The organism is Idiomarina sp. ST20R2A10, assembly GCF_051842345.1.
Taxonomy (GTDB): Bacteria; Pseudomonadota; Gammaproteobacteria; order Enterobacterales; family Alteromonadaceae; genus Idiomarina; species Idiomarina loihiensis.
On record NZ_JBNIEY010000002.1, the window covers coordinates 115343 to 173013 of the forward strand.

General features: G+C 47.0%; 56 protein-coding genes, 1 other RNA gene and 2 pseudogenes (2 of these 59 running past the window's edge). 32 read left to right on the forward strand and 27 right to left on the reverse strand.

Annotation, left to right across the window (positions count from 1 at the left end; translation table 11 throughout):
* From ACP7H9_RS04720 to ACP7H9_RS04750, 7 genes are all read left to right on the forward strand, one after another.
* Positions 1-114, forward strand: the end of a protein-coding gene (locus ACP7H9_RS04720) for a hypothetical protein (protein ID WP_439222265.1). The gene continues 291 nt to the left of window position 1, outside the view; only the last 114 of its 405 coding nucleotides appear in the window; its start codon lies beyond the left edge, outside the window; the stop codon is at positions 112-114.
* 51 nt (positions 115-165) lie between these two features.
* Positions 166-1332 carry a tyrosine-type recombinase/integrase gene (locus tag ACP7H9_RS04725; RefSeq protein ID WP_439222266.1) on the forward strand — a complete coding sequence of 389 codons (1167 nt, stop codon included), beginning with the start codon at positions 166-168 and terminating at the stop codon, positions 1330-1332.
* The gene (locus tag ACP7H9_RS04730) at positions 1329-2927 is read left to right on the forward strand and encodes a hypothetical protein (RefSeq protein WP_439222267.1); all 1599 of its coding nucleotides are present in this window, start codon (positions 1329-1331) and stop codon (positions 2925-2927) included. Before ACP7H9_RS04725 ends, ACP7H9_RS04730 begins: the two co-directional genes overlap by 4 nt.
* A complete protein-coding gene (locus tag ACP7H9_RS04735; RefSeq protein ID WP_439222268.1) occupies positions 2924-4798 on the forward strand; it encodes a hypothetical protein in 1875 nt (624 codons plus the stop codon). The genes ACP7H9_RS04730 and ACP7H9_RS04735 overlap by 4 nt, the downstream gene beginning before the upstream one ends.
* Complete coding sequence (locus tag ACP7H9_RS04740) at positions 4791-5183, forward strand: hypothetical protein (RefSeq protein WP_439222269.1); 393 nt, start codon at positions 4791-4793, stop codon at positions 5181-5183. The genes ACP7H9_RS04735 and ACP7H9_RS04740 overlap by 8 nt, the downstream gene beginning before the upstream one ends.
* A gap of 47 nt (positions 5184-5230) precedes the next feature.
* On the forward strand, positions 5231-8542 hold the full coding sequence (locus ACP7H9_RS04745) for an NERD domain-containing protein (protein WP_439222270.1): 3312 nt from the start codon (positions 5231-5233) through the stop codon (positions 8540-8542).
* A gap of 432 nt (positions 8543-8974) precedes the next feature.
* Positions 8975-10036, forward strand: coding sequence for a hypothetical protein (locus tag ACP7H9_RS04750; protein ID WP_439222272.1), 1062 nt, complete (start codon positions 8975-8977; stop codon positions 10034-10036).
* Between the two features lie 296 nt (positions 10037-10332).
* On the opposite strand, the gene ACP7H9_RS04755 is transcribed toward ACP7H9_RS04750, so the two are convergent.
* Entirely contained in the window at positions 10333-11313 is a 981-nt protein-coding gene (locus ACP7H9_RS04755) for a hypothetical protein (protein WP_439222273.1), read from the reverse strand.
* 335 nt (positions 11314-11648) lie between these two features.
* On the opposite strand from ACP7H9_RS04755, the pseudogene ACP7H9_RS04760 reads away from it, so the two are divergent.
* The 3 genes and pseudogenes from ACP7H9_RS04760 to ACP7H9_RS04770 all read left to right on the forward strand — a co-directional run.
* Positions 11649-12140, forward strand: a pseudogene (locus ACP7H9_RS04760) (DNA ligase); the annotation flags it as partial.
* A gap of 82 nt (positions 12141-12222) precedes the next feature.
* Entirely contained in the window at positions 12223-12501 is a 279-nt protein-coding gene (locus ACP7H9_RS04765) for a type II toxin-antitoxin system RelE/ParE family toxin (protein WP_439222274.1), read from the forward strand.
* Positions 12501-12797 (forward strand): HigA family addiction module antitoxin, encoded by a 297-nt coding sequence (locus ACP7H9_RS04770; RefSeq protein WP_110013915.1) that lies wholly within the window; start codon positions 12501-12503, stop codon positions 12795-12797. Before ACP7H9_RS04765 ends, ACP7H9_RS04770 begins: the two co-directional genes overlap by 1 nt.
* On the opposite strand, the gene ACP7H9_RS04775 is transcribed toward ACP7H9_RS04770, so the two are convergent.
* The 4 genes from ACP7H9_RS04775 to ACP7H9_RS04790 all read right to left on the reverse strand — a co-directional run bounded on the left by ACP7H9_RS04775 (position 12784) and on the right by ACP7H9_RS04790 (position 17478).
* Positions 12784-12966, reverse strand: coding sequence for a hypothetical protein (locus tag ACP7H9_RS04775; RefSeq protein ID WP_439222275.1), 183 nt, complete (start codon positions 12964-12966; stop codon positions 12784-12786). The genes ACP7H9_RS04770 and ACP7H9_RS04775 overlap by 14 nt on opposite strands.
* Positions 12967-13086: 120 nt before the next feature.
* Complete coding sequence (locus ACP7H9_RS04780; protein ID WP_439222276.1) at positions 13087-15498, reverse strand: FtsX-like permease family protein; 2412 nt, start codon at positions 15496-15498, stop codon at positions 13087-13089.
* Positions 15491-16216 (reverse strand): ABC transporter ATP-binding protein, encoded by a 726-nt coding sequence (locus ACP7H9_RS04785; protein WP_439222277.1) that lies wholly within the window; start codon positions 16214-16216, stop codon positions 15491-15493. The genes ACP7H9_RS04780 and ACP7H9_RS04785 overlap by 8 nt, the downstream gene beginning before the upstream one ends.
* 11 nt (positions 16217-16227) lie before the next feature.
* Complete coding sequence (locus tag ACP7H9_RS04790) at positions 16228-17478, reverse strand: efflux RND transporter periplasmic adaptor subunit (RefSeq protein WP_439222278.1); 1251 nt, start codon at positions 17476-17478, stop codon at positions 16228-16230.
* Positions 17479-17696: 218 nt separating this feature from the next.
* Here ACP7H9_RS04790 and ACP7H9_RS04795 point away from each other — a divergent pair, with 218 nt between their 5' ends.
* Positions 17697-19058: a sigma-54-dependent transcriptional regulator gene (locus ACP7H9_RS04795; RefSeq protein WP_439222279.1), complete on the forward strand. Its 1362-nt coding sequence runs from the start codon at positions 17697-17699 to the stop codon at positions 19056-19058.
* Entirely contained in the window at positions 19055-20488 is a 1434-nt protein-coding gene (locus ACP7H9_RS04800; RefSeq protein ID WP_286830231.1) for a sensor histidine kinase, read from the forward strand. The genes ACP7H9_RS04795 and ACP7H9_RS04800 overlap by 4 nt, the downstream gene beginning before the upstream one ends.
* Before the next feature lie 32 nt (positions 20489-20520).
* Here the strand turns inward: ACP7H9_RS04800 and ACP7H9_RS04805 are convergent, their stop codons facing one another.
* Positions 20521-21096, reverse strand: a complete 576-nt coding sequence (locus ACP7H9_RS04805; protein ID WP_011235291.1) for a hypothetical protein — start codon at positions 21094-21096, stop codon at positions 20521-20523.
* A 171-nt stretch (positions 21097-21267) separates the two neighbouring features.
* Between ACP7H9_RS04805 and ACP7H9_RS04810 the strand changes: the two genes are divergently transcribed.
* Positions 21268-22584, forward strand: coding sequence for a methyl-accepting chemotaxis protein (locus tag ACP7H9_RS04810; RefSeq protein ID WP_414653836.1), 1317 nt, complete (start codon positions 21268-21270; stop codon positions 22582-22584).
* 29 nt (positions 22585-22613) lie between these two features.
* On the opposite strand, the gene ACP7H9_RS04815 is transcribed toward ACP7H9_RS04810, so the two are convergent.
* The 8 genes from ACP7H9_RS04815 to ACP7H9_RS04850 form a co-directional block, all read right to left on the reverse strand.
* Positions 22614-23540, reverse strand: coding sequence for a diguanylate cyclase (locus ACP7H9_RS04815; RefSeq protein WP_231378589.1), 927 nt, complete (start codon positions 23538-23540; stop codon positions 22614-22616).
* A gap of 56 nt (positions 23541-23596) precedes the next feature.
* On the reverse strand, positions 23597-23803 hold the full coding sequence (locus ACP7H9_RS04820; protein WP_011235294.1) for a ParD-like family protein: 207 nt from the start codon (positions 23801-23803) through the stop codon (positions 23597-23599).
* Positions 23804-23991: 188 nt separating this feature from the next.
* Positions 23992-24303: a cupin gene (locus tag ACP7H9_RS04825; protein ID WP_034822333.1), complete on the reverse strand. Its 312-nt coding sequence runs from the start codon at positions 24301-24303 to the stop codon at positions 23992-23994.
* A gap of 80 nt (positions 24304-24383) precedes the next feature.
* A complete protein-coding gene (locus tag ACP7H9_RS04830) occupies positions 24384-24929 on the reverse strand; it encodes a GNAT family N-acetyltransferase (RefSeq protein ID WP_286823071.1) in 546 nt (181 codons plus the stop codon).
* 383 nt (positions 24930-25312) lie between these two features.
* A complete protein-coding gene (locus ACP7H9_RS04835; RefSeq protein WP_439222280.1) occupies positions 25313-25651 on the reverse strand; it encodes a thioredoxin family protein in 339 nt (112 codons plus the stop codon).
* A gap of 5 nt (positions 25652-25656) precedes the next feature.
* Positions 25657-25953 (reverse strand): type II toxin-antitoxin system RelE/ParE family toxin, encoded by a 297-nt coding sequence (locus tag ACP7H9_RS04840; protein WP_439222281.1) that lies wholly within the window; start codon positions 25951-25953, stop codon positions 25657-25659.
* The gene (locus ACP7H9_RS04845) at positions 25950-26231 is read right to left on the reverse strand and encodes a type II toxin-antitoxin system Phd/YefM family antitoxin (protein ID WP_114982226.1); all 282 of its coding nucleotides are present in this window, start codon (positions 26229-26231) and stop codon (positions 25950-25952) included. The genes ACP7H9_RS04840 and ACP7H9_RS04845 overlap by 4 nt, the downstream gene beginning before the upstream one ends.
* Positions 26232-26322: 91 nt before the next feature.
* Positions 26323-26859, reverse strand: a complete 537-nt coding sequence (locus tag ACP7H9_RS04850) for a DUF4269 domain-containing protein (RefSeq protein ID WP_439222283.1) — start codon at positions 26857-26859, stop codon at positions 26323-26325.
* A 139-nt stretch (positions 26860-26998) separates the two neighbouring features.
* On the opposite strand from ACP7H9_RS04850, the gene ACP7H9_RS04855 reads away from it, so the two are divergent.
* From ACP7H9_RS04855 to ACP7H9_RS04890, 8 genes are all read left to right on the forward strand, one after another.
* The gene (locus ACP7H9_RS04855; protein WP_439222284.1) at positions 26999-27337 is read left to right on the forward strand and encodes a VOC family protein; all 339 of its coding nucleotides are present in this window, start codon (positions 26999-27001) and stop codon (positions 27335-27337) included.
* Positions 27334-27951 (forward strand): Crp/Fnr family transcriptional regulator, encoded by a 618-nt coding sequence (locus tag ACP7H9_RS04860; protein WP_439222285.1) that lies wholly within the window; start codon positions 27334-27336, stop codon positions 27949-27951. The genes ACP7H9_RS04855 and ACP7H9_RS04860 overlap by 4 nt, the downstream gene beginning before the upstream one ends.
* 93 nt (positions 27952-28044) lie before the next feature.
* Positions 28045-28671, forward strand: a complete 627-nt coding sequence (locus tag ACP7H9_RS04865; protein ID WP_439222286.1) for a nitroreductase family protein — start codon at positions 28045-28047, stop codon at positions 28669-28671.
* On the forward strand, positions 28668-29120 hold the full coding sequence (locus ACP7H9_RS04870; RefSeq protein ID WP_286823065.1) for a DMT family transporter: 453 nt from the start codon (positions 28668-28670) through the stop codon (positions 29118-29120). The genes ACP7H9_RS04865 and ACP7H9_RS04870 overlap by 4 nt, the downstream gene beginning before the upstream one ends.
* Positions 29117-29860: a GNAT family N-acetyltransferase gene (locus tag ACP7H9_RS04875; RefSeq protein WP_439222287.1), complete on the forward strand. Its 744-nt coding sequence runs from the start codon at positions 29117-29119 to the stop codon at positions 29858-29860. Before ACP7H9_RS04870 ends, ACP7H9_RS04875 begins: the two co-directional genes overlap by 4 nt.
* Positions 29861-29917: 57 nt before the next feature.
* Positions 29918-30133: a DUF4177 domain-containing protein gene (locus tag ACP7H9_RS04880; RefSeq protein WP_011235308.1), complete on the forward strand. Its 216-nt coding sequence runs from the start codon at positions 29918-29920 to the stop codon at positions 30131-30133.
* Positions 30134-30141: 8 nt separating this feature from the next.
* A complete protein-coding gene (yidD, locus tag ACP7H9_RS04885; RefSeq protein WP_439222288.1) occupies positions 30142-30366 on the forward strand; it encodes a membrane protein insertion efficiency factor YidD in 225 nt (74 codons plus the stop codon).
* 14 nt (positions 30367-30380) lie between these two features.
* On the forward strand, positions 30381-30776 hold the full coding sequence (locus ACP7H9_RS04890) for a TM2 domain-containing protein (protein ID WP_439222289.1): 396 nt from the start codon (positions 30381-30383) through the stop codon (positions 30774-30776).
* Positions 30777-30783: 7 nt separating this feature from the next.
* On the opposite strand, the gene ACP7H9_RS04895 is transcribed toward ACP7H9_RS04890, so the two are convergent.
* Positions 30784-32109, reverse strand: coding sequence for a type II toxin-antitoxin system HipA family toxin (locus ACP7H9_RS04895; RefSeq protein ID WP_439222290.1), 1326 nt, complete (start codon positions 32107-32109; stop codon positions 30784-30786).
* The gene (locus ACP7H9_RS04900) at positions 32106-32426 is read right to left on the reverse strand and encodes a helix-turn-helix domain-containing protein (RefSeq protein ID WP_439222291.1); all 321 of its coding nucleotides are present in this window, start codon (positions 32424-32426) and stop codon (positions 32106-32108) included. The genes ACP7H9_RS04895 and ACP7H9_RS04900 overlap by 4 nt, the downstream gene beginning before the upstream one ends.
* Positions 32427-32621: 195 nt before the next feature.
* Between ACP7H9_RS04900 and ACP7H9_RS04905 the strand changes: the two are divergent.
* The 5 genes and pseudogenes from ACP7H9_RS04905 to ACP7H9_RS04925 all read left to right on the forward strand — a co-directional run.
* Positions 32622-32759: pseudogene (locus ACP7H9_RS04905) on the forward strand (HigA family addiction module antitoxin); the annotation flags it as partial.
* Between the two features lie 91 nt (positions 32760-32850).
* Entirely contained in the window at positions 32851-34395 is a 1545-nt protein-coding gene (locus tag ACP7H9_RS04910) for a type I restriction-modification system subunit M (protein WP_439222292.1), read from the forward strand.
* Between the two features lies 1 nt (position 34396).
* A complete protein-coding gene (locus ACP7H9_RS04915) occupies positions 34397-35659 on the forward strand; it encodes a restriction endonuclease subunit S (protein WP_439222293.1) in 1263 nt (420 codons plus the stop codon).
* Between the two features lie 262 nt (positions 35660-35921).
* Positions 35922-36962 (forward strand): virulence RhuM family protein, encoded by a 1041-nt coding sequence (locus ACP7H9_RS04920; protein ID WP_439222294.1) that lies wholly within the window; start codon positions 35922-35924, stop codon positions 36960-36962.
* The gene (locus tag ACP7H9_RS04925; protein WP_439222295.1) at positions 36959-40690 is read left to right on the forward strand and encodes a type I restriction endonuclease subunit R; all 3732 of its coding nucleotides are present in this window, start codon (positions 36959-36961) and stop codon (positions 40688-40690) included. Before ACP7H9_RS04920 ends, ACP7H9_RS04925 begins: the two co-directional genes overlap by 4 nt.
* Before the next feature lie 84 nt (positions 40691-40774).
* Here the strand turns inward: ACP7H9_RS04925 and gcvP are convergent, their stop codons facing one another.
* The 3 genes from gcvP to gcvT all read right to left on the reverse strand — a co-directional run bounded on the left by gcvP (position 40775) and on the right by gcvT (position 45308).
* Positions 40775-43663 carry an aminomethyl-transferring glycine dehydrogenase gene (gene gcvP, locus ACP7H9_RS04930; RefSeq protein WP_439222296.1) on the reverse strand — a complete coding sequence of 963 codons (2889 nt, stop codon included), beginning with the start codon at positions 43661-43663 and terminating at the stop codon, positions 40775-40777.
* 125 nt (positions 43664-43788) lie between these two features.
* A complete protein-coding gene (gcvH, locus tag ACP7H9_RS04935; protein ID WP_011235321.1) occupies positions 43789-44178 on the reverse strand; it encodes a glycine cleavage system protein GcvH in 390 nt (129 codons plus the stop codon).
* Positions 44179-44228: 50 nt separating this feature from the next.
* Positions 44229-45308 carry a glycine cleavage system aminomethyltransferase GcvT gene (gcvT, locus tag ACP7H9_RS04940; protein ID WP_110014100.1) on the reverse strand — a complete coding sequence of 360 codons (1080 nt, stop codon included), beginning with the start codon at positions 45306-45308 and terminating at the stop codon, positions 44229-44231.
* 141 nt (positions 45309-45449) lie between these two features.
* Here gcvT and ACP7H9_RS04945 point away from each other — a divergent pair, with 141 nt between their 5' ends.
* The gene (locus ACP7H9_RS04945) at positions 45450-46292 is read left to right on the forward strand and encodes a LysR family transcriptional regulator (protein WP_011235323.1); all 843 of its coding nucleotides are present in this window, start codon (positions 45450-45452) and stop codon (positions 46290-46292) included.
* A 174-nt stretch (positions 46293-46466) separates the two neighbouring features.
* On the opposite strand, the gene ACP7H9_RS04950 is transcribed toward ACP7H9_RS04945, so the two are convergent.
* From ACP7H9_RS04950 to ACP7H9_RS04965, 4 genes are read right to left on the reverse strand one after another with little or no spacing between them, the layout of a single operon-like run.
* Positions 46467-47648: an FAD-dependent oxidoreductase gene (locus ACP7H9_RS04950; protein ID WP_439222297.1), complete on the reverse strand. Its 1182-nt coding sequence runs from the start codon at positions 47646-47648 to the stop codon at positions 46467-46469.
* Positions 47645-48811, reverse strand: a complete 1167-nt coding sequence (gene ubiH / locus ACP7H9_RS04955) for a 2-octaprenyl-6-methoxyphenyl hydroxylase (protein WP_439222298.1) — start codon at positions 48809-48811, stop codon at positions 47645-47647. Before ubiH ends, ACP7H9_RS04950 begins: the two co-directional genes overlap by 4 nt.
* Positions 48793-50115 (reverse strand): Xaa-Pro aminopeptidase, encoded by a 1323-nt coding sequence (pepP, locus tag ACP7H9_RS04960; RefSeq protein WP_439222299.1) that lies wholly within the window; start codon positions 50113-50115, stop codon positions 48793-48795. Before pepP ends, ubiH begins: the two co-directional genes overlap by 19 nt.
* A 24-nt stretch (positions 50116-50139) precedes the next feature.
* Positions 50140-50706 (reverse strand): UPF0149 family protein, encoded by a 567-nt coding sequence (locus ACP7H9_RS04965; RefSeq protein ID WP_011235327.1) that lies wholly within the window; start codon positions 50704-50706, stop codon positions 50140-50142.
* Positions 50707-50839: 133 nt separating this feature from the next.
* Between ACP7H9_RS04965 and zapA the strand changes: the two genes are divergently transcribed.
* On the forward strand, positions 50840-51151 hold the full coding sequence (gene zapA, locus ACP7H9_RS04970; protein ID WP_011235328.1) for a cell division protein ZapA: 312 nt from the start codon (positions 50840-50842) through the stop codon (positions 51149-51151).
* Positions 51152-51187: 36 nt separating this feature from the next.
* A non-coding RNA gene (gene ssrS, locus ACP7H9_RS04975) (6S RNA) lies at positions 51188-51372 on the forward strand.
* 3 nt (positions 51373-51375) lie between these two features.
* Here ssrS and ACP7H9_RS04980 read toward each other — a convergent pair.
* Positions 51376-52947: an amidohydrolase family protein gene (locus ACP7H9_RS04980; protein ID WP_439222300.1), complete on the reverse strand. Its 1572-nt coding sequence runs from the start codon at positions 52945-52947 to the stop codon at positions 51376-51378.
* A gap of 50 nt (positions 52948-52997) precedes the next feature.
* Between ACP7H9_RS04980 and ACP7H9_RS04985 the strand changes: the two genes are divergently transcribed.
* The 3 genes from ACP7H9_RS04985 to serA all read left to right on the forward strand — a co-directional run bounded on the left by ACP7H9_RS04985 (position 52998) and on the right by serA (position 55556).
* Entirely contained in the window at positions 52998-53585 is a 588-nt protein-coding gene (locus ACP7H9_RS04985; RefSeq protein ID WP_439222301.1) for a 5-formyltetrahydrofolate cyclo-ligase, read from the forward strand.
* A 73-nt stretch (positions 53586-53658) separates the two neighbouring features.
* Positions 53659-54330, forward strand: coding sequence for a ribose-5-phosphate isomerase RpiA (gene rpiA / locus ACP7H9_RS04990; RefSeq protein WP_011235331.1), 672 nt, complete (start codon positions 53659-53661; stop codon positions 54328-54330).
* Positions 54330-55556, forward strand: coding sequence for a phosphoglycerate dehydrogenase (gene serA / locus ACP7H9_RS04995; RefSeq protein WP_011235332.1), 1227 nt, complete (start codon positions 54330-54332; stop codon positions 55554-55556). The genes rpiA and serA overlap by 1 nt, the downstream gene beginning before the upstream one ends.
* Here serA and phoU read toward each other — a convergent pair.
* The 3 genes in view from phoU to pstA are tightly spaced (at most 59 nt apart) and all read right to left on the reverse strand, a layout consistent with a single transcriptional unit that may run on beyond the window.
* Positions 55553-56272 (reverse strand): phosphate signaling complex protein PhoU, encoded by a 720-nt coding sequence (gene phoU / locus ACP7H9_RS05000; protein ID WP_034822281.1) that lies wholly within the window; start codon positions 56270-56272, stop codon positions 55553-55555. The two genes, serA and phoU, sit on opposite strands and share 4 nt — an antisense overlap.
* 10 nt (positions 56273-56282) lie before the next feature.
* On the reverse strand, positions 56283-57101 hold the full coding sequence (pstB, locus tag ACP7H9_RS05005) for a phosphate ABC transporter ATP-binding protein PstB (RefSeq protein ID WP_034822279.1): 819 nt from the start codon (positions 57099-57101) through the stop codon (positions 56283-56285).
* 59 nt (positions 57102-57160) lie between these two features.
* Positions 57161-57671: the end of a phosphate ABC transporter permease PstA gene (gene pstA, locus ACP7H9_RS05010; protein ID WP_439222302.1), read on the reverse strand. It continues 1145 nt past the right edge of the window; 511 of the gene's 1656 nt are visible here — the last part of the coding sequence; the start codon falls outside the window, past its right edge; it ends in the stop codon at positions 57161-57163.

Here is a 57671-nt window from a genome sequence, read left to right on the forward strand (position 1 = left end):
ACAAAACGCCAGAATTTTGAGGAATTAAGTTCTATTGTGCGAACCCAAACACCAAGGGATAACCGTTGGCGGCAAGTGAAATATATGGTGTTTGATATGATATTTAGTTGTTAAACACTTACCATTAATCTATAGTTAAATCATATATTTAACTATCCGTATTTTATGAGATTAATTAAGGCAACAAAAGACTTCAGACTACATGGTCATCCTTATGAAGATTTCCCTTTGATTGTTGATTATGAAATGGATTTGGTGAGAGAGGTTCATCAGTTTCTAATCTATTTCTGCATCACGAGAGGGAGGGTCGAAAGTAAAAATACATGGTGGCGCTACGGACAGGACCTCTACGACTACTTTGGTTACCTGGAAGGGAGAGGCTTAGATTGGCGTTCAAGATTAGCCACTTCACAGCACTCGGTGATTGCTGCTTATCGAGACTGGTCGGTAAGTCTCGGACTATCGCCTAAAACCATCAATGGACGTTTAAGAACCATTATTCAGTTTTATCAGTTTGCTTATAGAAAGCACTGGGTTGAGTCTGTGCCTTATGACATTGAAACGGTTGTTATTAATAAACAAAAAGGTTTTCTGGCTCATACCGACAAGTCAGGTAATCAGAAGAGTACTGCCAATGTGATGCTGAAAGAGAAAGTCGCTGCTTTGCAGATTTTGACGAAACAAGAAGTCAAAACCTTAATGAACTACCCCTGTTTTATCTCTCAGCATTTAATCTATCGGCTGGCCCTTCAAACCGGAATGCGTAAAGAAGAGCTGCTCACTTTTCCCGATAGCTATATACAAGACCCAAAGACAAAGCGTGGCAAGGCTATAGTGCCCGTGGTTCTGCGCTCTAAAGACATGGAAGTTAAAAGTGGCCAAGGCGGTACAAAAGGCAATAAAGAGCGCACTATTCATATCCCGATAGGTTTGTATGAGCGACTTTGGCAATACAAGCTTCATGAGCGAAATCATCTACTTATGAGAAATGAAGTCAGCGAACAGAAGGCTTTACTATTGAACCGGTTTGGTCAACCGTATTCAATTAAAGGCACAGTACTTAATAACGAGCTGAAAAAGATTGTTGGGCGGAAAGATATTAGCTTACACAAGCTTCGCCACACCTACGCGACGTTTAAGCTGTATGGACTAAGAAGCAACCCGAATTATCGCGGAGAGCCGTTGGTTTATATTCAAGACCGTTTAGGCCATTCAAGCATAATCACTACCCAAATTTATCTGCACTACCTTGAAGACCTGGAAGGCGATTTGATGACCGAATACGACCAGGATATTGACCTAATCTTTGAAGAAGCCAAGGGTGTAGCATGAAAAAACGCAAAGACTTTAACCAAGCCCAATTAGCACCGATTACCGACCAGGATGGTGTGGTGATGACGATGCCTATTTTAAAATCAGGTATCCCTGAAAATAAAGTCATAGTCTTTCCGAAAAATTATAGCGGCCGGCGAAGTTACGACTTTACCAAGTACTACGGGCGAGGCTTTGATGCCATTACCAGCGCCATGCAGCAAACCATTGACATCATGCTGTCTGAGTCAGTCGTAGCGCCGAGCACGGTATTACATTATTGCTCAGATGGAATCAAATTCTTTGCCGACTACTTAACGATTTACACCCAGGCATTAGGCCGGAATTTAACACTGTCAGATGTTAGGGTTGAGCTGATTGAGCGTTACATCCAACATTTAAAAATGCATCACCCTAACGGTGCGAGTGCTAAAATTAAATATACCCACATCAAACCCATTTTAGTCAAAATGCAGCAAATGGGATGGCTTGAGCGTTTTGAGTTTCCCAGAAATCCTTTCCCGAACTCCAATCGAAAGAAGAAGGGACAAACCGGTTTTTCTAAAGCTGAACGTAGACGTGTAGCTCATGCGCTTCGTGTCGACGTGAGCCATATCCTTGAAAAGAACGAGCCCCTAACGAGTTACGAGCTAACCATTTTCCTATTGGCGATTGCGCTTCGGAGCGGAATGAACACCACCCCGCTTTTGGAGATGACCACGGACTCGATTCAAGCGCATCCACTTAAAGAAAACCGCAAACTACTGGTGCTTTATAAGCGTCGTGGGAATGCGACTCATATTCAGAGTCTTCGCCACTCATCTAATATTGAAAACGTGCAAACGGTTCTGGCAGATGTTGCAGTTATGGTGCAGCATGTTATTGACATGAACCAGTCGTTACGAGCGCAAAGCGGTACGGATTTGGTGTTTTCTTATCTTTCAGACACGAATCGTTATTATGGTGAAATCACCACTGTAGCAGGTAGTACACTCACCCGTAACACCCGCAAATGGGTCAAAGAAAAGGGGCTGAAAAACGACAATGGCGACCCACTGCAAGTTAATATCTCACGCTTTAGAAAGACTTTTGAAAACCGCATCTGGGAGCTCTCAGGTGGCGACCCGTTTGTGACCGCTGCATTGTCTAACCATACGGTTAAAGTGTCGCAAACCCACTATCTTGAAGCCCCAAAAGAAGCGGAAAAGAACTTCAATTATATGGGCAAGGTGCGTACTGAAGAGTTGCTTATTAATGTTGAGGTTGTTGAAAATAACACGCCCGTGTCTAAATGCTCAGATATCTCAAACCGTACCGACAAGCACGGCAACAAAATCTACTGCACCAACTTCCTCAGCTGTGTTCGCTGTCGAAATATGGTGGTGACAAAAGAAGACTTATATCGCCTGTTCTCGTTCTACTGGTTAATCGTGCATGAGCGTAAGCAAGTTGGGGCGAAGCGCTGGAGTCGATATTTTGCTCATATAGTTCGTATCATTGACAGGGATATTGCTCCGCAATTCGATGAAGCGTATGTGCAAACTATCAAAGCCAAAGCGCAAGCCAACCCTCATCCGGCATGGAAGCATCGCAGTCAGTTAGAGGAGGTCGCATGAGTCAGGCCCTGGCTATTAGCGCTATCGACTATTGCCGGCCTCAAAATCTGCATGGGCTGGATAACACCCAGCTTCAGGCCTTGCCTGTATCTTCTTACCAACTACCCGATGGGACGTATTACGTTATCAGTCAATATCGTGATAATATCTGGCGATTAGAGGATGAGCGCTTTCCGTCGAGTGCAAGAGATGACCATAAGAAACTCTGCTTTGATCTCCTGCCGAGCCAATTTGTCGATGCGGTAAAATTTGCCCTAAAGCACTATGACACTCAATACAATCCATCAGGAAATACGCTGTTTTCTGTCGTCAAAAACTTAAAGCCTTTCCTGAATTATTTAAATAGTATTAATGTCAAAAGCAGTGCATCGATAACCCCACTACATTGTGCAAACTATGTTCATCAATCTAAGCAAAGCATCTCTAAACAGACCCAAAAGCCCCTGTCTAAAGGCACATTAATACATAGGTTTTCAGCGATAGAAAGCCTGTATCACAATCTCATAGGCACGCAATGGGCGTTTGAGCACCCCTGGGTTGAAAGTTCAGCAACTCACCTAGCCGGAGCAACTGGGCAAGGTAAGCGAACCGCCAAAACTAAAGTCATTCCCGATAATGAACTCAAGGTTTTAATTAACCATTGCAATACGGTTTTAGGGCAGGCAAGTGAGCTGATAAAGCTTCAAGCAGGAGTTGCGCGTGAACGAGGTCTATTGGCTAAGACCATTAATTCTGAAGAGGGTATAAGTACTGCCATCACCAATCGCTTTTTAAAGCCCAAAGGGTATGCGGGGCTTAGAGAGTTTAATGCCTTACACGATAGTATTCCTGTTGCTATGGCCATCATTATCCTGACATTCAGTGGTATCCGCATTCACGAACTCTGCGCCATTGAAACCGATGCGTATCGAATTGAAGATAACGACGAGGATATCTACTATTGGCTAAAATCTCACTCCAGCAAAACCGATGAAGGCTATACCGAATGGCTAGTGCCGAAGATTGTTATCAAAGCGATTGAAGTGCAAAAAGTCTTTGTCAAACCACTCCGAGAGCGGCTATTGGAAGAGCAATCGACATTATTAATAAAAGACCCGCACGACCCTCGCGGATTGAAAATCGAGCAGTTCAAGCACCATCTTTTTTTAACCAATTCGACGAGCCAGCGCAACCAGGTGACTGCGTTAACTAACCGGTTTTTTGAATACGGTCTAAAAGCTTTTGGTAACGCATTAAATATAGAGGGGTTGGCTGCTCACCGTTTTAGACGGACCTTTGCAGTCTATGTGGCGCAGTCGGCTTATGGAGACTTACGTTATCTTAGACAGCACTTTAAGCATTGGAGTATGGATATGACCTTGCTCTATTCTGCAAATAATTGCCAAGACGAAGAGCTTTACGATGAAATTGCAGTACAGATTAAAAATTTCAAAATCGCTCGCGTTGAAGAGTTTTTAGATGAGGATACGATCATTACGGGTGGGCTTGCTAACAAGCTGATCTCATATCGCTCAAATAATGAAGCGGTGAGAACCTTCGATAGCCGCACAAAAATGGCAGAGCATATTTCAGATACCGTTCATCTGCGTTCAACAGGCCATTCGTGGTGTACATCTGATAACGCAGGATGCGGTGGTCGATCATCAATAGAAGGAACTGCCTGTGCCGATTGTTCGGAGTCCGTTATTGAGAAAACGCGCCACGGTGCGTACTTCAAAGGTGTCTACATGCAGCAAATAGAGCTAAGACAGATAGATGATATAGGTGAAGCAGGAAAACAGCGTGTAGAGCGAGATATTGAGCGTTGTGAACGTGTATTAAAGGATATTGGTCTGTGGGATGAAGTAAAAAAGGTGTCGTCTAATGGTTAATTCAACCGAAAAAGAACTCCAGAACGCTCTGATGCGCCTTAAACATGGCAGACCCAAGGTGGTCGATAAGAAACGCAGAATCAGTATCTCAGCGCTTGCAGAAGAAGCAGGCGTCTCGGACTCTGCTATTCATAACCGTTACCCTGAGATAGCAGCCCAGGTGCGCGAAATCACCGGCAAAGCGCATAAGACTCAACGGGATGAAAAGAATGAAAAATTAAAGTCTGAGAAAACGAAGAACAGAGAGCTTAGAGAATATATAGAACAGCTTGAATCAGACATACGTAAACTGACTTCGATTAACGCCACGCTGAGTGATGAAAATGCTCAGTTAAAAGCTGAATTGACAAGCGGTAACGTTGTAAGAATTAGCAATAAAATGTAGTCGTTCAACTATTATTTTGCAGTTATTAACGAAACCTAGGAAGTTAGATGACTGAAAACTATTCCTCAAATCCACGAGTTTTCATAGGCGATTCTATCGCACATCAGTCAGATTTAGACGCGTTTAAATATGTCTATGAGACTTTAAGTAAGTCTAATGGCTGGAGTTATATTTTTGTAAACTTTAACGTTGGTCATCGACAGGTAGATCTCGCTGTTTTTACCGAGCGTAAAACACTTCTTATTGAAGCTAAACGTTTCTCACTAGCGGTTTCAGGCGGTATGAATGGATATTGGGAACAATTGGGACCATTCCGCAGGCACAAAATGCGAAACGCCTACCTACAGGCGTTGGAAGCAAAGAATGCTTTGCGTGATGAAATTAACACAGTGGCGGAGGCAAAAGGATATCCCGATGCTATTGTAGCTGTAATGCCAGATGTGCCCCTAGGTTCAACTATCACAGAGGGCGATTACAAAGTCCGCGTAGGTGGGAGTTCTCTCATAAACTTGATTTTGCAGAGTGATTCGGCCTGTAAACTCATAGAGACTCAGTGCGAGGAACTAGCGCACGGGTTAAAATTACAAGAAGTAAAAGAACCGGCTTCAGCCTACAACCAGAGTCTTCTTGACGCCGAGAGGACATTAGAGTTTTACGCTACGGAGTTTTTACAATTCTACGGCCCGATAGCTGATGACCTTTTGAAGGACCAATACAAATATGAGAATCACGAACTTTCAAAAGGCCAAGTTCAAGATTTGGTAAGCAGCAATTCGTCGAGTGTCTTGATTAGAGGGCCATCAGGGTGTGGTAAAAGCCTTTTGGCAACTAGTTGCGCCTTATACTGCCTTCAAAATGATTGTCTTCCCATTTTTTTATCCGCAAAAGAGTTTAATGGGAGCTTTCAAGATCTTCTTGATAAAGAAGTAAGTCTTCTGATTGGTAAAAAAGCAAGTTATCTTCTCAGAGTTAATCGTTTACTTGAAAGAAAAGTAATTCTTTTTCTCGATGGTTATAACGAATGTAGCATGCCATTGCAAGCCGATCTCACTAGAAGCCTGAAAGCATTCTCGCTACATTATCGTTCAGGTGTTGTCGTAAGCTCTCAACATGAATTGTCGCGCTCTGAGTTGCTCTCAACTAAATTAATAGATGTAACTATGCCATCGGAAGAGTTAAAAGTTGAGATTGCAAACTCGAATGGTGGGATAGGGCAAGATGATAGCTGTCGAGGCCTCCTCTCAGCTGTAAGGTCAGGCCTTGAAGCTAAACTTATAGGTCAGGCGGGCTCTAGATTACCCTTGGGCGCAAGCAGGTTCTCACTATTTGACTGTTATTCAAGAATTAAATTAGGGCAATATGATACGGACGGTATCAATATCCTAACGTTATTGGCAATACACCTATCAGAGAAAGCAAGCTTTAGTATTTCAATAAGGGACTTTGACCGACTTATCAGTCGAGTTACCTTGGGGGGTAAAGAGAGAGATGCGTTACTCTCCTCCGGGCTATTACATATCAGGGGCAATAGGGTTAGTTTCGCCCATGAACTCTTTTTTGCTGCGTTCAAAGCTGAGGCAATTATTAGGAAAGTCGGAGACACCCCCTCGGACATACTTTCAGCTATGGAATTGCCTTGGGCCCACTTTGCGCGGTCGTTTATTTTAGGCGGTATTGAAGATGATAATGTCCTCACAGAGGTTATTAGTTCGTGTGATGCTCCTGATGTATTGAGTGCGTGTTATAGGGGCGAGTGTGGCTTTATTGCTCAATCATTTGTATGTGTCATGGCCGATAATCTAATGCTCGCCATGACTGAAGAAATTCAGGGCGTTGAATTCAAAGTTAGAGGTACAGGATTTCATGGCCTCACAATTATACCAAACGGAGTCGACCCCGTTTTAACTCAGTTTTCTGCTTACATTAAAGTTATTGAAGCAAGAATTTGTGAAGGTCGATACATAGAGTTGATTATGGATGCTTGCGCTTGTTTAGATAATTCTATAGAAAGTGCGAGTTTTGACTTATTTAAAGAAGCAAAGAAAAATAAAATACCCATTAGAGATGCGTATTTTTCAGAGACTTATGTACTAGGCCGGACTTTGAGGATAACGACGTTGTTTGGCGCTTTAGATATAAGAATTCGAGATACGTCGAGTTTTAGCCGTGAACTTATGGAAAATAACTTAGCTAAAGCTTGGGCTCGTGCAAGTACAGTTGGGCAATATTATTTTCTTATTAAGCTATCAATCGCTACTCGATGTAGCTTAATCTCAGCACCGTATGTGGTCAGTCTAATTGACAATTTCCACTCACTTCCATACCACCTTAAATTGGTTGTACTCGACTTTGCCCGTTATCGCGGTGATATTGGTGATGATTTAATGCTAAAACTGATAGAGGGTTTGCGCTCTTGTTTAAGCGATTCCACCCCTATGATGAATACCTGTATCTTTGAAGTTTTAGATATACTTGATCCAAGCGGATTCGACAGAGGTTACACAGGTTCTGTTCAAAAAGAGGTCAATGACATTCTAAAGAAAGACGGTCCCGAAATTGACCAAGCAGCTTATGGGGCTTTTATGTCTCAATTTGATCATCCTTTTTCCTCTGCTTACTGTGCGGTGCTCAATGAACTCGGAGTTGATGAAAAGAAAATGCTTTATACTAAGGCTTGTCGAGGGGCGAAGTCGGGGACTTTTTTTAATGGCATATTAATTAGAGAGCTAAGCCAACTGAGTGATTCTGATACGACGGACACATCAGATGCGATTGCTCCGTGGACGCTATTACCTAGTATAAACGATGTTATGCCACAAGACTCTATAGATGCTTTCATCGCAGCTCACGAAGCGTTAGGGAGGTTAGGAAGTAAGCTTCCTGGACCTAGAGGAGAGATAACGAATAGTCCCGAAAGTTGCCTGCTGGCAGTCGGTGAACTTTTTTATTGGCTTAACCACGAAAATTGTAATAGCCCCGAAACTTCCGAAAAAACTGAGACAGCTCGCTTAACGCTATTGAGTCATGATGATTGCGCAAGCGCTGGTATTATTTACCTGGTGCTACATGAAGCAGACTTTAGAAGCTCAAGAAAGCAGGCGTTTCTCGAAGTTTACCCGAACTTACTGAAAACAATATGTCGTGAAGCGCTAACACGGAGAGAGAGCCAGATATCATACTTTAAAAATGGATTTGCGAATGATAAAGAGAGTATTGCTCTCTTCTCGATACAAGTAATCGGAGTGTTAGGCGATGCTAACGATCTCAGAGCTTTAAGAGAGTTGTCTAGTGATAATAAATATGGTCTGACGGCATTGACGGCTATCAAAGAAATCGAAAGTCGAGTGAATTTTACATGACTACTAGAATCTAAAGTAGAGCCATACATTATAAAACAGACGTATATGACTTTTCCTACCGCACTCGACTTAATTGATTTCAAAGAGAAGGTGATTAGGCTGCGTATCTTTTAGGATCGATAAATAAAAGTAAACAGTGCGACGCTAGTGTACGAGAGTAATAAAATCTTATACTGAGCAATATAGTTTCATAGTGACCAAGGCGGCTTTGAGCAATAGCAGATATCTTTACCTTTTGCCTGCTGACTTTGCGTGTAGTGGCGTAGATAGTGTGCCATGTTATGTCGAGCGTTTCCTCATTATAACCGAAAGGTTACTGCTTCATTTGTTTTGAGTTTCTTTCAACCAAAACCAACATTACTGGTATAATAACATGCTCGATGACTCTCGAAAGTCGCTACTTTGTTTTTCAGTCTAAGGAAAGAGTTTCAAATGAGAATAGTGCTGATTTCCGGCGCAGGGTTATCTTCCACGTCAGGTGCTCCCACCTATAATGATATTTTGGGCCACCCGTTGTATACGGCTTTTACAAAAGCCGATAATGAGAGTGCTCTTAACTTAGCACAACAAATTGCGGAGGAGTTTGATGCATTTCAACCTAATAGGGTGCATCGTGAATGCGCATTGATTGAGGAAGTTTGCCAGCATCTGGGTATTCCTTTTACTCATTATACACTTAATATCGACACTTTGATCGAGCGAGCAAATGGTAGCTCCACCCACATCTATGGAAGCGCACAGCTCCCAGCGGCTCTTGTCGAGTATCGTTTTATGCCGCAGGTTGATTTGACTGCTTACGATTGGCAACCGGGTGACATCGTTGTATTTCTTGGTGTTAGTGAGCAAGGCTTGCCGCTGGCTCATATTGAATCAGTTATCGACACCGCCGGTGGTGTTGTGTTTCATTACAACTTAGAACACAGAAGCAGCTTGGTTGGCAGTCAGGTAGTAGGCGACTTGCTCGATACCTTTTATTGTGCTGAAGTTTTAAGGCATATTCCGTTGCCAATAAGTATTGCTGATAATGTTGATGGCCTTGGGACCAATATTGAATTTGCCGAGTTCACGGTTGGAGGTAACCATTACGAAATCTTCTTCACGCCTAGTGATCTAATGACGGTTGATGATGATATGTTAGCGGAAGGCAGACATGCTCTTGACGTACAAGATTCTACTCGTTTGTTTGAAGTTAAATTTGATTTATCCAAAAACCTTGAGCAACGTACATACTTTGAGCGTCCACCGAACAACTTAGGGCTGAAGGAAATGAATATTTTAGGCCAAATTTTATTGGCTTATATTTCTTCACATTATGCTTGCAGTGAAACGCAGCCATCAATGTATCTTGCGGAAGCTCAATACCCTAAATTAAATGGATTCTATAAGAAGCTTGCTAACTCTAATGGAGTTCAGTTAAGATGGTCGCACACGTTAATAGATAATCCCTACAACAGCAATTCTGGAGATTTTTATGCCTTCAAGCCAAAACCGTAATCAGTCTGGTCGAAAAGCTGCTGGTTTGCGCATGCTTCATGAGGCCGTCACCAGAGCAAAAAAAGAGGGTCGAGTGCGCACAAAGACTCGCGCATCAATTGAATGATATTTTTATAGTTCCTTATGAAGCCGGCTAATGCCGGCTTTTTTTGTCTGATGTAAAGTTACAAGTTTATTACTTCTGTAACGAAAACCATCTTGGTGCATCGTTTGTGTAACGTCTTGGATTTCTGAGAATTTTTAGACATTTTCAAACCGATGAAGCAGACGTCCGCTTCGAGTTCTACCCCGTTATCTTATAGAAACTTCTCGGCTAAAACACGCTTACCATTTGGATCACTAACCTGAAGGGTGTTGCTTTTCTGATAGAAAAAACCGCTTGTTACTAAATCGGACTCTCCAATCGTTACTCTTATTGAGAGCTCTTCACCATCTCCGAATGTATCTCTTATCTCTGCTTTACAGGATTCCCCACGTAACTCGAACTCAAAGCTGTTACCTAGTTTATCTCTTTGGTTAAGTGCTGCTTCAATAAGAGTCTCACTAATTTTTTTTCTCTTTTTCTCCGAAAGCATATCTAATAACCATTCTTTAATAGGTCCATACATACCACTATCGTTAAAAGCTTCCAGAAACTTACGCATATGCCCACCAGTAAACTGGTTCACTATTAACGATGATCTAGAGCCATGAGGTGATCCGAGGATATGACGTCTCATATTCCACCAAGTTTCAGCTACCTGAGCATCTCTAGCTCCTTTGACTAGTTGTTCAGCGCACCACGCTAGTGCATCCCGACTACGAATAGTTCCATCAGCCTCAAGTTCTACGTCGAGCGCCTCAACGACTACTGGGTAGGCATGGTCGCTATACAGAGGGCCATCGAGGTGCCAAGCGCTCAACCCCGTTATCGCATTAACTCGTTCTACCAGCTTGTCCGACATGTCCTTTGAATACGGGCAAGTCACGAACCCTCTTACGAATAGAGTATTATGGTCAATTCCTTCGTATTGCTTAACTTGAGTTATTGAGGAAACATGTATAGTTCGACTTTGTTCTGGATGGCTCAGAATTGGATGCCAGTCTGGGTAACTTTCCACACAATTACCAAGCTGCTCTCTTAGACTGACAAACAGCTGGCTTCCAGCTTTCGGGTCACTCAAATTTTTAGTCAAATACTCAAGGCCTCTTGCGTTTAATTCGGCAGCAGCTGAGGGGGCTCGAAATTCCATAAAGTCACCATTTAACGTTTCTTTTGTATTTACGTGAATCGGCATATTTACGTAATACGCTTGACTTGTCAAGCTTCAAGTGAACTTGAGCAGTAGAATTAGGTATTCTATAGACAGTAGGGAGCGGAGTGACGATGGAAGATAGTTTGGTTGAATGAGGTCAACGGGTAAAGGTGAAGAATTGGAATGGCTAACTCTTGGCGCAAAACTGACAATCACAACTTCCAAAAACCTATTCAGTAGATTTGGTAGTTCAAGTTAAGAAGTAGCGATATATAGAGGGTACTATAACCATGGAAAAATACGAAAAGTCTTACATTAATGACAAGTTAATAATTTCAATGACTTACAGAACTGTAAGTCTTACAAAGGTTTTATAAGATATGCCTGACGCGCAACTGCCTTTCGAGGAGCGATACAAAAATTATTCAAGCTTAATTGAGCAAATAAACGCTGAGCATATTAGGCCGGTTAAGCAGCAACGGTTTCATTCCAATCATGAGTTAAGCGAACACCTGAAAGCTATGGTTGAGCATGGCGCAGAAGGCCTAATGCTGCACTTAGCAACGGCGCTTCATCAGTCGGGCAGAAGCGATGCTTTATTAAAATTAAAACCCTATTTCGACGATGAGGCCGAGGTCATCGCGCATTTACCCGGCAAAGGTAAATACACCGACATGCTCGGTGCGCTGCGCGTGCGCAATCAGCAAGGCATTGAATTTTCTATTGGCACCGGCTTCACCGACGCCGAACGCGCTAACCCTCCGCCTGTCGGCAGTATCATTACCTACAAGTATCACGGCTACACCAGTAATGGCGTGCCACGCTTTGCCAGCTTTTTACGAATTAGGGAGGTTGTAGAGGGTGAATAAGCTTTTAGACACGGTGCGTATGCAAAAAATACAAAGAAACCACAAATTGACAACGTTGCGCAACACGCTACACTAAGAGCTCATGATCAAAACTTTCAAGCACAAAGGACTGAGGCTTTACTTCGAAATTGGAAGTACTCGTGGAATTCAAGCGAACCATGCAGCAAGGTTACGCATGCAGTTAGTGGCATTAAATACAGCTATGAAAGTTTCAGATCTCGACATTCCGGGATACAAACTCCACCCGTTAAAAGGTAGTCGAAAAAATATTTGGTCGATAGCGGTTAGTAGCAACTGGCGTTTAACCTTCGAGTTTCGTGATGGTCATGTATATCTACTTAATTACGAGGATTATCACTGATGTCTATTATGTTTAACCCAGCCCACCCAGGCGAATTTATTCTAGCAACTTATATGCAGCCTTTTGGCTTGAGTTGCCGGTATTTAGCTACAAAGTTAAATGTTTCTCCATCCACTTTAAACAGAGTTTTGAAATGCCAAAGTGGTATAAGCCCTGAAATGGCGTTGCGTTTATCGAAAGCTTTGGGCAGAAGCCCGGAGAGTTGGCTAGCGATGCAGGATGCATACGATTTATGGCATGCCGGAAAAAACTTAAGTTTAGATAAGGTTCAAAAGCTTGATCTTACGGTTGTATAGCGGAACTTAAGTTCTCTTTTCGGGTAAAAACACCAACCCAGAACAATACTTCAAAAACCAGTCCGACTAAAATAAATGCGAAGCCACCAGCGTTCATTCCAACAATGTAACAGGCAACAGCAGCCATAAGAAAAAATAAAGCCAGCAATACTCTTGTGCGCGCTTGCATGGTTATTTCCCTAATTCAGGTTTTATGCTCAGTTAATAGATTTAGTTAAAAAATGAAAATTAACAATTTTTTAACTTGAAACGGCTAAAGAGCCGCATTTCTGCGGCTTAATAACCACCATTAAAACTGTCGCAAGACCAATCCGGGCTTACGGCTGGCCACCCGCATACTAATGCCTGCTACGGTAAGCCAGCAAATAGCAAAAGTAAGCGCCGCAGCACCTATATATAAAAATTCGCTTTGACTTGCACGCACATTAAATCCAGAGAGCCACCACTCAACTAAAAAATAGGTACCGGGCAACGCAACTAAAACGCTAATGGCCATAAGCACCATATACTCTTTAGCTAACGTATTAACGATTTGCATGCGCTTAGCACCAAGTACTTTTCTCATCGCAACTTCTTTGCTGCGTTGCTCTGCGCTAAATGCTGCAAGACCAAACAGTCCAACACAGGTGAGTAGTATCGCTAAGCCTGCAAATAGCATAATGATGGTGCGCTGCCGCTGCTGGTTGTGGTACATGGCAGTGAAATCAGCACCGAGCCAGGAGGTACGTATGTCCATGCGGTTGAGTCGTTGCTGCAACATGGCTTCTATTTCCGCGCGTGTACTCAGCGCCGTGGCGGGCTCCAGGTGAATGATCATATTGCCAAATGCCATCGGTGAACGCCCGGCAATAATAACCGCGGGTTCCATGCGCCGCAGCGCAGTACCAACCTGAAAGTCATCAACAACGCCGACAATGTGAAGCTCTGTCGGCATCATGTCGTCAACCATCCAGTGCTCACCAATCACTTCATTCAGGTTATTGTAGCCAGCCTGACGCGCCAGTGACGTCGTGATAATTGCCGACGCGGTACCTCGCACTTCGCCCATGCTAAACCAGTCGGCCTGCCGGTTCGGATCAAAATCTCGTCCGGCACGTAAGTTTAAACCGGTGGCTTTAACAATGTTATAGCCCGCCCCAAAACTCGCAACCGGCGGCAGACGATCAGCTTCAGTCTGCCCCGGAATTCGCAATGTTGCTATCTGTGAGTAGGTATCCGTAAGGTCAATATCTATGGCGCTGGCAGCAAGCACGCCGGGCACAGCGGCAATATCTGTCATCAAGCTTTGATTATCTGACCACAACAGTTGCTCATTATTAATACCATGCACCATCAGTCGTGCTTCGGTTTGATAACCCGTGTCCTGATTGAGCAAAATATCAAGCTGCTGCTGAAGTATCGCGCTACCAATTAGCAGAGCAACGGTAATAGCCCCCTGCGCCACCAACAACCCCTTGCGCACCCACACCGCGGTAGTACCACGCTGCAAATCGCCACTCAGTACCCGTTTGGCATTAAACGCCGAAATAAACAGCGCCGGATAAATACCCGCTAACAAACCAATCATGGTACTGCAAAGCAACAACAGCGCACCGAAACTCCCCAAATACTCAAGGTTAATGGGTCGGTTTACCAACCCACTAAAGGCCCCAACACTGAGCTCTACTATTACTGCGGCAATAAAACCTGCAATGAAGGTCACCATCAGCGACTCAACCATAAACTGACTAAATAACTGCCAGCGGCTAGCCCCTAAAGTTTTTCTTACACCAACCTCTTTAGCGCGGCTCCCCGAGCGGGCAATACTCATGTTGATAAAATTAATACTCGCGACCAACAGCAATAACCCAGCCAGCACTGACGCCGTTAGCAAGGTCGCCTGCGAACCGTTGGTTTTAAATTCATGCGCCAGTTGCGAATGCAGGTGAATGTCGGTGAGGGCGCGTAAGCGAATATGCGACATAGCCTGACCGTTATAGGCCTTATCATTCAGTGCCAGTGACACACTTTCCAGTAGCCGTTCAAGATGAACATCAGCCGGAATCCGCACATACACATAAGCGTTGTTCAGGCTCAAAGGTTCGCCCAGACTCTCCTCAGAGACTAAACGTAAGGAGTCCACATGAAAGTGACTTTGCTCTGGAAGCTCAATAATAGCGGCTACCGTGAACACTCGATTCTCACTGGTCAGTATCTCGCCAACACTGTCGCTACGGCCAAATAAACGGCGAGACTGCTCAAGCGACAAAGCGATATAACCAGGGTCGCTGAGAACCCTATCAAGACCACCAGCGATAGTGTCAAAGGTAAAATAGTCTATAAAATTAGGCTCTATGGCTAAGGACTCAAGTTCTAATGGCAAACGTGCGTTTTGCGGACGTACACTCACCGAATCCTTAAACATTCGGGTGCCTTCAATGCGCGAGTCAAACGCCTGAAACTCATCGATGATGGCCGGGCTGCTAATAGGAAAGCGCTGCTCTAACGGCACAAAGAATTGTTCAACCCGGTAGGTTTGTTCAGCCTGTGGGTGCATCTGGTCATAACCACGCTCGAACTGCACATAAAGCAATATCAATACAGCAGCGGCTAAACCTACCGATAACCCAATTAAATTCAGCGCGAGGTGAACTTTTTGGCGCAACAGCGCACGCAAGCCAGTTTTTATATAACTGGCGAACATAGAAATTTGCTCACGCATGGCTCACCTCACCAGCAGCTTCATTGTTGCTGTGGCTCACGTTTTCAGAGACAATACGTCCATCCAGCATACGCACAATACGGCTGGCATAGCGGGCTTCATGCTCGGAGTGAGTCACCATGACAATGGTGGTGCCTTCTTTATTGAGCTGACGTAATAGCTGCATCACATCGTCGCTATTTTTCGAGTCAAGGTTCCCGGTTGGTTCATCGGCGAGAATAACCGCAGGGTTAATCACCAAAGCCCGCGCTACGGCCACCCGCTGTTGCTGACCACCGGAGAGCTGAATCGGCCTATGGTCAGCACGATGATCAATGTTCATTCGCTTAAGAATTTCCTCAGCGCGGGCGCGTCGCTGTTGCCTGGCCTGACCAAGATATTGCAGTGGCAACTCTACGTTCTCACGTACGCTCAGTTCGTCAATCAAATTGAAGCTCTGGAACACAAATCCGAGCGCAGATTTACGCAAATCTGCCAGTTTACGCTCATTGTAAGCAGCAATATCAGTTCCTTTAAACTGATACGCACCAGAGGTTGGCGAATCCAGCATGCCTAAGATACTCAGCAGGGTTGACTTACCACAACCTGAAGGCCCCATAATGGCGACAAAGTCACCGGCCTGGATATTCAGGTTAATGGCATTCAACGCCGTGGTTTCAAGCTGTTCCGTACGAAATACACGAGACACTTTATCCAGGCTGATGAGTGAATCTTTCATAGCGGTTATCCTTATTGTTGTAACTGAATACTATCGGCTTGTTGGAAGTCGCGATAGCTTGATGTAATGATTCTGGTGCCCTCAGACACACCCTCTAAAACTTCGACCCATTGCGGAGTCTGACGCCCCAGGCGCACTGGAGTCCGCACTGCGCTAAGCGATTCTTCATCAAACACGTAAACAAAGTGCCCACCACCTTCCTGTAAAAACGGGCCGCGCGGAATAGCCAAGCGCTGCTGCTCGTCTTTTTCCAGGTGCAACGTCAAATTAAAAGACTGGCCGCGGGTCATCTGAATGTCGTCGGTGAGGTTAAACTCGATTTGAAACTGACTACTGGTGACCCGACTGTCGATACGATCCACCTGTAAATCCAGTGTTCTTCCTCCAACCTCTGCGCTGGCAGCCATCCCCAGCTGCACCCGGTTGAGATAAAACTCGTCGATGCTGGCGACCAGCTTGTAGCGTTCAGGCAAGTCGATCTGACCAAGACGGCTGCCCGCTTCTCGAGCTTCTCCCTTTTCCACGTTAAATTCACTCAAATAGCCACTAATAGGCGCACGAATCAGTAAGTTATTGACATTCTGGCGGGCAAATTCCAGGTTCCGTGTCAGCATGTCGACACTGTCTTCTAGCTGATTTAATTGCAGTTCGCGAATCTTTTCTTCTGTGGTTTGACGCTGACGAGCCAGTTCGAGCAGGCTTTGCTGGTAATACAGTTTTTCTCGCAGGCTGGTCAGATCTTCATCTGACACCATCGACTGAGCGTGTAATTCTTCGCTTTGAGCAATATGCCGTTTTAGCGTCTGAATTTGATATTTCAAATCCAGAATATCGCGCTGTAAGTTGAGTCGGTTGGTTTCCATGGTCATTTGGGTGTTACGCAGAAAATTCATCTGTTCAGTGACCTGAGCTTCCCGACTGATCAAATCTAACTGCAAATTAGTATTGCTCAGTTGTACCAAAGGTTCACCCTTCTCGACGTAACTGCCCTGCTCCACAAACCGCTCTTCTACTCGTCCACCATCGGTGATATCTAAAAACACGGTTTGCTGTGGTACGGCACTGGCACGCAGGCTAATACTTTCACGTAATACACGAGGCTTGGCAGTAGCAAGACTAATGTCCTGCATCGTGAGAGTGCTGCGTAAACGGCTTTCTGAAGAGTTGAGCTGCCACGCGACGGCAACACTCAAAACCAGGATGAGACCCGTCATGCCAAGCATCTTAAGAGGGAATCGTTTCTTCTTTAATTGTTTGTCCATAGCCTATCTCGCGGTTATATCATGCCGTGAGTTATACTAATTTCGTGCCAATTAAATACATTATAAAAATCAATAAGTTAATATTTTATCGAATTTCAAGTGTCCACTGATGACACACCCAGGTGTCCATTCATGGATACCGGTAAATCTTTCTTTGACCCGCTGACCAATTTCCGCTTAGATAGCCTTTTATAAAGGCGTCAAAGATAAGGGCCTGTATGCCTCGCGTATTAGTAGTTGATGATAATCAGGACATTCTTACTGCGTGTCGGCTGTGTCTAAAACACCATGTCGATGACGTGCTGACTTTAGTGAACCCAACCGAATTGATGGGTGTACTTAAAGTTAATGAAATTGATCTGGTGCTGCTCGACATGAACTTCACCCGCGACTCCAGCAGTGGCGAAGAAGGTATTTTCTATTTAAAGCAGATCCTAGCAACTCACCCTGAGTTGCCGGTGATAATGATGACGGCTTACGCCGATGTCAGTTTGGCAGTCAGAGCTATGCACCTTGGTGCAAAGGACTTTATTGCCAAACCCTGGGATAACCAGCAATTAATTACGGCGGTAGAGAGTGCGCTTAAAAGCGCCCATTCTCAAACCGTTGATAATTCATCTTCGCCCTCCACGCCTACTAACGATGAAACGCCATTCATTGGTAACAGCGAGCCGATGCGTGCCGTTAAGAAAATGATCGAAAAAGTGGCCGGCAGTGACGCTAATGTACTGATTCTGGGAGAAAGTGGAACGGGTAAAGAAGTGGTCGCGCAGCAAATCCACTACCTGTCTCAGCGCAGTAAACAGCGTTTTGTCAGTGTCGATATGGGAACCCTGCCCGATAACTTGTTTGAGAGTGAGTTGTTTGGGTATAAAAAAGGCGCTTTTACCGGTGCCACGCAGGACAGTCCCGGACGTCTGGTGCATGCCAGTCAGAGCACGTTGTTTCTCGATGAGCTGGGTAATTTGCCTTTGGTTCAGCAAGGTAAACTGCTCACCGCGCTGCAAAATCGCTCCGTTACTGCATTGGGTGCCAGCACGCCAACACCTATTGATATCCGTTTGATTAGCGCAACCAACGAAAACCTGCACCAACAGGTCGCCGATGGCTTGTTTCGTCAGGATCTGTTCTACCGCATCAACACGGTGGAAATACAGCTACCACCGCTGCGTGAACGCGGCAGCGATATTGACTTACTGCTCGACTGGTATTGCGACCATTATACCGCCCACTACGGTCGCAGCGAGCTGAATATTAAAGATTCGGATCGCAAATGGCTGCGCAGCTACCAGTGGCCTGGCAATGTACGTGAACTAGCGCATAGCATTGAACGCGCCGTGGTACTCGCCGATGAAAAGTATCTTGAGTTCGCCCCCTTAGCGGGCAATACAAAAACCAACGATAGCCTACCTTTAGCTACCGACGACGCCGAAGCCAACCCATTCCTGCTTGAGTACGTTGAGCGTAAAACCATTCAGCAAGCACTACAGTTCTATCGGGGGAATATCAGTCACACAGCTAAAGCACTCGGCCTTACTCGTGGCGCTATGTACCGACGGATGGAGAAATACGGCTTATGAAGACCATAATAATATGGTTGATGACGCTCATTATTTCCGTTGGCTTGTTTGTCTCAGGAGTCATAGCAAATTGGCTACACAACCAGCTTAATGATTCATTAGCCGAGCCAAACCAACTGTTTACTCAGTGGTTTCTGCCAGGCCCGGCTGTAATGATGTTATTTGTAATCATCGCACTGACATCAATAATGATGATTCGGCGTCAATTTACCACACAGCATAGCCAGATAGTCCAGGTGCTGAAATCATTAATTAACCGGGATACCAGTCTGAGCCATGCCAGCGCACCGAACATTCAGCCTTTACTAACAGAAGTACAGGAAGAACTGGCCCGCAGTCGGAATGCTGCTGAAATTCAGGCCAATTACCTCAAGGCTCTGATTGCACAACTGGATATTGCGGTACTTGAAGTCACTGACGAAGGCTACATAGACCAATCTAATCCAGCAGCAGAGCGTTTACTCGGGTTAAGCTTTATTCGTGCCTGGCAAGAAACACTTTCCGGCAATGGCATATCGACCACTGAAAACTCAGTGTCAACGCAAGCAGCCCACCAAGATGCAGAGCAAACTCAAGAGCAGCACAATATCGGCAATCTGCGCAAGCTTCTGCAGCAGCATAAAGCAAGCAGCCGCGGTGAACTCATCTGGCACTATCCCAACCACAAAGAAACCTTTATCTACACTCTTATTCAGAGCTTTAATCAAGGTAAGCAACGCACCCTACTCACTCTGCAGAGTATTGAAAAGCAGCTAGTTGCGCACGAGGTGAAAGCCCACCAGCAACTGGTTAAAGTGCTTACTCACGAAATTGCAAACTCCATTGCCCCCATGGTGTCACTGACTCAAAGTGCAGAAGGCATCAGTGCTGACATGCTCAACAACGGTGTCAAAGGCAGTGAAGACTTGGTAGAAGCACTGGCCACCGTGAGTCGACGTGGCCAGCATCTGACACAATTTATTCAATCGTTTAAAGCCCTCAGCACACCGGTTAACACGAGGCTAGAAGCAACCTATTTACGATCTCAAGTGGAAGAGGTTTTACTGTTAATGCAAGAGGACTGCGCCAACATCGAAGTGAGTATTGATATTTCTCCAACCTTCGAGGTAATGGTAGACCCGGGACTGTTCGAGCAAGTACTGATAAACCTTATTAAGAACGCCAGCGAAGCCACCTTGGGTCAGGCTCGCCGACAAATCAGATTAGTCGCACAACACATCGATCAGATTGCCTGTCTTGATATCATCGATAACGGCTCAGGTATCAGCGAACAAGCCGCCGCCAGCATCTTCGTGCCTTTCTTCACTACCAAATCAGACGGTACCGGCATCGGCTTGCCTCTCGCTCGCTCTCTTATGCTATCGCAGGGTGGCAACCTGTTACTCCTCAACGAAAGCCAGCATGGGCAATTTCGGTGTGTATTCGGGTAAGCGGTTTAAATAATAACGTCATTCATACCCATTTAAACTCCCATCATAACGTCCCAAAACGAATATTGATATTTGTACTCCAGTGGAAGCGTATAAGACACCGTCTTTTCTTTTCCATTAACGATGAGCTTAAAACTGACTTTTTCCAGGAGCTTTTCAGGCATACCTTTTTCGTAGTGCATAACAACAGACTCCCGGCAACCCACCTTACCCGCGCATTTAGATACAGTGGACTCAACCTTTGACGGTATGATGCGTTCACCCGATTCAGAATAGTGCTCCAGAACCACCGACTCGGGTATAAGCTCTACGCCGGACTCATCACTCAAGTTGAAGCTTAAAAATGACTTTCTCCGGGTCGACTCTGGCGTTCCTTGATGACTATTGTACACATCGTTCAAATGCGTAATCTCGACCAAATCGCTAAACCGACTGTCTGCGTTTACTTTATAAAGAGTGCTGTAAAACTCGTACGGGTTGTCATCATTGTCAGCATACTTATTTTTATAGGGAACAGGTGACCCATCCCGCTTTACGGCATAGTTGTAATGCCCGCAACCAGCGAGCAATAAAGAGGCCAGAGCTGTCAAAATTGTCAGTCGTTTCATAATAAGGTCTCGACACCGTGTAGCCGATTTTCAAATATTTTAAAGTACGCAGTCATCTGCGCAGTAGCAACATCTTTTACAATAAAGGCTACATACTCATGCGTTTTCTTGCCCGTAAGCTCAAGAGCTGGTTAGACCTGCCGATAAAGATGGATTATTGTTGACTGGAATATCCAGATGTTTAATCGCCGCCTCAAAAATGAACTCGAAGATCAGCGTAAAGAATTAGCAATGCTCCGCCAACTGGCTAGCCAGATGGATCGTGGCATGCTGTCCATCACACTGAACTCCGACTTCTGCATATCTGCCGTAAACCAAAGCTTTGCCGATGTTCTAGGCTACCAGCGCGAACAGCTGTTAGGGCGACCCATGTCAGAGATTGTACCAGCTTACGTCCCGAAACTAGCTTGTTTTCGAGACTTTAATCAGGCCGTTGCAAAGCTCGCACCAATAAGCGATGACTACCGCTACTTGCGCGCTGATGACTCCCTTGCCTGGCTTCGTATCAGTTGGCTTCCGATACAGAACCCGGACGGCAAACTATCCCATGTGCAGGGATATGGCCGCGATGTAACCAAAACAATTGAAGGCAAAAAAGAGAGTGAAGCATTCATTGATGCACTGATCCTCTCCACTGCGGTTATTCAGTTCAACCTTGATGGCACCGTAATTACCGCAAACGAACAGTTTCAGCAGGCCATGGGCTATCGGCTCGAACAAATTGCAGGCAAACACCACCGTATATTCTGTACACCAGAAGAGGTTCAGTCGCCCGAATACGCCGCCTTCTGGAAAAAACTAAACAACGGTGAGTACGTAGCGGACCGCTTCAAGCGAGTCGACAGCCGAGGTCAAGAAGTCTGGCTTGAAGCAACTTATAACCCGGTGTACGACGCCGAGGACAACTTATCTAAGGTTGTGAAATTTGCCAGCGTGGTCACCGACCAAGTGGAACGGGAAGCTCAGGTAAGAGAAGGTGCAAGCGTCGCCTACGACGTTTCACAACAAACTGATGTAAGCGCTCAAAAAGGCTCCGCTGTGGTTCAGAAGACGGTCGAAACCATGCAGCAGATAGCCAGACAAATGCAAGGGACGAGCGAAAGCATTGAAGCGCTGGGTAAACAGTCCCTGCAGATAAACGCCATAGTACAAACCATCGGTGGCATCGCAGAGCAGACAAACCTGCTGGCACTAAACGCCGCTATTGAGGCCGCCAGAGCCGGTGAACAAGGGCGCGGGTTTGCCGTGGTTGCCGACGAGGTTCGGAATCTGGCTGCCCGCACCAGTAAAGCCACAGAAGAGATTGTAAGAGTAGTCGAGAAAAACCAAACTCTCTCTGATGAGGTGATGCGTCAAATGTCCAGTACCCGAGAGGAGGCAGAACAAGGCCTGGAATTAGCCAACCAGTCGGGAGCCGTCATTGTCGAGATTCGGGAAGGAGCTAAGCAGGTGGTCAACGCTGTAGAACGCTTTGCCAATGAATTATAGTAATGCCTGATTAAGTCATGACAGCGATGTTAAACATCGAGCACCACACGATCTCGGCCGGCGCTCTTTGCTTCATACATCGCTTTATCAGCACAGTTTATTGACTCTTTAACGGTTTGAGATTCCCTCAGAACTGTGACCCCAAAGGATGCCGTCACCTGAATATCACCAAATTCAAAATGCTGTTCTGAGATAGCCAAGCGCAGTCGCTCCATCATCTCACCGGCTTGCTCTAGGGTTGTGCTGGGCATGCAGATAATAAACTCCTCACCGCCATATCTATAAATTCTGTCGTATGGCCGAAGGTGGGACTTTACGCATTGTACGGTTGAGGCTAGCACCGTATCACCAGCAGCATGGCCGTATGAATCGTTGATCCTCTTGAAATGATCAAAATCCAACATAGCCAGTGCATACGTTTGCTTTCCCCTAAGAACAAGAGAGTGCTGTTTTCGAAGGTCTGCAAGCAGGCCGGTTCGGGTTTGAGCTTCGGTCAGTGAGTCTCTATTTTTAAGGGTTTCAGCAAACTCATGTCGTGCCGCCCAAATTTCTCGCCGCATTCTTTCTCGACCACTTTCGAAATTGTCCCAGTCATCAACAGGAATAACTAAACCATTCGAAATCCGCTGAAATAAATGTCGCGCACCACTATGTACTTTTTTATGTGCTTCAAAAAGTGATTTAAGCTGCTGACTTTCAATAAAAAAACTTTCAGAGTGGTCTTCATACCATTTCCCGAAAGCGCATTTTAGATGTGCATCTGGCATCAAATCTGATTGCTCGGGTGATACCCGAGAAACCAATACACGCAGCAAATTTTTGTACCACTGATCATGGAGATAAATCGCATGGTCAAGTTCTGCAATACCCGCCTGCAATTGTTGGTTAGTTAAGGAATCCAAATTTATGTCTCTTCGAAGTTTAACAGTGCCAGTGATGGTCAAAAACCATTGCAAGAAGACGGCCTGACTCACGCATGACATTTAATTCGTCAGTACTTTTCAGCTTTACACTAGCCACCAACAGCCTTCCTTATGTCTACGTCGGCCAACTTCATTTGGTCGCGCATGATATCCGAAAAAGACATGTTGGGGTTCGCCTCAGCAAGCATACCTACTTTTATCCAATACTCGGCCTGAGCATTAATAGAGCGAACCATAACTGCACTCGCCTTGCGAATTTCCCCATGCAGTTCGTCATCAATTTTGACAATTCCCATAGCAGCCCCTGAATATATGATTTGTATACGAATCATATATTCAAAATGGGAGTCTTGCAATGTTAGCGCTTATTATGCCTTCTTCTTTTTGCTGAAGTGTTCCATACGAAAACAGTAGTAGTATTGTTACTCCAATATTTGGGTTTCATTAAATGTATAGCGCCCCGGCATACTTAGTAAACGCTTGGTTATACGCTGCCTTCACGTTCTACCACCAGAATTCGAGCCTGGCCTTTGGGGTGAGCAACATGCTCGGTACCAATTGAAGCAAAGAAAATGTCCCCAGCGTTTAGTGTCGCAGATTTCACTTCGTTATTTTCTTTGTACAGCATTTCTACAGTGCCATCCATTACAGCGAAAACCTCTTCGCCGTCATTTACGTGCCACTTATAAGGTTGATCTGTCCAGTGCAATCGAGTGGTAACGCCGTTCATGTTGGCAATATCTTTTGCACCCCATGCCTTATCTGCTGTGAATTGCTTACTTCTAATGACTTCCAATTTATTATCCTCCCTACTGCTACTTTTAAAAATGCGTCAGCGAAGTGGAGACGAAAATAAACGTCACCGTACAGGCTAAATTATAAGGAATGTTGCTCCCACTGCTCTCTGTTTATCTTATACAAAACATGCTCGCAAAGCGGGTGAGAAGGTTCTAAGTCCGGATGCTTAAAATTACAGGCATAGGACATTCCAATTTTTTTCATGACGGCTTGAGAACGCATGTTGTGCGCTGTTGTAAAAGAGACCACCTCTTCTAAACCCAAGTGAGTAAAAGCATAGTGCAGTGACGCTTTAGCTGCTTCAGTCGCATAACCCTTTCCCCAATATGGTTTCGCCAGGCGCCAGCCAACTTCAACACATGGTGAGAACGGCATATTTTCTTTGGGGGTATGCAGCCCGACAAATCCAATAAATTTACTCTGACCAGGGAGCTCTACAGCCCAGAAGCTCCAGCCTCGATCAGCAATGAGAGACTGAATTCGTCTTCCCCCGCTGTAACTTTCTTCCTCCGTTAAAAGCTTCGGAAAAAACTCCATCACGTCCTTATCACTGCACATATGCGAAAAGGGCAGGAGGTCTTCGTCATCCCATTGCCGAAGTATCAGTCTTTCCGTTCTAATCATAATTCATGTCATTTGATGCCATGTTTGCTAAATGCTTATCTCTTTTACTATTGCCCACAAGGATAAGACTATGCTGGCAATAAAGCCCAGGGCCACGAGCCCTAATAAGGTGTAGAACCCGAATCGAAAGGCGTTAACAACGCATTCGTAAACTACGGACAGCGGTGGCTTTACTTTTAATAGAAGGCTTCCTGTCCGAGAATTCGCGCTGAAATAGGCTGCGTAAATTGAATACAATACACCCACCGCCATCCCAACATAGGTGACTGAGAAATATGCTTCAAGAAAATGTATCCAGCCCACTTTTTATCCTATACACGTATAACGCTTTAAGCACAGCGGCTCAGTTTCCAGCGTCCGATGCCTTCACTTGTTAACAGGTTCTAGTCGACTTTCGAAATTAATTCACGAACCTCGTCAGAACTTAATGGCCTAACTAGACGAGCCACTTCATTGCCATTGTGCAAGAGTATCAGAGTCGGCCAAAGCTTTACCTTGAACGCGCGCCCCAGCGGTTTGCCCTTGCCGTCGTATATTTTAATATGACGTAGCCCTGAATATTCAGTTATTGCTTCTTTTATCGCAGAACTTGCCGCCTGACAGTGTCCACACCAGGGCGCGCCAAACTCAAGTACAACGTCACCGGATAACTCGCCAGTTTGTTCAAAGGTAAACGCTTCTTCTGCGTAATCGGAGTTAGAGCCAATATCATCGGTTTTCATCCCACTTACTCCTCACCAAGCTCGGACATTCGCAATAGCTGGCTACTGCGACGCACAGTCAGAACATCAACCTGATCTTTGATGTTGTAAATAACCCGATACGATCCAAATATCAGCTCCCTAATGCGAGATGAGCCCACCTCAGGAACCATGCGCCCACTTTTAGGAAAATCAGCTAACCGCTCAACCGTGGCAAATAAATCATCAACCCAATGTATCGCAGCCGCCGGATTATCTTCTGCAATATACCAGGCTATGTCCTCTAAACGCTCGAGCGCAAGCGGGGACCAGATAATCTTCATTGAGCAAGCCTACTCAAAACCCGAGCCTTCGCATCTTCATGCGAAATACCATTCCCGGAAGCAATCTGTTCTTCCGCCTTGTACACCTCTTCTAGTATTTCCAGACGTTGTTGCATTTTCTCATATTCGTGAACATCCACCAGTACTGCAACGCCTCGACCTCTTTGTGTCAGCACCATAGGACGACGGTTTTCATGGAGCTGCTTTACGAATGTGGCTACCCCTGCACGAAATTCAGACAGAGGGCGGATATCTTCATCTACTCGAACCCTTGACATGGAAATCACCTCAGTACTTTTTATTGTACATTAAAGAGTACAATAGGACTTGGAAGCAAGCAAGGTATCTGTAGGAAAAACCAGCGCTCTGCTAAAGAGATGCCGGAGCGAAATTAAGCAACTTGGTAAGCTCCTTTTCAGAACAGTGCTCCAGTTCAAGAACTGCGGCGTAGGGGTCTCCGGAAATTCCCATAACCCGACAAATGGCAGGCTCGGTTTTGAGACCGCTTTCTTTAAGCTGCCGTATCCTGTCAACGAACTCATTGCCGCCGATTTTTACAAGGCGTTTCATAACCTGATAGTGGCGATATGCAGCCTGCAACTCCACTGGGGTTTTCGACGCATAGACTTCAATTAAAAATTGGTTACAGTGAAACTGACCTAAAGCGTGATCTTTGCGTGGGCGCATGCTGTATGCTTCATAGCCGGAATATGCCGACTCAAATGCCTCGATAAACGCTTCTTGCTCCTGGTACGTACAAACGATATCGATGTCGCTTTCCTTCGTATCCAGAGAAACAAATATCGTACTAACAACTTCCGGCGAATATGCGTTGAGTTTAATCAGAATTCCCGATTCTTCTATCGCTTTGTTGGCACGGAGGATCTTGCTATTCATTTTGGCCATTTTTGGGATTCATATAGCATCTATCTATATTGTGCCGATACAACAATAAATGAGCAATAATACTGATAAAAATCAGCGTTAGGTTAAACTGGAACTAAAGGTAAAATTGTTTCTCAAAAGGCCCTATGCGAGGCACACCATGAACTCAACCAAAATTAATTACATTGAACTTCCGGCGCGGAGCCTTGAAGCAACCAAGCGCTTCTTTCAGCAAGCTTTTGGCTGGAAGTTTGTAGACTATGGTCCAGAATACGCGGCTATTCAAAATGCCGGAATTGACGGTGGCTTTTACCAATCCGACTTAGTTGCTCAAACGTCGAGCGGCAGTGCGCTGGTGGTGTTATACAGCAAAGACCTTGAGCAAAGCCTGAAAAGCGTTGAGGACGCAGGGGGTAAAATCATTAAGCCTATATTTGATTTTCCCGGTGGCCGGCGTTTTCAATTTACTTGCCCTAGCGGCAACGAGTATGCGGTATGATCAGAGTAGTCACACAAATACCAAACGACGCCCTCAAGCACCTACGTGCCCGCATGGACAGCTATCATGTCATTACGGAAAGCTGTTGGCAGAAATTTCAGAGCTTGCTGAGTTATCACGAATACGCTCGTGGCGACTTAATTTATTCTGTGGGTGAGCATCCCGACAGCTTTAGCTTTATCCATAAAGGCTTGGCGCGGGTGTTTCATTTGGATGAAAACGGTCAGGAGTACAATAAGCGGTTTTTTAGTGAAGGTGAGTTCCCCGCCTGCATGACCTCGTTGTTAACGGCTACGCCTTCGGCATTAAGTGTTGAATGCTTAGAAAACTCAGCCGTACTACAAATTAACTTTCATGGTTATCGGCAGTTGCTGGAGCAAAGCCCTGACTTAATGCGTTATCACATCCTCTATTTAGAAAAGAACTGGCTGCTGGAAAAAGACGAGCGCGAAAATGCCTTTGGTCAAACCACGGCAGGCAAGCGTTACCAAACTTTTGTAGAACAACTTCCGCATCTTGTTAGCCGGGTGCCTCAATACCACATTGCCTCTCACCTGGGTATAACACCGGTGCAATTGTCACGGTTACGCAAGCAATTACAAAACCCTAAGTAATTTTCCATTTATTAAACTATGTTAATGCGGCCCTTCCCGGGCATCTGAATAATAGAGCTCACTTGCAGCAATAGAAGCTAACAGGAGCTCTGAATGTACTTGGAAAAATTACAACAATGGCGTTACGCCACCGCCGACTTCTCTGGTGCCGACATCGCTGACGACGTTCTCGATAAACTCTTAAACACCACCCGTTTAACAGCCTCGTCTTACGGCCTGCAACCCTACTGCACACTGGTTATTCGCGACAAAGGCCTACGTGAGCAGTTGGTTAATCACTCTTTTGGGCAGCAGAAAGTCGCGGACAGCTCAGCGCTGGTCATATTTGCGGCAAAAACAGGGGCGGTTGCAGACATTGTCGACCCTTATATTTCTGAATTAAGCCAGCAGCGCCAGCTCACCAACGAAGAGGCGGAGAATACCCGTAATTATTTAACGCAAAAGCTACAGGCCATGTCGGCCGCAAAACGCAGAGAATGGGCAGCGCGTCAGGCCTATATTGGCTTGGGTACGTTTTTGCTGGCTGCGGCTGAACTCGAAGTCGACAGCTGTCCAATGGAAGGCATTGAGCATGAAGCCTATGACAATATCCTCTCGCTGAAAGAACTCGGTCTTAGCACCGTATTCGCCTGCCCTGTAGGCTATCGCAGCGAGGCAGATACAACCCAGTTCCAGAAAAAAGTCCGTCAGCCACTATCGAAATTTAAGGTTGTTTTATGACCCAGACAATACTTGTGGTATTGGCTATTGCGGCGGGCATGTCAATATCCATTCAGGCCAGTATTAACGCCATGATGGGGCAACTGGCGCACAATACGTTCTTGTCGCTGACTATAGCCTTTACCATTAGCGCGCTGTTCTCTGCTTTGGCTCTGTGGGGCTTTAGCGAGCGCACCAGCATTACGTTTTTTAGCCTGCCCTGGTACTTCTGGTTAGTTGCCGCCATTTTTACCTGCTTTGGTGTCGGCACCATGTACTTTCTAATACCGAAATTGGGTGTGGGACAAGTCATGGCTTACGCCCTCGCAGGCCAACTCATTGGCGCCATGATCATCAATCACTTTGGATTTTTAGGGAATACCGCAATTGCGCTTAACAGCTATCGCTTAATTGGCGCTTGTTTTCTTATCGCCGGGGTATTTTTAATTAATATGGGGGCACGGCAATGACAACCGAGCAACAGCAGAATCTTTATAATTTACACCAGCTATGGCGCATGCAGCCTTATCAGCAATTTACCACCAACCTTGGCGCTAAATTTTACAGGCTAGAACAATGGCCGCGCAGAATATGGTGCGAACCGGGCAGTTACTCGGAAGCAGAAAAGGAGCAGTTGGTGGCCGAACTAAGTACAAAAGCCTCTGACTCTCATATCTTATCCATGCCCGAAATGCTGTTACCAAAGGCCGGAACGGGGTTACTCCTGCTACCGTCGCAGTTAACCCCCAGTTTTAGCCAGCAAATGATGGTGAAAACCCTGAATACATCCGCGCATTCAGACCCCGCGCCCAAGCTAACGTTAGAGCCAATAGAAGATAAACAAGCGCAACAATGGGCGAAGACCACCGGCGCATGTTTTGGTTATGAGGTTGAGTCGTCATCGGTGCAGAACCTGTTACTTGGCGGGGCCCACTTGTACTTTATCAAGTATCAGGGGCACGTAGCGGGTACCGCCATGACATTTACTCAGGAGCAACAAATGGGCATTCATCAGGTGGGTGTACTGAACAGCTATCGAGGCAAAGGATTAGCCAGAGACGCCATGCTGTTACTTGAGCAATACGCACTGGACGCTGGCATCACCACCCTTCAACTGCAGGCATCAGCTATGGGAGAGCCTCTTTATCAATCCCTGGGTTACCGCTCGTTAGGTGCCATTCATAATTTCATAAAAATTGACGCTACATAGCTTTTTACGTAAGTTACTTACAACTAAACCGAAGTAATCAAAAACAAGGAAGAAAGCATGTCTAAGTTTACGGAATACAAAGTCATTCATATAGCGGAAGGTGGCTGTGGCACTTTGCTTCTGGGCTCAAGTGGTCTGCCGTTAAAGAAAATTGAATCTACTTTGAACCAGGAAGCTGCCGACGGCTGGCAAATGGTGTTTCAGGTACTTGAGCAAAAACGCTTTTGGCTGTTCTGGACACGTGAAGCGGCCATTGTAACTCTGGGTCGATAAAACCCGCCATGGTAAAGCGGCTCATTTTAGCTTCAATTCGTTGGTATCAGCGTCGTGGCGGTTCGCGCCACTTCTTTAATACCGAATGCAATTTTGAGCCGTCCTGTTCGCACTATACTTATCAGGCCATTAGCCAATACGGTAGCTGGCGCGGTATAAAGCTTGGTGTAGCACGCATGAAGCGTTGTAATGACCCTGACTGCGTGCATAAAAAACATGACCCAGTTCCCTAAATAAGGTAACCCTTATGTCTTACGAAATGTCTTCTGAACAGTTACGTGATGAAGAAGAAGCCCTGCGCAAGCAAATACGCGAGCTAACGCCTGAACAGCGAAAAGAATATTTCCGCCTTGAAGGTGAGCAGATAAAAGACCCGGACACCTACGCCGTTTTAAACTGGTTTGTCATGGCAGGCTTACACCATTTTTATCTGGGTAAAACGCAGCGCGGCGTTATCAACCTCTGCGTCATGCTGCTCGGGCTGGTTCTATTGCCCTTTTTTCCTATCGTCGGAATTATCGTTCTGCTCGGCATTGTCATTATTGAGCTGCCACAGTTGTTTAAGTCACAACAAATTGTCCATGCTTACAACAACAATGTTATGCGCGAGCTCATTCATAAAGTGAAATCAGAGAACACCTAAACGCCTCTCAGGCAAAGTCTTTCAGCCTGAGATGACCCTCTATTGAGTCGGCAAGCGCTTTGGGTACCTCATGTTCAGTGGCTAACTCCCGCCACTGAGACACCGCGTTAATCACATCGTCAATAATTGCATCGATTTCTTTGCGCTCTACCTTTGGTAACTGAACGTCTGCCAGCGCGTAAAAATCGGCGCGGGTATGGCCGCTGCGCTTACCATTTAAAGACATCCAGTGCTGCTCTACCCAGGGGTTTCCGGGTTTATAGCTAAAGGCAACGTCGTAAGCTGGGCTTAGCCGCCATTGCTTGTCTTCCAGCATAAAACCAAAGTTCTTGGAGTGATCATCGTGGTTCGTTGCTACGTGGTTAAAGACCATACGGCGAAATAAGTCTATAGCGTCCGCTCGTGGCAACCTTAGCTGGCGGGCAACCTGAAACAGCTCTTCATAAGAAAACGCGCCAATGTCGTGGTAATTCACGTGCTTAATAGCGGTAAGCGTTTGAATGTGCTTTTTCTCATTGCCTATTCTGTCAAAGCGCTTGGTCACAAAATGACGTCGGCTGCCTTCATCCAGCAGGTGGCATGGCATCATATGAATGCCGGCTTTTGTGGCCATTAAGTAATACACATACTCCATGGCACCGTAACCTAGCGGGTCGCCAAAGGTTTGCTGAGAAGGGTCGCGCTCTTTTACTCCGTCAAACTTCAGCAGGTAATGCTCGAACCCTTCGGGCACAAGCCCCTGCCCTGAACGAACCTGGCTGAAGTCTTTATTAAATGCCAGTACCGCTTTTGGCCTTGCGCCACCGGCGCTGGTGCCAACCGCCAGTAACGCCTGCATCATTTCTTTGTCTGCCGCGTCGTCAAAGTGCGTGCGCTGACGAAAGCCCTTTCGTGCATCCATCACTTCCTGAGCTAACTTCATTAAGCTCTCAAGCTCAATGTCTTTGTTTTTGGCGTTGGTTTGATTCTTACGCGCGGGGTGATACTCAAGAGCGCCCATGCCCCGCTCACCGGTATACTGAAGCCGCTCAAGCGGGCTCAGAGGCTCGGTGCGGTCTGGTTGTTGCGCAACCCATTGGTTCAGCACCGCATTACCGAAGTCGTCGGGTAAGGAGTCTGCCAGCATGCCCGGCAGGCCTCTGAACGTATCCCAATTTAACCCCGGAAAGGAGTAAATGCGCCCCTTTTCGGCAGGCATGGTTAAAGGCGCAAGCGGAATGTTTTTTTCGACAAATTCAGATAAGTACTCGAACCGCGCAGCCGTGTCGCCTTTGTTATAGCTTAAGGCACCGACAGGCTCACCTTTGTAGCGAACTTCAATGGTATTAATCACCAGTCCAGCTCCTCACTGTCAGCAGGTTTCACACGCGTTTTACCGCTGGCCCGTTTCTTCTGTTTGGTGCTACTTTTGAGTAGTTGCACAGGAGAAACGCCCTCGTCCGGGAATGCGGCCAGTAAATTGTCGATATGACCCAAGGCCTGAAGAATAGCGACATACGTCGGTAAGGTGCTTTTACCACCCTCAGCGGATTTAACCGCATTCAGTGAGACATTAGCTAAAGTAGCTAAGTCCTCCTGAGTTAAATCCTGATTCAACCGATACTGCCTGACTCGCTGACCAATGATTGCTGAGACACGTTCAGAATTCATATAAAGAACCTTAAATAGACTTTAAACTGATAATTAGAGTGTAGCAGGCTATTTAAGGTATGTAATTATTTTTATATAAAAGGCTTTATATGGACTGCAAAGTCATAAATTAACTATAAAAACACTTTTAAGGGCTAGAGAAAGTCTAATCCAATACTTCAGAGTAATGCCAAAGTGATATAAATCCTGTATAGGGCACTACGTTTATCAAAAGCGTTAGGCAGAAGCCCCGAAAGTTGGCTCGCCATGCAGGACGCATACGATTTGTGGCATGCTGAGAAAAATTTAAGCTTAGACAAAGTGCAGAAACTTGATTTGACCGTCGCGCAATAATCCAAAGAGGCTTCAAAATACGTCCACTACCAAGTACTCTAGAGAACTTAGCATAAAAGCTCCACAATAAAACCAGGGAAATGGACTCAACATGACAAGTACCCAACAGCGCGCCGCGCTTCAGCGCCAAATATGGCAAATTGCTAACGACGTTCGTGGCTCAGTCGACGGCTGGGATTTCAAGCAGTATGTACTCGGTACTTTGTTCTATCGCTTCATTAGCGAAAACTTCGCTAACTACATTGAAGGCGGTGACGAAAGCATTACTTACGCAGCACTCGACGACTCGGTGATAACCGACGACATTAAAGACGACGCCATTAAAACCAAGGGGTACTTCATATACCCCAGCCAGTTGTTCGAGAACATTGCGAAAACGGCAAACAAAAACGAGAGCCTGAACACCGACCTGGCCAATATTTTTGGTGAAATTGAAAACTCAGCCAATGGCTATGCATCGGAAGACGACATTAAAGGCTTGTTCGCTGACTTTGACACCACCAGCAACCGCTTAGGTAGCACCGTTAAAGATAAAAACCAACGCTTAGCTGCGGTATTAAAGGGTGTAGCAGGTTTAGACTTCGGCAACTTCGAAGACAACCACATTGACCTGTTCGGCGATGCTTACGAGTTTCTTATTTCAAACTATGCAGCCAATGCCGGTAAGTCGGGCGGTGAGTTCTTTACCCCACAACAGGTGTCGAAACTAATAGCCCTGCTTGCCATTAACGGTCAGGAACAAGTGAACAAAGTCTACGACCCAGCAGTCGGGTCAGGCTCTTTGCTAATGAAAGCCAGAAAGCACATGGACCCGCACCGCATTCAAGACGGTTATTTCGGGCAGGAAATTAACCACACCACCTACAACCTCGCCCGTATGAACATGTTTTTGCACAACATTAACTACGACAAGTTCAATATCCAGTTGGGGAACACACTCACAGAGCCGCACTTTCTTGATGACAAACCGTTTGACGCAATAGTCTCTAACCCACCTTATTCGGTGAAGTGGATTGGTAGTGAAGACCCAACACTGATTAACGACGAACGTTTTGCCCCTGCCGGCGTGCTAGCACCAAAATCAAAAGCAGACTTTGCCTTTGTACTGCACGCGCTCAATTACCTGTCGAGCAAAGGCCGGGCTGCCATTGTTTGCTTCCCGGGAATTTTCTATCGCGGCGGTGCCGAGCAGAAAATCCGTAAGTACCTAGTCGATAGCAACTACGTTGAAACCGTAGTTTCATTAGCACCGAACTTGTTTTTCGGCACCTCCATTGCCGTGAATATTTTAGTGCTTTCCAAACATAAACAAGACACTACCACACAGTTTATTGACGCCAGCGAGTTATTTAAGAAAGAAACCAACAACAACTACCTGACCGATGAGCACATCGAGCAGATTATAAAGGTGTTCGAGAATAAAGAAGATGCTGAATACTTCGCTAAGTCAGTGCCGTATGAACAAGTCGCAGAGAATGACTACAACCTATCAGTCAGCAGCTATGTCGAAGCCAAAGACAATCGCGAAGTTATAGACATCACTGAGCTCAACGCCGAGCTGAAAACCACCGTTGCCAAGATTGACCGGTTGCGTGCGGATATTGATGCGATTGTGGCGGAGATTGAGGATGCCTGAGATGAGTGAGCTAAGTTTTATTGAGCGGTTACTTGATGGGGTAGAGGTGGACTGGGTGCCTATTGGCAAAGTGACGCTGCGCACTAGCAATATAAAGTGGCGTGAAGTTAAACGTGATTATAAATATATCGATTTAACTTCGGTCAGTATCGAAACTAAGCAGATTATAGAAACTTCATGGGTGTCACCAAATAATGCTCCAAGTCGGGCGCAGAAGCTTGTCGAAAAGAAAGATGTAATCTTTGCGACTACTCGGCCAACGCAAATGCGCTATTGTTTGATTGGAGATGATTACCATGGAGAAGTAGCCAGTACCGGCTATTGCGTGTTGCGTGCAAGAAGAGAGAAGGTGTTACCTAAATGGATCTTGCATCTGATTTCAACGAGCGAATTTAAAAGATACCTTGAAGATAATCAGAGCGGATCCGCATATCCAGCAATTTCTGATGCGAAGATTAAGGCATTCTATATCCCAATTCCATGCCCTGAAAACCCAGAAAAGTCGTTGCAAATCCAAGCGGAAATCGTCCGAATTCTGGACGCATTTACCTCCCTTACCGCCGAGCTTACCGCCTCCCTTACCGTCGAGCTTACCGCACGTAAAAAACAATACAACTACTACCGCGATAAACTGCTCAGCTTTGAAGGCGGCGAAGTGGAGTGGATGTCATTGGGTGATATCGCCAGAGTAAGACGGGGCGCATCTCCTAGACCCATATCTAAATATATTACAGAAGATGAAAGTGGCATCCCATGGATCAAGATTGGGGATACGAAGCCTGGAACTAAATTTATAACCAGTACAGCTCAGAGAGTTACAGTTGAAGGCTCAAAAAAATCGCGAGTTCTAAATCCAGGCGATTTTGTAATCTCTAACTCGATGAGTTTTGGTCGCCCATACATTTTAGCAATTCGCGGAGCAATCCATGATGGTTGGGCCGCTATTAGTGACTTTGATGAAATCTTAGATTCAAGTTTTCTTTATCACTTTTTATCGTCGGATATGGTTAGTAATTATTGGGCGTCGAAGATCAATAGTGGCTCAGTTAGTAACCTAAACGCGGATATCATTAAAACCTTATTAGTGCCCGTGCCTAGCATTACAGAACAGAAAGAGATCGCAACCATTTTGGACAAATTCGACACCCTTACTAGTTCCATCACCGAGGGCCTCCCGCGCGAAATTGAGCTGCGTCAAAAGCATTACGAGTACTATCGTGATTTGCTGTTGAGTTTTCCGAAGCCAGATGAGCAGGCGGCTTGATATGTGGAAAATGCTTGGGGGTATCGTCTATTTAGGTGTTTTGTCCCGAGCGATAGGTAATCGCCCAATGTCGGGCGCATACGAGTTTTTAATGGCAACTACCGAGGATTTCTCGGTAGTTCAGAGTTTAACCAAAACGAGGAAAAGGAGTTTCCGATGACAAACAGTATTGAGATTTACCAATTTACAGACGGCAAGTTAGGGCGAGATTCAGTATGTGCAAAGTTTGCACGGACTGCGAATGTTCCATCGGAGGTAGCCCATGACTAACAAGCTTAGCGTCAAAGACCAAGCTTCTGAATTTCTGCTGTACACCGCACCCAATGGCGATATTAAAGTTGAGGTGCTGCTGAGCGATGAAACCATTTGGCTCACTCAAGAACGTATGGCGGAACTGTTTGGGGTTGGCGTTCCCGCAATTTCCAAGCATTTGAAGAATATTTTTGAAAGTGGCGAGCTAAAGCCAGAAGTGGTTATTTCCATTTTGGAAACAACCACTGAACACGGCGCCATTCCTGGGAAAACGCAAACTAAAAAGGTTAAATACTACAACCTCGACGCCGTGATATCCGTCGGTTATCGAGTGAATTCGGCACAAGCCACGCAGTTTCGTATTTGGGCCACTCAGCTGATTAAAGAGTACATCATCAAGGGCTTCGCCATGGATGATGAGCGCCTGAAAAACGGCCAATATTTTGGCAAAGACTACTTTAAAGAGCTGCTCGAGCGCGTTCGGTCTATTCGCGCGAGCGAGCGCCGTATTTATCAGCAAATCACCGATATTTTTGCTGAATGTAGCATTGATTATGACCCGAGATCAGAAACCACACGTCAGTTCTACGCCCATGTGCAAGATAAGTTTCACTATGCCATTACCGGACATACCTCGGCTGAAATTATTAGCCTGAAAGCGGATGCCAGTAAACCACTCATGGGTATGACAACCTATAAGAACGCCCCCAAAGGTCGCGTGCTTAAATCGGATACTGTGATAGCAAAGAACTACTTGTCAGAAACCGAAATTAAACAACTAGAACGCACCGTGTCATCGTTTTTTGATTACATTGAGGGCATTATTGAAAGGCGTAACACTTTTACTATGGAAGCCTTTGCAACCAGCGTTGATAAATTCTTAGCATTTAACGAGTATCAGGTATTGGAAGGCTACGGCAGCGTGTCACGCGAAATTGCTCAGCGAAGGGCTTACCAGGAATACGATCAGTTTAACAAGCAGCAGAAAATAGAGTCCGATTTTGACCGCGAAATGCAGAAGCTGTTGCAGAAAAAGGATACAAAGGGATGACCACGTACAAGACCATAGCCGAGTCGAAGAACTTTATCGTTTTGGATAAGTACACTAAGCACGATGAAGTTGCTGAAAGTTACCAAAGCGAGAGTGATTTAGAACATGAGCTGATTCAGGACTTAGTGAATCAGGGCTATGAGTACGTGCCGGGCCTTAACAACCCTACTGCTATGCTTGCCAATGTGCGCGTGCAGTTGCAGGTCTTGAACAACGTTGAGTTTTCAGACGGCGAGTGGGCGCGCTTTGTTGAGACGTATCTCGACAGACCAAGCGACAGCATCACCGATAAAACCCGCAAAATTCATGACGATTACATTGAGGACTTTGTCTTTGATGATGGTCGCATTCAAAACATCTACCTGGTTGATAAAAACAACATCGCACGTAACAAGGTGCAGGTAATCAAGCAGTTTGAGCAGACTGGTTCGCACGCCAATCGTTACGACGTGACCATTTTGGTGAACGGCCTGCCGCTGGTTCAAGTTGAGCTGAAAAAACGCGGTGTGGCCATTCGTGAAGCCTTTAACCAAGCGCACCGCTACAGCAAAGAAAGCTTTAACGCCGATAGCTCGCTATTTAAGTATTTGCAGCTGTTTGTCATTTCAAACGGTACCGACACGCGCTATTTCGCCAACACTGTTAAGCGCAACAAAAATACCTTCGATTTCACCATGAACTGGGCGAAGTCCGACAACGGTTTAATTAAAGATCTCAAAGACTTTACTGCGACCTTTTTTCAAAAAGAAACGTTGCTCAAAGTACTGCTGCATTTCTCGGTGTTTGATGTCAGCGATACCCTATTGGTTATGCGTCCTTATCAAATTGCCGCTACCGAACGCATTTTGTGGAAGATAAAGAGTGCTTTTCAGGCAAAGCAATGGAGCTCGACCGACGCGGGTGGCTATATCTGGCACACCACCGGGTCCGGGAAAACATTAACCAGCTTTAAAGCTGCGCGCTTGGCGACCGAGCTCGACTTTGTCGACAAAGTGTTCTTTGTGGTCGATCGTAAAGACCTTGATTACCAGACCATGAAGGAATATCAGCGCTTCTCGCCCGATAGCGTAAACGGCTCGGACAGCACCGCAGGCTTGAAACGTAATTTAGCGTTGGATGATAACAAGATCATCGTCACTACGATTCAGAAGCTTAATAACTTGATGAAAACCGAGCGCGATTTGCCGGTTTATCGTCAGCAGGTGGTGTTTATTTTTGACGAATGCCACCGTAGCCAATTTGGTGAAGCGCAGAAAAACTTACAGAAGAAGTTTAAGCACTATTATCAGTTTGGTTTTACCGGAACGCCGATATTCCCACAGAACGCATTAGGTGCTGAAACCACGGCCAGTGTGTTTGGTCGTGAACTTCACTCGTATGTGATAACCGACGCCATTCGCGACGAAAAAGTCCTGAAGTTCAAAGTGGACTACAACGACGTACGCCCGCAGTTCCGTGAAATTGAAACCGAGCAGGACGAGAAAAAACTGAGCGCTGCGGAAAACAAACAAGCATTACTGCACCCAGAGCGTATACGTGAGATAACGCAGTACATACTGAAGCATTTCCGCCAAAAAACGCATCGCATGGGAGCTGGTGGCCGAGGTTTTAACGCGATGTTCGCGGTAAGCAGTGTTGATGCTGCAAAAGCCTATTACGAGGCGTTTCAGCAGCTGCAACAAGATGCAGAGCGGCCATTACGTGTGGCAACTATTTTCTCGTTTGCGGCCAATGAAGAGCAAGACGCTATTGGCGAAATACCGGACGAGAGCTTCGAGGTGTCTGCCATGAACAGCAGCGGTAAAGAGTTTTTAAGCGCCGCTATTGCTGATTACAACTCCATGTTTAAGGTGAACCATGGCGTCGACAGTAAAGGCTTCCAGAACTACTACCGCGACTTAGCCAAGCGCGTTAAAAGCCAGGAAATTGATTTGCTGATTGTGGTGGGAATGTTCCTCACCGGTTTCGATGCGCCGACATTGAATACTCTGTTTGTGGATAAGAACCTGCGTTACCACGGACTTATTCAAGCCTATTCGCGCACCAACCGCATTTACGATGCCACCAAGACTTTCGGCAATATTGTCACCTTCCGCGACCTGGAAAAGTCGACGGTTGATGCCATCACCTTGTTTGGTGACAAAAATACTAAGAATGTGGTGCTCGAAAAGAGCTACAAAGAATACATGGAAGGCTTTACCGACCTGGTTACCGGCCAAGCACGACGTGGTTTTATGGAAGTGGTGTCCGAGCTTGAGCAACGGTTCCCGGACCCGGATGACATTGAACGAGAGAAGGACAAGAAAGACTTCGCCAAGTTATTTGGCGAGTATTTGCGTGTTGAAAACATTCTGCAAAACTACGATGAATTTGCCAGCTTAAAAGCTCTGCAGAAAATTGATACCAGCGACGATGATGCCGTCGAAGCCTTCAAGGTTGAGCATCATTTAAGCGACGACGATATTGCCACGTTGCAAACCATTCGAATGCCGGCTGAGCGCAAGGTACAGGATTATCGTTCGACCTATAACGATATTCGCGACTGGATCCGCCGTGAAAGATCAGCCGAAAACCAAGCCCAGTCAACCATCGACTGGGACGACATTGAGTTTGAAGTCGACTTGCTGAAGTCGCAGGAAATAAACCTCGACTATATTCTTGAGCTGATATTTGAGCAGAATAAGAAAAACAAAAGCAAAGACGACTTAATAGAAGAAGTTCGCCGCCTAATTCGCGCCAGCCTTGGCAACCGAGCCAAAGAAAGCCTGGTGGTTAAATTTATTAACCAAACCGAGCTCGATGAAATACCGGAAAAATCAGAGATTATCGACGACTTCTATAAATTCGCCCAAGCTGAGCAACTGCGCGAAGCCGAAGAACTTATTCGCTCAGAGAACCTCAACGAAGACGCCGCCAAACGCTACATCGCCGCTTCCTTACGCCGCGAATACGCTAGCGAAAACGGCACCGAACTAAACTCAACATTGCCGAAACTAAGCCCGTTGAATCCAGAATACCGAACCAAGAAACAGACCGTATTCCAGAAAATTTCGGCGTTTGTTGAGAAGTTTAAAGGGGTTGGTGGGTCAGTTTTTAACCAGCCTAATTTTTCTTATGAAAATGACGATTCTAACGGCTTAATGCCCACTCCATTAGTATTCGGTAAAACCAAACTCTATCGAGCCGAGCAATTCACTGCGTTTGAAGGTGGAACTGAACTAGCAAGCATTACTTTAAAAACGGAACTCCCCTATGAAAGTATTCCCGCTTCGTTAGTTTCGACTGGCTATTCCTCTGAACTACAGGCAATGGGTATTGTCTCCTCAGAGATTTTAGATGCAACGTTAGTAGCCTTAATCGAGCTTGAGCAAATAACCAAAGAACTTGATCTGCCTTTGTCTGGTGGAAGTGAAAGTGGAATAGTTTGGGCTTTAAAGGAAGCTAGCGAGGGCAGCATTTACCACGAGTTTGTAGCATATTTTGTCGAAATAATTGGGGATGAAAGTTACAAACCATTAATAGATAACGGCCTTTACGATTTAGGCAAAATGGCGTTGGGCGGAGTGTTCTTTTCGTTACCAAAGTATTTGTCTGAAAAGTTAAAAGCTAAGAGAGAGGTACTTAAAGAAGAGAGCGGTAAACAAGACAGAATTACGTCCTCACCAAACGTCGTTGATTTCAGGATCAACCCCAAGCTAAAGGAAAAGTGGGGAAATAAACAGCATTAGCCAAAAAGCCCTCTAACCAGAGGGCTTATGACTGAGTTGATTTTACCGTTTTAGCGCTAAAGAGCACGTGCGCCAGGGCGCACGCTACCGATACTCTTCAATGCTCGGGCATGAGCACATCAGGTTACGGTCGCCAAATACGTCATCAATACGGTTAACGGTTGGCCAGAACTTGTCGTAACCAACGGCTTCAACCGGGTAGGTTGCCGTTTTGCGATCGTATGGGCGGTCCCATTCTGCATCGGTAATGTCAGCCAGTGTATGCGGTGCATTTACCAGCGGGTTGTTGTCTTTTGGCCAGTCACCGGCGGCTACTTTCTCGGCTTCGGCTTTAATGCTAACCAAGGCTTCAATAAAGCGGTCCAGCTCGGCTTTAGACTCAGACTCGGTCGGCTCAACCATAATGGTACCCGCTACCGGGAAGCTCATAGTTGGCGAGTGGAAGCCGTAGTCTTGCAGGCGCTTAGCTACATCAATTTCAGCAATGCCGGCGGCGTCTTTCATTGGGCGCAAGTCGATAATGCACTCGTGCGCAACACGGTTGTTGCGGCCACGATACAGAATTTTGAAGTGCTTACTGAGCTTCTCAGCCAGGTAGTTGGCGTTCAAAATAGCGGTTTCTGAGGCTTCACGTAAGCCGCGTCCGCCCATCATGGCAATGTACATCCACGAAATGGTCAGAATGCTGGCACTACCAAACTGCGCAGCAGATACCGCGCCATTGCCTGCTTTAGGCCCGTCAATATTCACAATGGAGTGGTTTGGCAGGAATTCAGCCAGGTGCTGCTTCACGCCAATAGGACCCATACCCGGGCCACCGCCACCGTGCGGAATACAGAAGGTTTTGTGCAGGTTCAGGTGCGATACGTCAGAGCCAATATAACCTGGTGAGGTTACGCCAACCTGCGCGTTCATGTTGGCGCCGTCCATGTAAACCTGACCACCATAGTTGTGAACCAGGTCACAAATGTCTTTAATGCCTTCTTCGTAAACACCGTGGGTAGACGGGTAAGTGACCATAATGCACGACAGGTTCTCGCCCGCTTCTTCTGCTTTGGCTTTTAAGTCGTCCATATCCACGTTGCCGTGCTTGTCACAGTCAACCACCACCACTTTCATGTTCATCATCTGAGCTGAAGCTGGGTTGGTGCCGTGGGCAGAACTTGGAATAAGGCAAATGTTGCGGTGCCCGTCGCCGCGGCTTTCATGGTACTTCTGAATAGCTAACAGACCGGCGTATTCGCCCTGCGCACCGGAGTTCGGCTGCATCGACATGTCGTCATAACCGGTTACGTCAATTAACCATTCAGACAAGGTTTCAACCAGCTCGTAATAACCCTGCGCCTGCTCTGCCGGGCAGAACGGGTGCAACTGACCAAACTCAGGCCAGGTCACCGGAATCATCTCGGCGGTGGCGTTCAGTTTCATGGTGCACGAGCCCAGAGAAATCATTGAATGGTTCAGGGCTAAGTCTTTGTTTTCCAGCTTTTTAATGTAGCGCAGCATTTCGGTTTCTGAGTGATACTCGTTAAATACCGGATGCTGTAAATACTGAGACGTACGCACTAAGTCAGCAGGAATAGATTCCACGTCGCCACCGGCAACACGGCTGTCTAATACGTCAATGTCTAAACCGTGGTTGTCGCCAAACAGCGCGGCAAATAAGTTTTCAACATCGTCACGCGTTTTGGCTTCGTCCAGGCTGATACCAAATACGCCTTCGCCGTCAACGCGTAGATTAAGACCCAGCGCTTTGCTGCGCGCCAATACGTCGGCAGCGTTTTCTTTCATTTCAAAGGTTAAAGTGTCAAACCAGTGGCTGTTCACCAGCTTCACGCCTTTGTCCTGCATGCCTAAGGCAACAATGTCGGTTAAACGGTGAATGCGGTTGGCAATACGACGCAAGCCGTCCGGGCCATGGTACACAGCGTAAAACGACGCCATGTTCGCCAGCAGAACCTGTGCGGTACAAATGTTCGAGTTCGCTTTCTCGCGGCGTATGTGTTGCTCACGGGTCTGCATAGCCATACGCAATGCCGGGCGTCCACGCGAGTCTTTAGAAACACCAATAATACGGCCAGGCAAAGAGCGCTTAAATTTGTCGCGGGTAGCAAAGAAAGCGGCGTGAGGACCGCCATAGCCCATTGGTACACCAAAACGCTGCGCGTTACCGAACACCATGTCGGCACCCATTTCGCCCGGTGACTTCACCATTAACAGGCTCATTAAGTCAGAAGCAACGGCAACAATGGCCTTTTTCTCCTGCAACTCACCAATTAATTGTTCAATGTTGTGCAACTGGCCTTGTTTGTCCGGATACTGCAACAACGCACCAAACACGTCATGATCAGAAGCTTCACGCGCCGGCCCGACAATAATGTCAAAACCAAAGTATTCAGCACGGGTTTTCACCACGTCGATAGTTTGCGTGTAAACGTTGTCGGCAATGAAAAACGCGTTGGATTTTTTATTTTTAGAGACACGCTTCGCCATAGCCATTGCTTCGGCGGCGGCAGTGGCTTCGTCCAGCAATGAGGCGCTGGCTAAATCCAGGCCGGTTAAGTCCATGGTCATTTGCTGGAAGTTAAGCAGTGCTTCTAAACGGCCCTGAGCAATTTCCGGCTGATACGGCGTGTAAGCTGTATACCAACCCGGGTTTTCCAGTACGTTACGCAAAATAACGTTCGGCACAACGGTGTCGTAGTAGCCCATACCAATGTACGAGGTACAAATCTGGTTCTTTTTCGCGATAGTTTTAAGACGAGCCAGAGCTTCGCGTTCAGTTTGCGGCTCCCCTGTCTGCAGGAACGGTTCACGCAGAATCGCACCAGGTACAGTGTCTTTGGTTAATGCTTCTAAAGAATCTACACCCAGCTCAGCCAGCATGGCTTTTTGCTCATCAGCGCTTGGGCCAATATGGCGGCTAATGAATTCATCGTGGTGCTCTAATTGCGTCAGGGTAGTACTGCTCATTTAACTCAGCCTCGTACATTTATCGGAAATTTATCGAAAACTTATCGGATACAAAAAACAATGAACCCCGGCTAATTTCCGGGGCTCAGGACGCTCTGTGTCATTGGTGCTATGCGCCAATGGCCTCAGTCTTCGTCGATTGAAGCCTCGTAAGTATTTGCGTCCAGCAAGTTGTCCAGCTCGCTGCTGTCATCTGCTTTTATACGGAATAACCAGCCGTCACCGTAAGGGTCGTTGTTAACGGTTTCAGGGGCATCTTCCAGGTCTTCGTTAATCGCAACCACTTCACCGGTCATTGGTGCGTAGATGTCTGACGCTGCTTTTACAGATTCAGCTACAGCAATGTCGTCGCCTGTTGCCACTTTGTCACCTACGTCAGGTAACTCAACAAACACCATATCACCAAGAAGTTCCTGCGCGTGCTCAGAGATACCTACTGTAAAGGTACCATCGCCCTCGTCACGAACCCACTCGTGAGTTGATGCGTATTTCAAATCTGCTGGAATATTGCTCATTTCACTTTCCTTCTAACCGGCGTACCCGGAATGTATTGAATCTTGTTCGATTATAAAACAGATTGACCGTTTCTGACGAAACCTGGCTTAACTACCTTCACCGGCATTTGTTTTTTACGCATTTCCACTTCCGCTGTATCACCAACACTGGATGGAACGCGAGCCATTGCAACTGAGAAACCAAGTGTAGGCGAGAATGTACCAGAAGTGATGATACCTTCGCCACCCTCAACGGTTACTTTTTGACCGTGACGCAGTACACCTTTCTCTTCCATCACAAGGCCGACTAACTTGTCGTGACCTTCAGCTTTTTTCTGCTCTAATGCTTTACGACCAATGAAGTCGCGATCAGCCGGTTCAAACGCTACGCTCCAGCCCATGTTGGCTTCCAGCGGCGTGATGTTCTCATCCATGTCCTGACCATACAGGTTCATGCCAGCTTCTAAACGCAGTGTATCACGGGCGCCCAGTCCACAAGGAGCCACATCGGCTTTTAGCAAGTCATTCCAAAGGGCTTCAAGCTGCTCGGCCGGAACCACAATTTCGTAGCCTTTTTCGCCGGTGTAACCTGTGGTCGCAATAAAGTAATCGCCAACGTCTTTGCCGACAAAAGGCTTCATGCCGTCAATGTCTGCGTACTGCTCTGCGGTTAACACGTTTTGAATTTTGTCAGCGGCTTTAGGTCCCTGCAAAGCCAGCATACCCATGTCGTCACGCTCTTTGGTGGTGACATCAAAATCGGCAGCAACTTTTTCAATCCATGCCAGGTCGCGGTCACGGGTTGCTGAGTTAACGACCATGCGGTATGCGGTTTCTGAGAAGAAATACACAATAAGGTCGTCAATAACACCGCCGTTTTCATTCAGCATGCTGGTGTATTGTGCTTTGCCTTCGGTTTTCAGCTTGGCCACATCATTAGCCAGCAGGTAACGCAAAAACGCCTGAGCCTGTGGTCCTTCTACGTCAACAATGGTCATGTGCGACACATCGAAAACACCGCAGTCACGGCGTACAGCATGGTGCTCTTCAATTTGTGAGCCGTAGTTCAGCGGCATGTCCCAGCCATGAAAATCAACCATCTTTGCACCCGCTTTTACGTGTGCTTCGTACAGTGGCGTTCTGCTACCCATACCGTGTTCCTTTTCTGTTCACTTTATGTGCGTGTGTATGGGCGCAAATTATAGGCGTGATTCGTTTAAACTTAAAATCAATAATGCTTATAATGGTATTAATTTTTCAAATACCCAGTAATGACTTTATAAAGCGAACCAATGAAACATTTATCCTTAGAAGCCTTACGCAGTTTTAGTGCGGTGATTGAGCTGGGCAGTATGACACTTGCCGGCGAACGCATGGGTCGTTCTCAGCCGGCTATTAGTCTGCAACTTAAAAAACTGGAGCAGCAACTGGGCGTTGAACTGCTAACCCGCCAGGGCAGTGGCTTTGCCCTTACCGCCGACGGTGACGTGCTGTTTGACTATGCGCAACGAATGTTGGCACTGAATGATCAGGCCTGGGCACAGTTCGAGCCGCAACAGGTTAGCGGTAAAGTGCGGCTGGGTATTACCAGTGAATTTGCTTCCAGTCTGCTGCCAAAAGTGCTGGGTCAGTTTGCTCAGGTTTACCCGCAGGTGACACTGCAGGTGACTTCAGCGTTGAGTAAAGACTTACTGTCCGGACTAGGGCAGCAGTTCGATATTATTCTGGCACTGCGCGAACAGACCAATAAAAGTGATGTTTTAATTCAGCGTGAAGAGCTGGTTTGGGTGGGCTTACCTGGCTTATTAGAGCAACCCGGCTGGCCTATGGTAGTTGCTCCTGAAGGCTGTATTTATCGTCGCAGGGCAGAACAAAGCTTACAAAGGGCGCATCAGCCTTATCGTATCACTTATACCAATACAGACTTCTCGGGACTGACTGCAGCATTGAACAGCGGACTAGGCATTACCGTTCTGGCTAAAAGTACGGTACCGAAGGATATTCCCATATTGGAAAGTTTTTCTGATAACAAACCCTTACCCAACCCCGGCTCTGTAAACGTCATTATGCGTCTGGCCGGCGGTGCCTCAAGCGCTGCCTCTCAATTAGCCGACTACCTGAAAGCGCGGATTTGAACATCTCACCTGACGTGAACGTCAGGCTACGAGAGCTGAGCTACGGAATAGGTGGCGCCTATGGTTGGTACGTACTGGTCAGGGAGTGTGCAGCGCCATGGATGGCGCTGCCCAAGCCCTACAGGGACGTATTTACGGGCGGCTCCCAGACCAGTACGTAGCAACCACCGCCACCTAGGCCCCCAGAGCCACTTCGGCTAGCTTGCGCTTTAAAAAGGTCAGTTTGTTTGGCAGTGCGAAGGCCAGTGCGCGTAAGCCTTTCACTACTGGGTTTGCTGTGCCGAAACCGCGTTTGAACATTTCCATTGCCGCTATCATGAGCTGGGTGTCGGCTTTGCGCTCGCGCTGATACGCACTCAGCGAGCGGTGCATTTGCTGCAGTGAAGATAAATCCGCACCCTCAAGTTTCTCGGTTAAGGCTTTCACGTCACCAAAACCTAAGTTTGCGCCCTGTCCGGCCAGCGGATGAATGGTGTGAGCCGCATCGCCAGCCAAAACAATACGATGCTGATACCATTGGCGGGCATACTGCATTCTAAGCGGGAAGGCTTTTATATCAGACACACACTCGCAGGCACCTAATACCCGACCGGATTCTGTTTCCACCTGTTTAGCAAAGCGCTCAGGCGGCTCATTAAGTAAGTTTCTGGCGAGATCTTCATCGGCAGACCAAACAATCGAAACGGTATGAGAGTCAGGCGTTGGCAGAAGCGCCAGTGGCCCTGTGGGTAAAAATACCTGACGAGCCACGCCATTATGCGGTTGTTCCGTGCGAATGTTCGCCACAATTCCTTGCTGCCCGTAGTCCCAGAAGGAAATTGGTAATTCAGCATACTGACGCACTTTCGAGCGACCACCGTCGGCTCCAACTATTAGATCAGCTGACAGTAACCACTCACCAACTTCTATTTCCGCGGGGTGAGACTCATCGCCGCCGTGAACCATTGTCCACTGCTGCGTCTGTAATATCTCCACACCGGCCTGCTCCGCACGTTGCCACAAAAAGTGCTCAACAACGTTGTTTTCAACTATAGCGCCTAGATCTTCGGCGTTAATTTCCTTTGCTGAAAACTCAATGTGCGCCGGGCTGTCTTTGTCCCACACTTGCATGCTCTGGTAGGGGCCGCTTCGGTGTTCCTGCACTAAAGGCCAGGCACCGCAGTCTTTTAATACGCTGCGACTGCGATCATTCAACGCGCTCACCCGTAAAGCCAGCTCGTCAGAAAGTTCAGGCTGCGAATGCCTTTCCAGCACCATTACTCGCCGGTTCTGTTGAGCCAGGCGTATCGCCAGGCTCAGACCAATCATACCGCCACCAACAATCACAACATCTAACTTTTTGCGTTTCATGGTCATGGTTTCATCCCCATGGTTAAGCGTGCAAAGGCGGATTTCAGCGGCGAACAATGCTGCAGTAACATCAGCGCACTATTGCGACCCACAACGGTGGGTAAATAATGGTTGGAGAAACCACGCACAAGGCCGTCGGTCAGCTTAATAATGGCCTGATAGTCGCGTTCGCGGTTCTGCTCGTAGCCTTGCAAAACGCGGAAATGACCGGGGTCATCGGTTGTTGCCAGTAATTCACACAACACTTCGGTATCCCGCAGGCCCAGATTAAACCCCTGCCCGGCTATTGGGTGTAAGGCATGCGAGGCGTTACCAATAATGACACTGCGGTGATGGGTTGAGCGTTTAGCCCGGCGTAAAATGAGCGGATAAAAAACCCGCTTCGATACCCCGGTAAATAAGCCCGCGCGGTAGCCAAAGGCCTGCTGACAACGGTGCAAAAATTCAGTATCTGACCATTGTTCGGCGGCTTCACGCTGCTTTTCGGTAAAGCTCCACACCAATGAGGCCTGCGAATTCTGCATGGGTAACAAAGCAATGGGTCCGGCTTCGGTAAAACGCTCAAACGCCCAGCCATCTAAGGGCTGTTTCATGTCTAAGGTGGCAATGCAGCCAAACTGACCGTAGTCGTAGGTATCGGATTTTAATTCAAGCTGTTCGCGCACTAACGAGTTCTGGCCGTCGGCGCCAATCAGCAACTTAGTCTGTAATTTCTGCGCGTTATCCAGAGTGAGTTCCACGTAATCCTGCTGCTGTTTCAGCGACTCCAGCCGCACACCGGACAACCAGTTTAAATTAGGCTGTTTCTGGCAACTCAGGTATAGGTTATTGACCAGCTCTGAAGCCGAAACCACGCGCCCCAGCGCCTCAACTTTTTCATGCTCCGCGTGTAATTCCGCAGCGCCGGCAAAACCACGATCAGAAATATGAATGTGTTTTATTGGGGTAGTATCAATGCCATCGAGCGCACCAAGGCTTTGTAACCGCTTTGCTGAGGCAGCTGCCAGCGCAATAATGCGTTTGTCAGCAGGCGGGCCTTCTGCGCGAGGTTCACACACCACAATACGCCAGTCCGGCCGCTGCTGCGCCAGCATTAAGCCGGTTAAGGCACCCACTAAGCTGCCTCCGGCTATAACCACATCAGCCTGAGTTACTGGCTTTTCATCCATTCTTCAATCTCTTCAACGGTTTTCGGTACGCCCGCGGTCATGTTGTCAAAGCCATCGGCTGTTACCACTATGTCGTCTTCTATACGAATGCCAATGCCGCGCCACTTTTCATCAACCTCGGCGTCTTCCGGAATATAAATGCCCGGCTCTACCGTCAGCACCATGCCCGGTTTAAAGGAAACCGGCTCGCCTTCACTGTTGCGATAACGCCCCACATCGTGAACGTCCAGACCCAGCCAGTGGCCTAACCCGTGAATAAAATAGGTTTTCCAGCGCTGCTCTTTGAAGTTCTCTTCGGCGTCACCGGTTAAAATACCAAGCTCCGTCAGACCGTCGCTAATGACCCGCGCTGCGGCTTCGCTTGCCTTAACCAGATTGCTGCCGGGCTTTATTTCGGCAAAGGCAGCCTGCTGGGCTTTCAGAACTAAATTGTAAAGTATGCTCTGCGGCTCATTAAACTTCCCGTTCACCGGGAAGGTGCGGGTAATATCGGCGGCATAGCCCTGATATTCCGCACCGGCATCCACTAACAGTAAATCGCCGTCGCGCAGAGCATCGCGGTTGTCGGTGTAATGCAAAATACAGGCGTTTGCACCGCCGCCACTAATAATGCCATACGCCGGATGCAAAGCGCCGTTCATAGCAAACTCATGATGCAACTCTGCCGCTACCTGATACTCGTGCTTACCGTCTTCGACAAAACGCATAATGCGACGAAACGCTCCCGAACTTATACGTGCCGCTTCTTTCATTACCGCTATTTCTGCGGCTGACTTAATTAAACGCATGGCGTCCAAGTCAGGCCGTAAATCAGACAAGCTTTGAGGTGCCAGTTTGCCGCTTCGTCTGGCTTTAACACTCACTTCATCACGAGCTTCGCTGACTAACTCGGCCAGTATTGAGTCTTCGCCCATGGGGTAAAAAACCGATTCAATGCCCTGCAACAATTCGGGTAAGCGCTCGGGCAAGGTATCTAGGTCTTCTGCGCTATCAACAGCTAAGGCTTCAACGGCATTTTCATAACCCAGACGCAACCCGTGCCAAACTTCGTGCTTCGGGTCTTTGTCCTGACAGAATAAAACACTGCGCGGGTTGCTGTCGTTGATCAGCAGCAATACAGCGTCCGGTTCGTTAAAACCGGTTAAGTAGAAAAAGTCGCTGTTTTGCCGAAACGGAAACTCGGTATCGTTGCTACGGGTAACTTCACTGCTGGCTGCAACCAGTGCCAGTGAATTTGGCGGCAACAATTGCAGTAACTGCTGCCGGCGCTGGTTAAATTCGTCCTGCGGAATAACGTCTTTCATCAACGACCTCAACTCCGTCAGTAATTAATGTAAAGTTTTAGGCGGCTGGTTCGCGGGCTGTTCTTTTCGGCCTAACTCGGTGTAGCACATCATGGCTGAAATACGCAGATACTCGACAATTTCGGTGTAGGCTCGTTCTTCTTCCTCATCACCGTCGTCGGTAAATTCTATTTTTGCCAGCTCGACCATGTCTTCAATGGCTTCTTTCAAGTCACCACTTAAGTTGGTCATATTTTCCTGATTCACACCATAGCCAACTAAAAAGGCGTTAACCCAGCCAGCCAGTGCGCTTAAGCGGTCAGACAACGGCGTGGTGTCTTCAGGTAATAACAAACGGTAGCCTAAATCTTCGTCGCCCAGCGAGTGTTCAATTTCTTCGGCCTGCTGTTGCAGCAAGTTTTCCAGCTCGACGGGCAAGCCCTGGCCGTCGTATGCCAGGTCTGACATTAATATCATTAATTCATTGCTTTTGGCGTCGCTACCGGTGGCTATTAGCCCGGTTAACATGCCCTGCACTTCCGACGCACTTGGCGTCATATCGTATTGTGCGTATAGCTCAACTAAACGGTCATAATTAAAACGTGTCGACATTCACATTCTGCCTTTGGTTAATCTTGCCCTAATCCTAACACTGGCTTTACGTAATCGCTAGCTGACAAACACCGGTAGCTCATGCCATAATGCCGTTATCAACGCTGTTGAGTCAGTTGCAAGGAGTCTTTGAATGACCGCAAAAACCATGGATATAAAATTGCTGGAACGTAATTACAAGGTCGCTTGTCCCATTGGGCAGGAGAGTGCGTTACAGCAAGCGGCGGATGCGCTTAATGAAAGACTTGAAGAAACCAAGGAACGGACCCAACTGACCAATGTGGAACAGATAGCAGTAATGACAGCCCTGAATTTGTGTCATGAATGGATTCAGGATCAAAATGAACAGTCTGCAAAAACTGCTAAACTGGAAGAGAAAATTCAGTTGCTTCAGGCAACCATTGAACAGGCTATGAGTGAGCAACGCTCACAACGTAACCGTTAACGGTTAAGCTAAAGCAACATTGTAAACCCTTTTTGCGGTTTCCTGGGGTGTTTGCCAGCAGGCTTATGTCCCTGAGCCGATGCTTGTATTAAAAGGGGATCACTGGCCTGCCATGTGCAAGCCCGGCTTGAACCGGGAAGCCTACGGCAGATACCATTTGCTCCCCGCCTTGAACCAATGGGTTCAAGGGCTACAGCCAGCAGCGGCACCTTGGGAAGCCACCCTCATTTTTGGCGATCCGCCTTTTCTTCAGCAACAATGGCTTTAACGTCCTGCAACAGTTGCTGAGCATCGAAAATAATACCGTCTTTAATGGTATACTGAATACCTTCGGTACGCATTGGCTGATTATTATCATCCAGTTTAAAATGCCCGGTGCCATACAGCACTTTAAAGTTGTCCATCGGGTTTTCGTTCACAATGACCATATCGGCTTTTTTACCAATGGCCACTGAACCAATGTCGTCTTCCATATTCAGTGCTTCGGCACCTGCCAGGCTGGCAGCATGAATAACCTCCAACGCGTTTAGACCCGCTTCGCGCAGTAATTCCAGCTCGCGAATGTAGCCAAAGCCGTAAATTTTGTAGATATACCCGGCGTCAGAACCCACCGTGATGCGACCGCCGTTGGCGTGGTAATCTTTTAAGAAGGCCATCCACTTCTGGTAATTCTTTTTCCAGGCAATTTCGTTATCGGTGGTCCAGTCAAACCAGTACGAACCATGCGCATAGCGGCTGGGTTCAAAAAAGTCCCATAACCGTGGCAGAGTATATTCGTCGTGCCAAATGGCCTGACGCTCACGCATTAAGTCACGCGAGGCTTCGTAAATGGTTAAGGTGGGGTTGATGGTAAAATCCAGTTCAATGAGCTCGTCACGCACCGAATTCCATTTTTCTGAGCCCGGCTCTGCCGCCTGCTTCCACAAACGCCCTGCTTCTTCAAAACGGTTTTGCTCGTTGTTGTAATTATAATCTGCCGGGTAGTCCTGCACGCGTTGCTCTTCAAACAAAGCCTCCGGCAAGCCATACCAATGCTCCATTGAGGTTAAGCCTGAGCGTGCTGAATCTAATGCGTTCATTGACATCACATTCAGTTGAGCGTGGTGCATCATAGTGCCTAAGCCCTGCTTGTTGGCTTCGTCCAGCGCCGCTTCCATCACCTTACGCGAAGCACCGAAAAACTTAATGCCTTTTGCGCCCTGGTCTTTAATATAACGAACCCACTCGCGTGCCTGTTCGCCATTATAAATGGGCTTATCCCAGCCTTGTCCAAAACCAACGTAGGGAATAATTCGCGGCGACGTAATGCGGTTGTCCGCAGCGCGTTCTTCATGCCACTGAACCCAGTCCAGACCGTTAAAGCTGCCCGGCTCACGAATGGTGGTAATGCCATGTCCTAACCATAGCTTCAGCACGTATTCCGCCGGAATGCCCTTTGCCGATCCGCCAATGTGCGCGTGCATATCGACAAAGCCGGGCAGAATGTATTTGCCGCTGACATCCAGTTCTTTGTCGTTAGCGCCCGCTTCGGGCCGCCCTTCCGGCTTAATTGGCACGCCTGGGTTACCCACGCTGACAATATTCACGATACGGTCTTTCTCAATGACAATATCCACCGGGCCAAATGGCGGCGCACCTTCACCGTTAATTAAGGTACCGCCACGCAAAATAAGGCGTTCGTATGGACCTTCGCCGCGGTCACGTTCCGGGGCTTTAGGTGGCGCTTGCACAGCATAGGCTGCAACCGTAAAAGCCATGGCGACCATGGCTAAAGCTATCGTTTTTATTGTTTTCATCGGTTATCCTCAGACCATTCTTCAGCGTTTTTCTAAAAGCAGACTCTAGCATGACTCGACAGAACCTTAGACGCAAGTTACAGCAGATTCGCCGCAATTTACCCGCCGAACAGCAACAGACGGCGGCGCGCGAGGTTGCCAACAGACTGCAACAGCGTTTAAGTCATCTGCAACCAGAACAAACCACAGTAGCCGTATATAAAAGTTTTGACGGTGAACTGCCGACCTTTCCCGTTATTGAAACACTGTGGCAACTGGGGTTTAACACCGTTTTGCCGGTGCTTCACCCTTTTGCTAAAGGTCATTTGCTGTTTTTACGCTATACTCCTGATACCCCAATGACGCTCAACAAGTACGGTATTCAGGAACCTGAATTAAACGTACAGAATGTGGTGCCGCTATCGAACATTCAGATACTGCTGATGCCTCTTGTCGGATTCGATCAAAACGGTAACCGGCTGGGTATGGGCGGCGGCTATTATGATCGCACTTTGGCTCAATGGCATAACGGTTATCAACCCAACTTATCACCCGTAGGGTTAAGCTATAACGAACAACTGGTTCAAAGCATTCCTGTCGAGAGCTGGGACATTCCATTGCCGGAAGTGATAACACCGGCAAAACACTGGCGTTTCTGAAGCAAAGAAACGTCGATAAAAACCAACAAATTCCTTATACTGACGCATAAAAAACCAACGGAGAAAAACGCTCATGTCAGGCAACGCTGATGCACTCAAAAAAGCGGCAGCAGAAGCTGCTATGCAATACATTGAAGACGGCACTGTGGTCGGAGTCGGCACGGGCTCTACGGTAAACTTTTTTATCGATGCACTAGCCGAACGAAAGCATGACATAGAAGGCGCGGTATCTAGCTCTGAAGCCTCAACCGAGCGCCTGAAGTCGCACGGCATTGAAGTGTTTGAGCTTAACTCGGTTGTGGAGGTACCCATTTACGTAGACGGTGCTGACGAAATTACTGAGCACGGTCAAATGGTTAAAGGCGGCGGTGGCGCATTAACGCGCGAGAAAATTATTGCTGCAGTAGCCAGGAAGTTTGTTTGCGTTGCAGATGAAAGCAAAATGGTTGGCCGCCTGGGTCAATTCCCGGTGCCGGTTGAAGTTATTCCTATGGCGCGCTCTTACGTTGCCCGTGAAATTGTGAAACTGGGCGGCGACCCGGTGTGGCGTCAGGGTTTTACTACCGACAACGGCAACTGGATCCTCGATGTGCATAACTTCGATATTATGGAGCCAATGAAACTTGAAGCTGAGCTGAATAATATTGTCGGCGTGGTCACTAACGGGCTGTTTGCCCAGCGCGGCGCTGATATCGCTTTAATTGCTCGTGAAGACGGAGTTCAAACCCTGAAGGTAAGTGGCTAATGCAGATATCCCTGGCAAAAGACAAAATCAAAGTTTTGCTGCTGGAAGGCGTTCATGAAAGCGCCATTCAGCTATTTCGGCATCATGGCTATCATAATCTGGAAATACTGCAGACTTCGCTAAGCGAAGACGAGCTGTGCGAAAAAATTAAAGACGCCCATATTCTGGGTATACGCTCGCGCAGCCAGTTAAACGACCGTGTGTTTGCCGCTGCCGAAAAGCTCATTGCCGTAGGTTGCTTCTGCATTGGTACCAATCAGGTTGACTTAGAAGCGGCAAAAAAGCACGGTGTCATTGTTTTTAATGCGCCATTTTCAAATACCCGCAGTGTTGCTGAGCTGGTTTTAGCCGAAATTATTATGTTGTTACGCGGCATTCCGGAAAAAAATGCCGTAGCCCACGAAGGCGGCTGGCTTAAATCAGCCAAACAGTCTTACGAGGCACGCGGAAAAATACTGGGCATCGTCGGCTATGGCCACATAGGCAGTCAGCTCAGTGTTCTGGCCGAGCAGTTGGGCATGCACATTCGTTACTTTGATATTGAAGACAAACTGCCTATGGGCAATGCTCAGTCGGTAGCCACGTTGGATGACTTACTGGCACAATCCGATATCATCACTTTGCACGTGCCGGAAAATGAGCAGACACAGTGGATGATCGGTCGTCGTCAGATTGAGCGTATGAAGCCCGGTAGCCTGCTGATTAACGCGTCGCGCGGAACGGTTGTGGATATCGACGCTCTTGCCGAAGCCTTGTCGTCACGGCATCTGGCCGGCGCGGCTATTGATGTGTTTCCGGTTGAACCCAAAGGCAACAGCGATGAATTTCTGTCGCCTTTGCGCGGCCTGAAAAACTGCCTGTTAACCCCCCACATTGGTGGCTCAACCTTAGAAGCTCAGGAAAATATTGGCGTTGAAGTGGCCGGAAAACTGGTGCGCTATTCCGATAACGGATCAACCCTGTCTGCGGTGAACTTCCCTGAAGTTAGCCTGCCGACACACGCAACAGCGCAGCGCCTGCTGCATATTCATAAAAACCAGCCGGGTATGCTAAACGCCATTAACCGCATTATTAGTGACAACGAAATTAACGTGGTAGGTCAGTACTTACAAACGGATGAGAACGTTGGCTACGTAGTGATGGACATCGACAGCGATAACGGTGCCGATGTATTGCAGCAACTGAAAGACATTCCGGGCACGATTCGCGCCCGGCGCTTATTCTAGTCTTTTTTACCCATAACCGTGCGTTCCATGCTCTCTGGTGAGACATGGCGCACGTCTTTGCCTTTCACAAAGAAGATAATGTACTCGGCAATGTTCTGACAACGGTCACCAATACGCTCTAAAGAACGTGCAGACCATAGAACATTCATGATTTTTGGAATAGAACGAGAGTCTTCCATCATGTAAGTCATAAGCTGGCGTGTCAGCGCTTCATATTGACGGTCAGCCTGTTCGTCCTGCTGATGCACGTCGTAAGCCGATTCAAGATCCATGCGCGCGAAAGCATCCAGAACTTTATGCAACATGCTTAATACTTGTTGCCCAAGGTTTTCCAGACTCACCAACAGCTGTTGCTGGTCGTTGTTGAAGCTTTCTTTCGCAACCTTAGCAATGCGCTCGGCTTCGTCGCCAATACGCTCTAAATCAGCAATGGTTTTGATAATAGCAATAACCAGACGCAAGTCACTGGCAGCGGGCTGACGTTTAGCAATAATATGTACGCACTCTTCGTCAATCTGCACTTCCAGCTTATTGACTTTGTGGTCACTGCTCAGCACTTTTTCGGCCAGCTCGGCGTCGCCTTTTTGAATTGCTAAAAGTGAATCCTGTAATTGCTTTTCAACCAGGCCACCCATGCTCAATACACGGTTACGCACAGCCTCAAGTTCCTCGTTGAACTTGCCGGAAATGTGCTTGTTCATATTCATCTTATCCATGACACTCTCCTTAACCGTAACGACCGGTAATATAATCTTCTGTTTGCTTCTCAGACGGGGTCGTAAACAGAGTATCAGTATCGGCGTACTCAATCAGTTTACCCATATACAAAAACGCTGTCTGGTCTGAAACGCGCGCGGCCTGCTGCATGTTATGCGTAACAATTACCACGGTATATTTGTCTTTCAAATCGGTGATCAATTCTTCAATGGTCAAAGTCGAAATAGGATCCAAAGCTGACGTTGGTTCGTCCAGCAACAGAATTTCCGGCTCAATGGCAATAGAACGCGCAATAACCAGACGTTGCTGCTGACCACCTGACAAACTGAACGCACTGGCGTTTAGGCGGTCTTTTACTTCGTCCCATAAGGCTGCGCCACGCAGTGACGTTTCTACCGCTTCGTCCAGCACCCGTTTGTCTTTTACACCCTGTAAGCGTAGACCATAAACCACATTCTCATAAATAGACTTAGGAAACGGGTTCGGGCGCTGAAACACCATACCAACACGACGACGCAGCGCTGCTACATCAACATTCTTGTCGTAAATATTGTGGCCGTGCATATCAATCTGACCTTCAATACGACAAATTTCAACCAAGTCGTTCATGCGGTTAATGCAGCGCAGAAGCGTTGACTTACCACAACCCGATGGCCCGATAAACGCGGTTACGCGGTTATTCGGAATGCGCATAGAAATGTCATACAACGCCTGATCTTCACCGTAGTAAAGATCCAGGTTTTTAATATCTAAAGCAGTCTGTTCTGCTGGCAAGTTGTGTAAGTCCAGCTTTTCTAAGTTGCTTGTACTCGGATTTACCGAAATCATAAGTTCAGACCTTTTCGCTAATTCATCAAAACTGTCGTGTTCAACTGTCGCGTTCAACATTAGTGCTCAAGTGAGCGGTATTTTTCACGTAAGTGGTTACGTACGCCAATGGCTGTTAAGTTCAAACCGACAATAACGGTTATCAGCAAGAAAGACGTAGCGTAAACCAGCGGCCGGGCAGCCTCGACGTTCGGGCTCTGGAAGCCTACGTCGTATATATGAAAGCCCAGATGCATAAATTTTCTGTCCAGATGGAAGTAAGGAAAGTTTCCGTCCAGCGGCAACATAGGCGCCGACTTAACCACACCCACCAGCATCAATGGTGCAACTTCACCTGCGGCACGGGCAACGGCCAGGATCAAACCGGTCATAATAGCCGGAGATGCCATGGGCAGAACAATGCGCCAAATGGTTTCCCACTTAGTAGCACCTAAAGACAAACTGCCTTCGCGCAACGACGGTGGAATACGGGACAAACCTTCTTCGGTCGATACAATCACCACCGGTAGCGTCAGAATAGCCAGAGTTACCGCAGACCACAGAACGCCAGGTGTACCAAATGTCGGGCTG

Bases quoted from the DNA above. Each gene is read 5' to 3' on its own strand.
- ACP7H9_RS04875 (WP_439222287.1), top strand. From the start codon at position 29,117: ATGACAACCGAGCAACAGCAGAATCTTTATAATTTACACCAGCTATGG.
- yidD (WP_439222288.1), top strand. From the start codon at position 30,142: ATGGTAAAGCGGCTCATTTTAGCTTCAATTCGTTGGTATCAGCGTCGT.
- ACP7H9_RS04770 (WP_110013915.1), top strand. From the start codon at position 12,501: ATGTCTATTATGTTTAACCCAGCCCACCCAGGCGAATTTATTCTAGCA.
- ACP7H9_RS04740 (WP_439222269.1), top strand. From the start codon at position 4,791: ATGGTTAATTCAACCGAAAAAGAACTCCAGAACGCTCTGATGCGCCTT.
- ACP7H9_RS04775 (WP_439222275.1), bottom strand. From the start codon at position 12,966: ATGCAAGCGCGCACAAGAGTATTGCTGGCTTTATTTTTTCTTATGGCT.
- ACP7H9_RS04900 (WP_439222291.1), bottom strand. From the start codon at position 32,426: ATGAATTCTGAACGTGTCTCAGCAATCATTGGTCAGCGAGTCAGGCAG.
- ACP7H9_RS04755 (WP_439222273.1), bottom strand. From the start codon at position 11,313: ATGCCGATTCACGTAAATACAAAAGAAACGTTAAATGGTGACTTTATG.
- ACP7H9_RS04925 (WP_439222295.1), top strand. From the start codon at position 36,959: ATGACCACGTACAAGACCATAGCCGAGTCGAAGAACTTTATCGTTTTG.
- ACP7H9_RS04945 (WP_011235323.1), top strand. From the start codon at position 45,450: ATGAAACATTTATCCTTAGAAGCCTTACGCAGTTTTAGTGCGGTGATT.
- ACP7H9_RS04950 (WP_439222297.1), bottom strand. From the start codon at position 47,648: ATGACCATGAAACGCAAAAAGTTAGATGTTGTGATTGTTGGTGGCGGT.
- gcvP (WP_439222296.1), bottom strand. From the start codon at position 43,663: ATGAGCAGTACTACCCTGACGCAATTAGAGCACCACGATGAATTCATT.
- ACP7H9_RS04870 (WP_286823065.1), top strand. From the start codon at position 28,668: ATGACCCAGACAATACTTGTGGTATTGGCTATTGCGGCGGGCATGTCA.
- ubiH (WP_439222298.1), bottom strand. From the start codon at position 48,811: ATGGATGAAAAGCCAGTAACTCAGGCTGATGTGGTTATAGCCGGAGGC.
- ACP7H9_RS04855 (WP_439222284.1), top strand. From the start codon at position 26,999: ATGAACTCAACCAAAATTAATTACATTGAACTTCCGGCGCGGAGCCTT.
- ACP7H9_RS04820 (WP_011235294.1), bottom strand. From the start codon at position 23,803: ATGGGAATTGTCAAAATTGATGACGAACTGCATGGGGAAATTCGCAAG.
- pstB (WP_034822279.1), bottom strand. From the start codon at position 57,101: ATGATTTCGGTAAATCCGAGTACAAGCAACTTAGAAAAGCTGGACTTA.
- ACP7H9_RS04880 (WP_011235308.1), top strand. From the start codon at position 29,918: ATGTCTAAGTTTACGGAATACAAAGTCATTCATATAGCGGAAGGTGGC.
- gcvT (WP_110014100.1), bottom strand. From the start codon at position 45,308: ATGGGTAGCAGAACGCCACTGTACGAAGCACACGTAAAAGCGGGTGCA.
- phoU (WP_034822281.1), bottom strand. From the start codon at position 56,272: ATGGATAAGATGAATATGAACAAGCACATTTCCGGCAAGTTCAACGAG.
- ACP7H9_RS04965 (WP_011235327.1), bottom strand. From the start codon at position 50,706: ATGTCGACACGTTTTAATTATGACCGTTTAGTTGAGCTATACGCACAA.
- zapA (WP_011235328.1), top strand. From the start codon at position 50,840: ATGACCGCAAAAACCATGGATATAAAATTGCTGGAACGTAATTACAAG.
- ACP7H9_RS04865 (WP_439222286.1), top strand. From the start codon at position 28,045: ATGTACTTGGAAAAATTACAACAATGGCGTTACGCCACCGCCGACTTC.
- ACP7H9_RS04985 (WP_439222301.1), top strand. From the start codon at position 52,998: ATGACTCGACAGAACCTTAGACGCAAGTTACAGCAGATTCGCCGCAAT.
- ACP7H9_RS04840 (WP_439222281.1), bottom strand. From the start codon at position 25,953: ATGAAGATTATCTGGTCCCCGCTTGCGCTCGAGCGTTTAGAGGACATA.
- rpiA (WP_011235331.1), top strand. From the start codon at position 53,659: ATGTCAGGCAACGCTGATGCACTCAAAAAAGCGGCAGCAGAAGCTGCT.
- ACP7H9_RS04800 (WP_286830231.1), top strand. From the start codon at position 19,055: ATGAAGACCATAATAATATGGTTGATGACGCTCATTATTTCCGTTGGC.
- ACP7H9_RS04920 (WP_439222294.1), top strand. From the start codon at position 35,922: ATGACTAACAAGCTTAGCGTCAAAGACCAAGCTTCTGAATTTCTGCTG.
- ACP7H9_RS04845 (WP_114982226.1), bottom strand. From the start codon at position 26,231: ATGTCAAGGGTTCGAGTAGATGAAGATATCCGCCCTCTGTCTGAATTT.
- ACP7H9_RS04915 (WP_439222293.1), top strand. From the start codon at position 34,397: ATGAGTGAGCTAAGTTTTATTGAGCGGTTACTTGATGGGGTAGAGGTG.
- ACP7H9_RS04795 (WP_439222279.1), top strand. From the start codon at position 17,697: ATGCCTCGCGTATTAGTAGTTGATGATAATCAGGACATTCTTACTGCG.
- ACP7H9_RS04725 (WP_439222266.1), top strand. From the start codon at position 166: ATGAGATTAATTAAGGCAACAAAAGACTTCAGACTACATGGTCATCCT.
- ACP7H9_RS04830 (WP_286823071.1), bottom strand. From the start codon at position 24,929: ATGATTAGAACGGAAAGACTGATACTTCGGCAATGGGATGACGAAGAC.
- ACP7H9_RS04785 (WP_439222277.1), bottom strand. From the start codon at position 16,216: ATGAAAGATTCACTCATCAGCCTGGATAAAGTGTCTCGTGTATTTCGT.
- ACP7H9_RS04860 (WP_439222285.1), top strand. From the start codon at position 27,334: ATGATCAGAGTAGTCACACAAATACCAAACGACGCCCTCAAGCACCTA.
- ACP7H9_RS04805 (WP_011235291.1), bottom strand. From the start codon at position 21,096: ATGAAACGACTGACAATTTTGACAGCTCTGGCCTCTTTATTGCTCGCT.
- pepP (WP_439222299.1), bottom strand. From the start codon at position 50,115: ATGAAAGACGTTATTCCGCAGGACGAATTTAACCAGCGCCGGCAGCAG.
- ACP7H9_RS04850 (WP_439222283.1), bottom strand. From the start codon at position 26,859: ATGGCCAAAATGAATAGCAAGATCCTCCGTGCCAACAAAGCGATAGAA.
- serA (WP_011235332.1), top strand. From the start codon at position 54,330: ATGCAGATATCCCTGGCAAAAGACAAAATCAAAGTTTTGCTGCTGGAA.
- ACP7H9_RS04835 (WP_439222280.1), bottom strand. From the start codon at position 25,651: ATGAAAACCGATGATATTGGCTCTAACTCCGATTACGCAGAAGAAGCG.
- ACP7H9_RS04735 (WP_439222268.1), top strand. From the start codon at position 2,924: ATGAGTCAGGCCCTGGCTATTAGCGCTATCGACTATTGCCGGCCTCAA.
- ACP7H9_RS04890 (WP_439222289.1), top strand. From the start codon at position 30,381: ATGTCTTACGAAATGTCTTCTGAACAGTTACGTGATGAAGAAGAAGCC.
- ACP7H9_RS04730 (WP_439222267.1), top strand. From the start codon at position 1,329: ATGAAAAAACGCAAAGACTTTAACCAAGCCCAATTAGCACCGATTACC.
- gcvH (WP_011235321.1), bottom strand. From the start codon at position 44,178: ATGAGCAATATTCCAGCAGATTTGAAATACGCATCAACTCACGAGTGG.
- ACP7H9_RS04750 (WP_439222272.1), top strand. From the start codon at position 8,975: ATGAGAATAGTGCTGATTTCCGGCGCAGGGTTATCTTCCACGTCAGGT.
- ACP7H9_RS04980 (WP_439222300.1), bottom strand. From the start codon at position 52,947: ATGAAAACAATAAAAACGATAGCTTTAGCCATGGTCGCCATGGCTTTT.
- ACP7H9_RS04780 (WP_439222276.1), bottom strand. From the start codon at position 15,498: ATGCGTGAGCAAATTTCTATGTTCGCCAGTTATATAAAAACTGGCTTG.
- ACP7H9_RS04745 (WP_439222270.1), top strand. From the start codon at position 5,231: ATGACTGAAAACTATTCCTCAAATCCACGAGTTTTCATAGGCGATTCT.
- ACP7H9_RS04910 (WP_439222292.1), top strand. From the start codon at position 32,851: ATGACAAGTACCCAACAGCGCGCCGCGCTTCAGCGCCAAATATGGCAA.
- ACP7H9_RS04765 (WP_439222274.1), top strand. From the start codon at position 12,223: ATGATCAAAACTTTCAAGCACAAAGGACTGAGGCTTTACTTCGAAATT.
- ACP7H9_RS04790 (WP_439222278.1), bottom strand. From the start codon at position 17,478: ATGGACAAACAATTAAAGAAGAAACGATTCCCTCTTAAGATGCTTGGC.